General features: G+C 36.7%; 53 protein-coding genes, 1 tRNA gene, 1 pseudogene and 1 riboswitch (2 of these 56 only partly in view). Of the genes and pseudogenes, 26 read left to right on the forward strand and 29 right to left on the reverse strand.

Annotated features, from left to right (window positions below; translation table 11 throughout):
- Together IPH66_02360 and bioD are read left to right on the forward strand one after the other, a co-directional pair.
- Positions 1-22, forward strand: partial view of an aminotransferase class I/II-fold pyridoxal phosphate-dependent enzyme gene (locus IPH66_02360; protein MBK7128195.1) — the 3' portion only. Its footprint begins 1076 nt before the window's first position; the window shows 22 of its 1098 coding nt (coding positions 1077-1098); its start codon lies beyond the left edge, outside the window; its stop codon occupies positions 20-22.
- A 2-nt stretch (positions 23-24) separates the two neighbouring features.
- Positions 25-648, forward strand: coding sequence for a dethiobiotin synthase (gene bioD / locus IPH66_02365; protein ID MBK7128196.1), 624 nt, complete (start codon positions 25-27; stop codon positions 646-648).
- A 210-nt stretch (positions 649-858) separates the two neighbouring features.
- Here bioD and IPH66_02370 read toward each other — a convergent pair whose 3' ends face one another.
- Entirely contained in the window at positions 859-1320 is a 462-nt protein-coding gene (locus IPH66_02370) for a 3-oxoacyl-ACP synthase (protein MBK7128197.1), read from the reverse strand.
- Positions 1321-1614: 294 nt separating this feature from the next.
- Between IPH66_02370 and folE the strand changes: the two genes are divergently transcribed.
- Entirely contained in the window at positions 1615-2301 is a 687-nt protein-coding gene (gene folE / locus IPH66_02375; protein MBK7128198.1) for a GTP cyclohydrolase I FolE, read from the forward strand.
- 24 nt (positions 2302-2325) lie between these two features.
- On the opposite strand, the gene IPH66_02380 is transcribed toward folE, so the two are convergent.
- The 3 genes from IPH66_02380 to recG all read right to left on the reverse strand — a co-directional run bounded on the left by IPH66_02380 (position 2326) and on the right by recG (position 6477).
- On the reverse strand, positions 2326-2910 hold the full coding sequence (locus tag IPH66_02380; GenBank protein MBK7128199.1) for a hypothetical protein: 585 nt from the start codon (positions 2908-2910) through the stop codon (positions 2326-2328).
- Positions 2911-2933: 23 nt separating this feature from the next.
- Positions 2934-4304: a WG repeat-containing protein gene (locus tag IPH66_02385; protein MBK7128200.1), complete on the reverse strand. Its 1371-nt coding sequence runs from the start codon at positions 4302-4304 to the stop codon at positions 2934-2936.
- A gap of 73 nt (positions 4305-4377) precedes the next feature.
- On the reverse strand, positions 4378-6477 hold the full coding sequence (gene recG / locus IPH66_02390) for an ATP-dependent DNA helicase RecG (GenBank protein MBK7128201.1): 2100 nt from the start codon (positions 6475-6477) through the stop codon (positions 4378-4380).
- A 41-nt stretch (positions 6478-6518) separates the two neighbouring features.
- Here recG and IPH66_02395 point away from each other — a divergent pair, with 41 nt between their 5' ends.
- The 3 genes from IPH66_02395 to IPH66_02405 all read left to right on the forward strand — a co-directional run bounded on the left by IPH66_02395 (position 6519) and on the right by IPH66_02405 (position 9563).
- Complete coding sequence (locus tag IPH66_02395; GenBank protein MBK7128202.1) at positions 6519-7568, forward strand: hypothetical protein; 1050 nt, start codon at positions 6519-6521, stop codon at positions 7566-7568.
- 81 nt (positions 7569-7649) lie between these two features.
- A complete protein-coding gene (locus IPH66_02400; protein ID MBK7128203.1) occupies positions 7650-8546 on the forward strand; it encodes a hypothetical protein in 897 nt (298 codons plus the stop codon).
- Between the two features lie 159 nt (positions 8547-8705).
- On the forward strand, positions 8706-9563 hold the full coding sequence (locus tag IPH66_02405) for a hypothetical protein (protein ID MBK7128204.1): 858 nt from the start codon (positions 8706-8708) through the stop codon (positions 9561-9563).
- 10 nt (positions 9564-9573) lie between these two features.
- Here IPH66_02405 and IPH66_02410 read toward each other — a convergent pair whose 3' ends face one another.
- Positions 9574-10110, reverse strand: a complete 537-nt coding sequence (locus tag IPH66_02410; protein ID MBK7128205.1) for an RNA methyltransferase — start codon at positions 10108-10110, stop codon at positions 9574-9576.
- Here IPH66_02410 and IPH66_02415 point away from each other — a divergent pair.
- Positions 10102-10314, forward strand: a complete 213-nt coding sequence (locus IPH66_02415) for a hypothetical protein (GenBank protein MBK7128206.1) — start codon at positions 10102-10104, stop codon at positions 10312-10314. The two genes, IPH66_02410 and IPH66_02415, sit on opposite strands and share 9 nt — an antisense overlap.
- Before the next feature lie 6 nt (positions 10315-10320).
- Here the strand turns inward: IPH66_02415 and IPH66_02420 are convergent, their stop codons facing one another.
- On the reverse strand, positions 10321-10854 hold the full coding sequence (locus IPH66_02420) for a hypothetical protein (GenBank protein ID MBK7128207.1): 534 nt from the start codon (positions 10852-10854) through the stop codon (positions 10321-10323).
- A gap of 43 nt (positions 10855-10897) precedes the next feature.
- Complete coding sequence (locus tag IPH66_02425; GenBank protein ID MBK7128208.1) at positions 10898-11617, reverse strand: pyridoxine 5'-phosphate synthase; 720 nt, start codon at positions 11615-11617, stop codon at positions 10898-10900.
- A 153-nt stretch (positions 11618-11770) separates the two neighbouring features.
- Here IPH66_02425 and IPH66_02430 point away from each other — a divergent pair, with 153 nt between their 5' ends.
- The 6 genes from IPH66_02430 (at position 11771) to IPH66_02455 (ending at position 18875) form a co-directional block, all read left to right on the forward strand.
- Positions 11771-12433 carry a CBS domain-containing protein gene (locus IPH66_02430; protein MBK7128209.1) on the forward strand — a complete coding sequence of 221 codons (663 nt, stop codon included), beginning with the start codon at positions 11771-11773 and terminating at the stop codon, positions 12431-12433.
- A 2-nt stretch (positions 12434-12435) separates the two neighbouring features.
- Positions 12436-13317 (forward strand): NAD kinase, encoded by an 882-nt coding sequence (locus IPH66_02435; GenBank protein ID MBK7128210.1) that lies wholly within the window; start codon positions 12436-12438, stop codon positions 13315-13317.
- 153 nt (positions 13318-13470) lie between these two features.
- Positions 13471-13686: riboswitch (cobalamin riboswitch) on the forward strand.
- A 101-nt stretch (positions 13687-13787) separates the two neighbouring features.
- Positions 13788-14786, forward strand: coding sequence for a DUF4465 domain-containing protein (locus IPH66_02440; protein MBK7128211.1), 999 nt, complete (start codon positions 13788-13790; stop codon positions 14784-14786).
- Between the two features lie 3 nt (positions 14787-14789).
- Positions 14790-16811: a TonB-dependent receptor gene (locus IPH66_02445; protein ID MBK7128212.1), complete on the forward strand. Its 2022-nt coding sequence runs from the start codon at positions 14790-14792 to the stop codon at positions 16809-16811.
- A complete protein-coding gene (locus IPH66_02450; protein ID MBK7128213.1) occupies positions 16808-17890 on the forward strand; it encodes a hypothetical protein in 1083 nt (360 codons plus the stop codon). The genes IPH66_02445 and IPH66_02450 overlap by 4 nt, the downstream gene beginning before the upstream one ends.
- Entirely contained in the window at positions 17883-18875 is a 993-nt protein-coding gene (locus IPH66_02455; GenBank protein ID MBK7128214.1) for a T9SS type A sorting domain-containing protein, read from the forward strand. Before IPH66_02450 ends, IPH66_02455 begins: the two co-directional genes overlap by 8 nt.
- Before the next feature lie 122 nt (positions 18876-18997).
- Here IPH66_02455 and IPH66_02460 read toward each other — a convergent pair whose 3' ends face one another.
- The gene (locus IPH66_02460; protein MBK7128215.1) at positions 18998-20158 is read right to left on the reverse strand and encodes a glycosyltransferase; all 1161 of its coding nucleotides are present in this window, start codon (positions 20156-20158) and stop codon (positions 18998-19000) included.
- On the reverse strand, positions 20151-20570 hold the full coding sequence (locus IPH66_02465) for an OsmC family protein (GenBank protein ID MBK7128216.1): 420 nt from the start codon (positions 20568-20570) through the stop codon (positions 20151-20153). Before IPH66_02465 ends, IPH66_02460 begins: the two co-directional genes overlap by 8 nt.
- A gap of 138 nt (positions 20571-20708) precedes the next feature.
- Here IPH66_02465 and IPH66_02470 point away from each other — a divergent pair, with 138 nt between their 5' ends.
- Both IPH66_02470 and IPH66_02475 read left to right on the forward strand, forming a co-directional pair.
- A complete protein-coding gene (locus IPH66_02470; GenBank protein MBK7128217.1) occupies positions 20709-21167 on the forward strand; it encodes a DUF1569 domain-containing protein in 459 nt (152 codons plus the stop codon).
- Complete coding sequence (locus IPH66_02475; protein MBK7128218.1) at positions 21164-21832, forward strand: YceH family protein; 669 nt, start codon at positions 21164-21166, stop codon at positions 21830-21832. The genes IPH66_02470 and IPH66_02475 overlap by 4 nt, the downstream gene beginning before the upstream one ends.
- A gap of 57 nt (positions 21833-21889) precedes the next feature.
- Here IPH66_02475 and IPH66_02480 read toward each other — a convergent pair whose 3' ends face one another.
- Entirely contained in the window at positions 21890-22258 is a 369-nt protein-coding gene (locus IPH66_02480; GenBank protein MBK7128219.1) for a hypothetical protein, read from the reverse strand.
- A 282-nt stretch (positions 22259-22540) separates the two neighbouring features.
- Here IPH66_02480 and IPH66_02485 point away from each other — a divergent pair, with 282 nt between their 5' ends.
- The 3 genes from IPH66_02485 to IPH66_02495 all read left to right on the forward strand — a co-directional run bounded on the left by IPH66_02485 (position 22541) and on the right by IPH66_02495 (position 26804).
- Entirely contained in the window at positions 22541-23494 is a 954-nt protein-coding gene (locus tag IPH66_02485; GenBank protein MBK7128220.1) for a hypothetical protein, read from the forward strand.
- A 13-nt stretch (positions 23495-23507) separates the two neighbouring features.
- Positions 23508-23966 (forward strand): type II toxin-antitoxin system VapC family toxin, encoded by a 459-nt coding sequence (locus IPH66_02490; protein ID MBK7128221.1) that lies wholly within the window; start codon positions 23508-23510, stop codon positions 23964-23966.
- A gap of 138 nt (positions 23967-24104) precedes the next feature.
- Positions 24105-26804 carry a valine--tRNA ligase gene (locus tag IPH66_02495; protein MBK7128222.1) on the forward strand — a complete coding sequence of 900 codons (2700 nt, stop codon included), beginning with the start codon at positions 24105-24107 and terminating at the stop codon, positions 26802-26804.
- 29 nt (positions 26805-26833) lie between these two features.
- Here IPH66_02495 and IPH66_02500 read toward each other — a convergent pair whose 3' ends face one another.
- The 7 genes from IPH66_02500 to IPH66_02530 all read right to left on the reverse strand — a co-directional run bounded on the left by IPH66_02500 (position 26834) and on the right by IPH66_02530 (position 34106).
- The gene (locus IPH66_02500; protein MBK7128223.1) at positions 26834-27727 is read right to left on the reverse strand and encodes an alpha/beta hydrolase; all 894 of its coding nucleotides are present in this window, start codon (positions 27725-27727) and stop codon (positions 26834-26836) included.
- Position 27728: 1 nt separating this feature from the next.
- A complete protein-coding gene (locus IPH66_02505) occupies positions 27729-28385 on the reverse strand; it encodes a hypothetical protein (protein ID MBK7128224.1) in 657 nt (218 codons plus the stop codon).
- A gap of 46 nt (positions 28386-28431) precedes the next feature.
- The gene (locus IPH66_02510) at positions 28432-29013 is read right to left on the reverse strand and encodes a PhnA domain-containing protein (GenBank protein ID MBK7128225.1); all 582 of its coding nucleotides are present in this window, start codon (positions 29011-29013) and stop codon (positions 28432-28434) included.
- Between the two features lie 108 nt (positions 29014-29121).
- Positions 29122-29631: a YceI family protein gene (locus IPH66_02515; protein MBK7128226.1), complete on the reverse strand. Its 510-nt coding sequence runs from the start codon at positions 29629-29631 to the stop codon at positions 29122-29124.
- A gap of 147 nt (positions 29632-29778) precedes the next feature.
- Entirely contained in the window at positions 29779-32298 is a 2520-nt protein-coding gene (locus tag IPH66_02520; protein ID MBK7128227.1) for a carboxypeptidase-like regulatory domain-containing protein, read from the reverse strand.
- Positions 32299-32458: 160 nt separating this feature from the next.
- A complete protein-coding gene (locus IPH66_02525) occupies positions 32459-33556 on the reverse strand; it encodes a trypsin-like peptidase domain-containing protein (GenBank protein ID MBK7128228.1) in 1098 nt (365 codons plus the stop codon).
- Complete coding sequence (locus tag IPH66_02530; GenBank protein ID MBK7128229.1) at positions 33549-34106, reverse strand: sigma-70 family RNA polymerase sigma factor; 558 nt, start codon at positions 34104-34106, stop codon at positions 33549-33551. The genes IPH66_02525 and IPH66_02530 overlap by 8 nt, the downstream gene beginning before the upstream one ends.
- Before the next feature lie 117 nt (positions 34107-34223).
- On the opposite strand from IPH66_02530, the gene IPH66_02535 reads away from it, so the two are divergent.
- Positions 34224-35834 (forward strand): VWA domain-containing protein, encoded by a 1611-nt coding sequence (locus IPH66_02535; protein MBK7128230.1) that lies wholly within the window; start codon positions 34224-34226, stop codon positions 35832-35834.
- A gap of 151 nt (positions 35835-35985) precedes the next feature.
- Here IPH66_02535 and IPH66_02540 read toward each other — a convergent pair whose 3' ends face one another.
- A complete protein-coding gene (locus IPH66_02540) occupies positions 35986-36576 on the reverse strand; it encodes a DUF4920 domain-containing protein (protein ID MBK7128231.1) in 591 nt (196 codons plus the stop codon).
- Between the two features lie 657 nt (positions 36577-37233).
- Here IPH66_02540 and IPH66_02545 point away from each other — a divergent pair.
- The 3 genes from IPH66_02545 (at position 37234) to IPH66_02555 (ending at position 41299) form a co-directional block, all read left to right on the forward strand.
- The gene (locus IPH66_02545) at positions 37234-39030 is read left to right on the forward strand and encodes a T9SS type A sorting domain-containing protein (protein MBK7128232.1); all 1797 of its coding nucleotides are present in this window, start codon (positions 37234-37236) and stop codon (positions 39028-39030) included.
- 184 nt (positions 39031-39214) lie between these two features.
- Positions 39215-41023, forward strand: a complete 1809-nt coding sequence (locus IPH66_02550; protein MBK7128233.1) for a T9SS type A sorting domain-containing protein — start codon at positions 39215-39217, stop codon at positions 41021-41023.
- 196 nt (positions 41024-41219) lie between these two features.
- Positions 41220-41299: transfer RNA gene (locus IPH66_02555), tRNA-Leu, on the forward strand.
- On the opposite strand, the gene IPH66_02560 is transcribed toward IPH66_02555, so the two are convergent.
- The 5 genes from IPH66_02560 to IPH66_02580 form a co-directional block, all read right to left on the reverse strand.
- On the reverse strand, positions 41253-42875 hold the full coding sequence (locus tag IPH66_02560) for a recombinase family protein (GenBank protein ID MBK7128234.1): 1623 nt from the start codon (positions 42873-42875) through the stop codon (positions 41253-41255). The genes IPH66_02555 and IPH66_02560 overlap by 47 nt on opposite strands.
- Positions 42865-43128, reverse strand: a complete 264-nt coding sequence (locus IPH66_02565; protein MBK7128235.1) for a hypothetical protein — start codon at positions 43126-43128, stop codon at positions 42865-42867. Before IPH66_02565 ends, IPH66_02560 begins: the two co-directional genes overlap by 11 nt.
- 73 nt (positions 43129-43201) lie before the next feature.
- Entirely contained in the window at positions 43202-43867 is a 666-nt protein-coding gene (locus tag IPH66_02570) for a MerR family transcriptional regulator (GenBank protein ID MBK7128236.1), read from the reverse strand.
- A gap of 360 nt (positions 43868-44227) precedes the next feature.
- A complete protein-coding gene (locus tag IPH66_02575; protein ID MBK7128237.1) occupies positions 44228-45031 on the reverse strand; it encodes a hypothetical protein in 804 nt (267 codons plus the stop codon).
- A gap of 77 nt (positions 45032-45108) precedes the next feature.
- A complete protein-coding gene (locus tag IPH66_02580; protein MBK7128238.1) occupies positions 45109-45954 on the reverse strand; it encodes a hypothetical protein in 846 nt (281 codons plus the stop codon).
- Between the two features lie 119 nt (positions 45955-46073).
- Between IPH66_02580 and IPH66_02585 the strand changes: the two genes are divergently transcribed.
- On the forward strand, positions 46074-46343 hold the full coding sequence (locus IPH66_02585; GenBank protein MBK7128239.1) for a hypothetical protein: 270 nt from the start codon (positions 46074-46076) through the stop codon (positions 46341-46343).
- 331 nt (positions 46344-46674) lie between these two features.
- On the opposite strand, the gene IPH66_02590 is transcribed toward IPH66_02585, so the two are convergent.
- The 6 genes and pseudogenes from IPH66_02590 to IPH66_02615 form a co-directional block, all read right to left on the reverse strand.
- Positions 46675-47121, reverse strand: coding sequence for a hypothetical protein (locus IPH66_02590; protein MBK7128240.1), 447 nt, complete (start codon positions 47119-47121; stop codon positions 46675-46677).
- Positions 47122-47302: 181 nt separating this feature from the next.
- Positions 47303-48091 carry an ImmA/IrrE family metallo-endopeptidase gene (locus IPH66_02595; GenBank protein MBK7128241.1) on the reverse strand — a complete coding sequence of 263 codons (789 nt, stop codon included), beginning with the start codon at positions 48089-48091 and terminating at the stop codon, positions 47303-47305.
- A gap of 365 nt (positions 48092-48456) precedes the next feature.
- Positions 48457-49808, reverse strand: a pseudogene (locus IPH66_02600) (IS3 family transposase).
- A 54-nt stretch (positions 49809-49862) separates the two neighbouring features.
- Positions 49863-50639 carry a DNA damage-inducible protein D gene (gene dinD, locus IPH66_02605; GenBank protein ID MBK7128242.1) on the reverse strand — a complete coding sequence of 259 codons (777 nt, stop codon included), beginning with the start codon at positions 50637-50639 and terminating at the stop codon, positions 49863-49865.
- Between the two features lie 41 nt (positions 50640-50680).
- Positions 50681-53482 (reverse strand): DEAD/DEAH box helicase family protein, encoded by a 2802-nt coding sequence (locus IPH66_02610; protein MBK7128243.1) that lies wholly within the window; start codon positions 53480-53482, stop codon positions 50681-50683.
- A gap of 98 nt (positions 53483-53580) precedes the next feature.
- Entirely contained in the window at positions 53581-53739 is a 159-nt protein-coding gene (locus IPH66_02615) for a transposase (protein ID MBK7128244.1), read from the reverse strand.
- 144 nt (positions 53740-53883) lie between these two features.
- Here IPH66_02615 and IPH66_02620 point away from each other — a divergent pair, with 144 nt between their 5' ends.
- From IPH66_02620 to IPH66_02630, 3 genes are all read left to right on the forward strand, one after another.
- Positions 53884-54984, forward strand: coding sequence for a sensor histidine kinase (locus tag IPH66_02620; protein MBK7128245.1), 1101 nt, complete (start codon positions 53884-53886; stop codon positions 54982-54984).
- Between the two features lie 2 nt (positions 54985-54986).
- Positions 54987-56303: a sigma-54-dependent Fis family transcriptional regulator gene (locus IPH66_02625; protein MBK7128246.1), complete on the forward strand. Its 1317-nt coding sequence runs from the start codon at positions 54987-54989 to the stop codon at positions 56301-56303.
- A 510-nt stretch (positions 56304-56813) separates the two neighbouring features.
- Positions 56814-57671, forward strand: the 5' portion of a protein-coding gene (locus tag IPH66_02630; protein MBK7128247.1) for a Glu/Leu/Phe/Val dehydrogenase. The gene runs 417 nt beyond the window's last position; the window shows 858 of its 1275 coding nt (coding positions 1-858); its start codon is at positions 56814-56816; its stop codon lies off the right edge, out of view.

A 57671-nucleotide genomic window follows, 5' to 3' on the forward strand; every position in this document is an offset into this window, starting at 1 on the left:
CTTGCAGGAATCAAACAAGTAATCATGAAAAGATATTTTGTCGGCGGAATAGGAACAGATATTGGCAAAACAATTTGTGCTGCTATATTGGTTGAAGCCTTGCATGCTGATTACTGGAAACCGGTTCAGGCGGGCAGTTTAGAGTTTACTGATACAATGTGCGTGCGTGATTTAATTACCAATTCAAGTTCAAAATTTCATGCTGAAAAATACATACTGAATGCTCCTATGTCACCGCATGCCGCAGCAAAATCAGATGGAATAGAAATTCATCTGCGTGATTTCATCTTGCCTGACACAAAAAATAATTTAATCATTGAGGGTGCCGGTGGATTACTCGTTCCGCTTAATCATCAGGGTGATTTTGTGATTGATTTGGCCAAAAAATTTGGAGCAGAAATTATTCTTATATCAAAAAATTATTTGGGCAGTATCAATCATACCTTGTTAAGTATTGAGGCAATTCAAAAGAGAAATATTCAGGTAAAGGGAATTATTTTTAACGGTGAACCAAATGATGAAACAGAATCAATTATCTGCAAACTTTCCGGATTAAAAAAATTAGGTTCTGTGCCATTGACTGAACAAATTTCTAGAGAATTTATTTTTGAACAGGCGAGTAAATTGAGAGCAGCCTTAGAACGCTGAATTCGCATGCACAGGCCGCGACCTGCGCCTACAGAGTGGATATTACGTGCAACTCACTTAGTTAAATATTTTTTCTATCGGCTTCATTCTCAAATGATGAAATCCATTCCTAAAGTTTGATATGGAATTTCATTTCTAACGTGTTTAGAAATAAAGATAAAAATTGGGATAAAAATAATGAAGCTGGAGTTTAAACACTGGCACTTCATCTTATTCAACATCCAGCACCTGAATCACTTTTCCGTTGAATGAAACTTTTTCACCGATTTTTTTTCCTTTCAGCGCTTGTGCAATTGGAGCAGACATTGAAATGGCGAAATAACTTTTTTTCTCCAGATCAATTTTACCGGCAGAAATTCCGATATAATAGATACCCAAATCAGTAGTAACCAAACTACCCGGTGACACTTGATTATTGCTAACAGCCGGATCAATTCTCAACATTTCTTCTTTGAGTTTGCGTGCTTCTGCCACATGTTTGGCCTGTTGCTCTGCTTCAATTTGCAACATTGCTTTGCTATTGTCATCTTCACCTGAAGTGTTTTTGGTTTCTTCATTTGCAGATTCCTGTGCCATTTTATAAGCTACCGAGGCGGTTTCAATGCGCTTTTCAGCATACACAAGACAAGCTTTGTGAAGGGCTTCTTTGATATTTGCTTTCTTTTTTGCCACGCTAATTTGAGATTTGGTCGCCAAAGGTAAGAAATTCAACCGTCATTCTGACAAACCTGAAACTTTTATGACTTTTGATGAACAATTGCAAGCCACCTATGTTATTTAAGTCGAACAAACAGCGCACAATTGATTTTACCACGGTGGGACAAAAACCTTCTGAAGCATATATAAAATCTTGCTTGGAGGCATGAGTTAACTAAAGGTACAATTGCATTGTGAAAGATATCTGAAGTAACAGAGAAACAGTTGTTGTAATTATTTGTGATTATCTTACTAAATTTGGCACTCTTTATGAAAACGGTAATGGACAGCACCTTTCAACAGACAGACGAACAAGACGAACGACATTTTTCAGCAAGCGGTGATACACCAATGCGTCCTGATGCATTTGCCTTACCTGATGATCAGAAAATTAAACTCATTGAGGAAAAATTTGCTGAGATCATGCATACGCTTGGTCTTGACCTCACGGATGACAGCCTCAAAGGCACGCCGCGTAGGGTTGCAAAAATGTTTGTCAAAGAAATTTTTGGTGGCCTTGATCCAAAAAAAGCACCCACCTCATCTGATTTTGATAATAAGTATAACTACACTGAGATGTTGGTTGAAAAAGACATCACGGTCTATTCAACATGCGAGCATCATTTTTTACCTATTGTTGGCAAAGCCCATGTGGCCTATTTTTCCAATGGTCATGTGATTGGTCTTTCAAAAATGAACCGCATTGTAGATTATTATGCTAAACGTCCGCAGGTGCAAGAGCGCATGACCATTCAAATTGTAAAACATCTGCAAAAATATCTGGGAACTGAAGATGTGGCTTGTGTCATTGATGCAAAACACCTCTGCGTAAATTCACGCGGTATCCGTGATATTCAAAGCAGCACCGTAACAGGTGAGTTTGGAGGCAAATTCAAAGACCCAGCCGTTAAACAGGAGTTTCTGGATTATTTGTTGATGAAGTTGGATAATAATTAATACCCATTTTCAGGATACAAAATCTTACTTCTCAAATCTGTAATCCAGTCCAAAAGACAAACTCATCAAGTCTGGATATCCGGGAACAAAGGAAACGGTGAAATTCAAAGCTTGTCCTAACTCGTATTTATATTCAAATTCGCCACCATACCAAATAAAAAGATGTTGGTATTTATCATCAACTGATCCTTTGAAACGATTTTGATTTTGATAACCTTCCAATTGTAGCCAATTGCGGCGAAAAACCAGAGTTGGCCCCAAGCCACCGTATAAGCCATGTTTTCCTCGTTTGAAAATTTTTGCACGCAAACCAACATGACTAAAGCCTCCTAACCTTTCTGCACAATCTGCATAAAAAGCCTGAATAATTTTAACTGAAATCAAGTCTTTGAAAATGTATTTTTCATACATGAATTCTGCTCCAAAATTCATTACAAAATAGGCTAACGGATCTAACTTATTTGGCATCAGAAAGGCGTTTTCTTTTTCACCCTTTGGATGAATACTTAAACCAAAAAATTTAATTCCAATATTTTCCTGTGCATCACAAACTGGTGCAAGAAAAAAAATGATTATAAAAAGTTGTAAAAAATTTCTGACTGAAAACATCTCTTTACAACAGGTTTAAATAATCAACGCTTCAACTGATTATAAACCACCCAAGCGGTGTTTCCATCGCTGTATTTTACCAGGTAATAATGTTCAGTAACCTGCTCAATGGTTACCGGCAGGTATTGACCTGACTTATTTTTTTGACAAGTTGCTTTGTCACCAATCTGATATTCTTTGGCAAAATTTTGTTCAGAAAATCCTGTGGCAATTGGCAGGTCTGTGACGTTTTCTTTTATCCATGATTTGCCTTCTGAAAATGCACTTACCTGTTTGTATCGCGCCTCAATATAAACTGTGCCATCTGCATTTAAAAATCCGCATAATCCATCAGGTGAGGTATATGGAAAATAAGGTGACCCATTAGCATCAACAACATATTTTACCGGAATTTTTGCAAAGCTTTCTCCCTTGATATTGAAATATATTTTGTCTCCGTTCTCTTCTTTTTCACAACCAAAAAAACCGGTATTACCTGAACCAAAAATGCTGGCGTATTCCATGGGAATAATAAAATTTCCAAGTGTGTCAATCACACCGTATTTACCTGCTTTTTCAACTATGGCAAGTCCATTCTCAAAATCAGTGCCGTTATCAAATTGCGGTTTAATTACCCAAACATTATTCCGGTTATAATAACCCCAACCGGTTCTATTACTTGAATTGGTATAAGATGCACTAAGTCCGTTGCTGAAACCCATGCAATTTTTTGTAAGCGTTGGTTTGAAAATCACTTCACCTTTTTTATTGATCAAACAGGTTACGCCATTAATTTGCACCCTACATTCTCCATGTTGAAATGAAGAGGTTCCGGCTTGATTGAATTGAAACGGAATAACCACTGCACCCGTAGTATCAATGAAACCGTAATTTGCCGTAGTACCTTCATAAGGCATCACACAGGCAAGGCCTTCATTGAAAGCATCTCCGGTGTATTTGCATGGAACAATCAATTCACCTTTTCTATTCACAAATCCCATTTTACCTTCTGCATCAAATACGCTGCAAAATCCTTCTAAAAAATATCCAACTTGTCCCCAGGTTTGATCAGACAATCGCTCACCTTTTTTATTGATGAGATGATAGACATTGGTGCCCGGTTCCATTACCCAGGCAACTCCAAATGCAAAATCTGTTGCACGCTCATATTTGCAAGGTATGGCAAGATTTCCTTTATCATCCAAATAACCCCAGCGGTAGAATGATTTTTGACCATCCAGCACAGATTGACTGACTTGTGCCATGCCGTCAGAATAACTATACACAGTGCTGACTTTGATGCTGAACATACGTTCTCCTTTTTCATTTATGCAGGTGTAAAATTTTTCTTGTGCAATTGAAATTTGAAAACAAATCAACAGGGTACTGAATGCGCAGATTAATTTTGATATCATAACTGGTATTTTTATTAAAGATAGAAAAAATGAAATAGAATCCAAGGTAGAAAATTGAGGTAGTTGATTGGATCTAACTAATCCTTGACCAATTAGGTTTTTCTTTGAGAATTTTTTTCAATTCTCTCACAATGAAACGATGTTCAATTTTTTCAAATGTCGGATCCTCATCAAGCAGCTGTCGTGCTTTTTCTCTGGCAAGTGAAACTATTTGTGCATCACGTGAAAGATCAGATAATTTCAAATTGAGCAAACCACTTTGCTGAGTTCCCATGATATCACCGGGACCGCGCAGGCGCAAATCAGTTTCAGCAATTTTAAAACCATCGTTTGTTTCACACATGGTTTCAAGACGAGCTTTTGCATCTGCCCCTAATTTATAACCGGTCATTAAAATGCAATAAGATTGATCAGCGCCGCGTCCAACTCTGCCGCGCAATTGATGCAGCTGTGACAGTCCAAATTTTTCAGCACTTTCAATGATCATCACGCTTGCGTTAGGAACATTTACGCCAACTTCTATCACCGTAGTTGCAACCATGATATTGGTAATTCCTTTCACAAATTGTTGCATCTCATAATCCTTCACTTCGGGTTTGAGTTGTCCGTGTACAATGCTTACCCGATAATTTGGCAAAGGAAACCTGCGAACAATGGAGTCATATCCATCCATCAGGTTTTGGTAATCCATTTTTTCTGATTCTTGAATGAGTGGATAGACTACATAAATCTGACGGCCTTTTGCAATTTCTTCCTCCATGAATTTAAACACCTTTAGGCGTGCTGATTCAAAGCGGTGTGACGTGTGTACAGGTTTTCTTCCGGGTGGCATTTCATCAATGACAGAAATATCCAAATCACCATAAAACGTAAGTGCAAGTGTACGTGGAATAGGCGTTGCAGTCATTACCAATACATGCGGAGGTAAGGTGTTTTTTGTCCACAATTTTGAACGTTGCGCTACACCAAACCGATGTTGTTCATCAATAATAGCAACACCCAAATCTTTGTATTCAACTACTTTTTCAAGTAAGGCATGCGTACCAACCAGAATATTAATTTCACCACTTTTTAATCTTGCGTGAATGCTTTTGCGTTGCCCTTGTTTGGTTGAACCGGTCAGCAGTTCAATATTCACGTGCATGTCTTTCACAAATTCACACAAGGTATTGTAATGTTGAGTAGCCAAAATTTCAGTAGGAGCCATGATGCACGCCTGGTGCCCGTTGTCTACTGCTATCAACATAACCATTAATGCCACCAATGTTTTACCGCTACCTACATCCCCTTGCAATAGTCGGTTCATGTGGATGCCGCTTGCCATGTCTTCACGTATTTCGCGAATCACTTTTTTTTGTGCACCCGTAAGTTGATAGGGGAGATGCTTATGAAAAAAATCATTAAAAACATCACCTACTTTTTGCATGCGTATGCCTTTTATTTTTTTCTGTGTAATTTGTTTTCTAATTAATAATTCAAGTTGAAGCAGAAATAATTCTTCAAACTTCATTCTGAACTGCGCACGTTTTGCAAGTTCAAAATTTGAAGGCGCATGGATTTGCAAGTAGGCTTGTTCACGACTTAACAAGCCCAGTTCACCTACCAATTGTTGTGGCAGAAATTCTTCTATCTGATTTTGAATTTGAGGCAGTAGTTGCGCCATGATATGTTCAAATCCCTTTGAGGTAAATCCAAGTGACTGTAATTTTTCACCCGAGTGGTAAACAGCCTGCAAACCTGATGGTGGCGGTGATTGATTCGTAAGAATTTCCATCTCAGGGTGTGCAATGTTGATGCGTGCGCCATATTGTTTTGGTTTACCGTAAACAATTAATTCAGGTAAGCTGATTAATTTCGGTTTGATCCATTTACCACCTTTAAACCATACTAGGTCAAGAGAACCTGAGCCATCATCAAACCTTGCCTCAAGCCTTTTTAGGCGTCCGGTGGTTACCTCTTTGATATGGGTGATGCGCCCTTTGAGTTGAACATATCCTTCAACCAATCCGATATCTGAAATTTTCTGGAATTTAGTTTTGTCAACATAGCGAAAAGGAAAATAGTTGAGCAAATCACCAAAGGTAAATATCTGAGCTTCTTTGCGCAATACAGCACCACGCTGAGGACCTACGCCTTTCAGATATTCAATTGGGGTGCTGAGCAAATCATTCATCACTACAAAATTTCATATATTTATCGAACTATCCCCGCTTAATGAACAAATTTTTATTCCATTGCCTGTTTGTAAGTTGCCTATCCCTTACTTTTTATGCGTGTGTAAAAAAAGATTTGGGCGCAGTCTCTTCCTACCAATCAAGCGTGAATGAATCAAAAAATCACGGCGATATCAGCGTTTCAGAGATTTTAATTGAACTTGGAGAACCGAAACCTCTGCATTACATAGCGCGGATTGATGCAGATTCAGCTCGTCTGGGTGAAGAACTTATCAGGTTCGGTAAATTTTCTGACGGATCAAATAAACGAATATCTAAATATTTTGTGTGTACTGATTGTCATAATCAGGTGATGCAATCTGCTGATCCTGCTGATGAATCTCCTCAAGCGGTGATTGAGTACGGAATACAAAATAAGATTCCTTTTCTTCCTGCTTCAAGTTTTTACGGAATGTATAATAAAGAGAGCTGGTATAATGGTGATTATCAAAAGAAGTACGGAGAATTGGTAATACCTGCCAGAGACACGCTTTATCAAGCAATTCAGTTGTGTGCAACAGCATGTTCTCAAGGCAGATTATTGGATAGTGTTGAGGTGCGTTGTATTTTACATTATTTTAAAGAGCTTGAATATAAAATTGCAGATTTGGTATTTAAACCAACAGAAATTGATTTATTGAAAAAAGCCATATTACATGATCATGTTTTGGCGAGAGAAATTATTCATTCAAAATATATTGAGACCAATGATGCAACATTTGGCACTTCTGAAATTCCGGTGATTGATGGATATCAAGCTAACATGAAAAATGCTGAATATATTTATGAATATGGATGTCTACATTGTCATTCACCTGAGCGTGGTATTACCAATTTTGATTTGGATACCTCGGCATTATCATTTCGTTTTTTAGATAGAAAAATGTACCAATACAATTCGTTTTCCATTTCACATATTACACGTTACGGCACGTATGCTATGAGCGGGCGCAAACAATATATGCCTCAATATACATTAGAGAAAATGAGTAATGAACATCTGCTTGATTTGATTGCCTATATCCAGAAGAAAGCAGAATCAAAAAATTAATACGGCATGACAACTGAAATGATAATAGAAAGGTCAGACTTGTTTGTAAAAACAATTCATCAATCGTCTCTTAAAAAAATTATGTCAATACCTATTTTTTTCTTGTTGTTTCAGACTAACGGGTTCATGCAAGATTCTGCTTATGTAAGTGCTGAACCGGTTGATTTTATTTCATGGGTAGATAAAACACCTGTGAGAGATCAGTTTGCCGGCACACGTGTCATCAATTTGCACTCAGTAGATATGATACCTGCCCGATCACTAGAATTTATTGTTGCCCATAAATTCGGAGATATTGCCGGTGCTGCCGGCGGTGTACCAGGTTGGTTTGGTTTTGATAATCTGGCTGATGTAAGAATTGCATTTGAATATGGTTTGACTAAAAATATCAACTTAGGTTTGGGCAGAAGTAAAGGAACGGGATTACTCACGCAGGTAGCTGATGGTTATTTCAAATACAAACTACTTCAACAGAACAAAGGAAATATGCCGGTCACCTTGGTATTGATGAGTTCCTTATCAGTCCCATACGGAGCCGCTTCTGATGATTCAACTTCGATCACTTCATATCCAGATTTTTTTCATCGGTTTATTTACAATTCTCAAATATTAGTTGCCAGAAAATTTTCTGATCGTATTTCTGTACAAATGAATTTTGGATATAATCATCGGAATTATGTTGATTATCGTGATCAAAATGGATTGACTTATCTGGGTTTATGCGGCAGATTTCGTATCACCAAAACCATTGGCTTATTGGCTGAATATACTTATATCCTACATCGTCCGGGTGAGGTGAATTATACTAATCATTTAGGATTTGGTATAGAATTCATCACCGGAGGTCATGTGTTTTCATTGAACTTTACCAATAGTCGTGCTGTGACAGAAAATCTTTTTATTCCTGCAACTACTGAAGATTGGCTCAAAGGACAATTCCGTTTTGGTTTCTCTGTGAATCGCAGGTTTAAGCTATGATTTGATATATGTGAGATAATATGAATGCGGGCATGAAATAAAATACTTGTTGTAACAAACTTTTTATACTTTTCATTCGTTAAGTAATGTGAGAGCTGATTGAAAACGAAAACCATTAACGAAAATTCCTACGGCACAACAAGATTTAAGTTCAGCGAGATGATAAAAACAGCAGTATTCATATTCATAGTGATGTTAGCATTTGTGAGTTATTCAGCTCAGAAGGGAATCTTCAGTACCTATCATCCAAAAACAGAGATAGTAAATTCATCCATGAATCCACCGGCGGCTAAAACCGGCGCACCGGGTGAAGGAAATTGTACCAGTTGTCATTCGGGCAGTATTCAATCTCCAACAGGCATTATTGATATAAGTTTTTCAGGCGCCGGAAACGAATATGTGGTTGGACAGAATTATTCATTTACCATTTCAACATCATCAGGTGCCAAGAATGGATTTCAGGCAACTATCCTCTCTTCAGAAAACACGAAAGCAGGTGATTTTACATCTGGCACAAATTATAGTATCGCAACATTATCAGGCAGACAGTATGCCAGACATAGTACATCTGCGGGTATAACAACATGGACAGTGAATTGGACAGCACCAGCTGAAGATGCCGGTGATCTTACGCTCTATTACAGTTTTGTAAAATCAAACAACATGGGTAATACTTCAGGTGATTTGGTTTACCTCGGTCAGTTCAATCTTCAATCAGCTATTTTCAATACCATAACACCCTATGAAAAAACGGGAGAATCATTGCGCGTGTATTATGACGCATCACAAAAAATATTCAAAACAACATTTGAATTGTCAGAGACAGATTATGTGTTATTTCAAGTATACTCTCTGGATGGAAAATTGATCACTACATTAAATCCAGGTTTGTTGAGCGCAGGAAAGTATCAGTATGAAATTTTTGTTGATGCTGATCTGGTGCCCGGTATTTACGCGGTTTCTGTTTTTATTGGTAACATGGTTTACACGCATAAAATACCTGTTCAGAATGATTGATGGAGAAATTTTAGTTCTTCATTTTAATAAAAAAATCCCAACAAACAATGCCGGTGCAAACTGAAATATTGATGCTGTGTTTTGTTCCTTCTTGCGGAATTTCAATAACTCCATCACAAGCATCTATTACTGGTTGACTCACCCCATCCACTTCATTGCCAAAAATAAAAGCATATCGTTTACTTTTGTCCGGATAAAAATTTTGCAACATCATAGCATGCTCAGCTTGTTCCACGGCGTAACAAATCACGCCTGAACTGCGCAAGGCAATGACCAATTCAAGTGTATCAATGGCGTAAGCCCAAGCCACGCTTTCAGTTGCACCAAGTGCCGTTTTATGAATGTCACGGTGCGGTGGCTGCGGACTGATACCGCAAAGAAAAATCTTTTCAATTCTGAATGCGTCTGCCGTTCTGAAAACTGAACCCACGTTGTTGTGAGATCTGATATTGTCCAATACTAAAAACAGTGGAGTTTTTTCAGCTTTCTGAAAATCGTCAATACTGATTCGTCCCAGCTCTTGAAGTTTTAGTTTTTTATGTTTCATTTTTTAGCTGTTGGTTGTGACAAACGAATTTCAATTTATAATAAACTCAAATTTACCAAATTTCAAATGAATCTGTTTTACATTGAGCAGTGGATATTAATATTTATTATTGAAGCTGATCAGGAAAAGAATAAATATCAAATGAAAATGGCAAATTTTAAATGTGCCGGCACTAAAATTTCAATGAAAAAAAGAGCAAGATAAAAAGCATCAATACCTTCTCCCTTTAAAACTTTCTACCAGCATTTTTTCGTACTGGTTATCTATCTCAAGAAACGAGAATTTTTGTAGCTCTTTCATGACACCAAGAGCAAGACCTGCTTTATTAAATTTATTCAGTAAAATTCTTTCGTTGTTCTGATAGGTGAGATAAAGATCAAATGTTTTTAAAGTGCCTCCTCTGTTTGGTGCACCTATTGGAGTAGGGTAGACATTGCCCTGTAAAACACCGGGCAGTTTTCCCGTATTAAAATCGTAAATCAATTCAATTTTTTTAATATGAGATATGTTAATCCAATTCCCCCATTTATATCCAAAAACAGATTTGTATTTACGCAATTTATTTTCGTTATTATCAACATCAACACCTGTAGAAATAACGATCATGCCAATGCCCACTGCCATCACGGGCAAACTTATGAAAGCGCTGAAGAAGAGTAAAAAACCTCCCAAAATAAATGTAAAAACACCATGAACAAGATATTCATAAGTTAATCCCTCAGGGAAAGATTTTATTTTACTCATACGGTTTTAAGACAATGTGACTACAGCGTAAAAATACAGTAAATCATCCTTGGAGTTCTCGTTTGTACATGCGAATGGTATTCTCAAGTCCAAGGTATATCGCATCAGAAATCAAGGCATGACCAATAGAAACTTCAAGCAGCGTAGGAATGTTTTTTGCAAAGTATTTCAAATTTTCAAGGCTGAGATCATGACCTGCATTGATACCAAGTTTGCATTGATTAGCAGTTTCTGAAGCAATGATATACGGAGCTATAGCAGCAGGTGGATTTTCTGTATACATTTCTGCATACGGTCCGGTGTACAACTCAATGCGGTCAACCCCGGTTTCAGTTGCTTTTTCAATGAGTGATGGGTTGGTTTCAATAAAAATTGATGTGCGTACGCCGTATGATTTAATTTGCGCAATAATATCTTTTAAAAAATCACGATGTTGTATGGTGTCCCATCCGGCGTTAGAAGTTAATACACCCGGCGGATCAGGAACCAGCGTTGCCTGTGCGGGTCTTATTTCTTGAATCATTTTTAAAAAACGCGCATCCGGATATCCTTCAATATTAAATTCAGTTTGTACCATCTTTGCCAGTTCATAAGTGTCATGAGTGGTTATATGCCTTTCATCGGGACGAGGATGCACGGTAATTCCGTCTGCGCCAAAAAGTTCACAGTTCTTTGCTGCAAGTAATACATCCGGTATTTTGCCTCCGCGCGCGTTGCGCAAGGTTGCAATTTTGTTAATATTCACACTTAGTTTGGCTGCCATGTCAATTAAAATAGTCAATTTTGATTCAAATTTAAATACTACGAACAAATATCGTGTACGATTGTAAACATTATCATCAGAATGCTGAAATTTGAAAGTTGCCCTGATGAAAAAATCTGATCACGTTTTAACATATTAAACCAGAATAAAAACATGCGCGCTGAAGAATTAATATCAGACATGATTCCACCTTTGAAATTCTCTGAAACCGGAGAACGTGCCCTTGACTGGATGAATGAATTCAGAGTGAGTCATCTTCCCATCGTTGAAAATGGTGAGTATATCGGTCTGGTATCTGAAAATGATATCTTCGATATGCCTGATCCTTCAAAAAAATTGAATGAACATTTTGCCGTACTGCCTCGACCTTTCATTTATAATGACAGACATGTTTATGAACTTATGAAGGTAATTGCTGATCATAAAATTACCGTGGTTCCTGTTCTCAATGAAAAAAATGAATACCTGGGATGTACTGATTTGTTATATCTCATGTCACAAATTACGGCCATCAATTCAATCAATGAACCGGGCGGAATACTTGTACTTGAGATGAATCAACATGACTATACACTCACTCAAATTGCACGAATTGTTGAAGAAAATAATGCAAAAATTCTTAGCTCTTTCATCACATCTTCACCACAATCTGCCAATATTGAAGTCACTTTGAAAATTAATACAACAGATCTTGACAGAATCATTCAAACATTTAACCGGTATGATTATCATATCAAGGAGACTTATCAAAAAAGCGGTTTTCATGATGATTTGAAAAGACGATATGACGAGTTAATGAATTTCTTAAATATGTAAGTATGCGGGTTGGAATTTTTGGTCGTAACTTTAATGATTCTTTTGTGCCTAACATCCAGGAACTTTTCAATACCATGAAAATGTTTCAATGGTCTATTATGGTACATGAAGATTTTTATGGTTGCATTAAAGATCGAATCAACTTTGATTCTGTTCCTGCTTTTTTTAATCAACACAAAGATATCTGGGGTAAAATTGATTTGCTTATTTCAGTAGGTGGTGATGGAACTTTTTTAGAAACGGTGCATCTCATTCGTGACAGTGGCATTCCTGTGCTTGGAGTGAACACCGGCAGACTTGGCTTTCTTGCATCAACACACAAAGATGAAATCAGAGAAGTACTGCAATATATTCATGAAGATAAATATCGTTTACAGGCAAGATCAGTATTAGCATTGGAAACAAAAGAAAATCTTTTTGGCGACAACAATTTTGCCTTGAATGAATTGACTGTACACAAAAAAGATAGTTCATCTATGATTACCATTCACGCATATTTTGGTGATTTATATTTGAACTCATATTGGGCAGATGGATTGATTATAGCAACACCAACGGGCTCAACGGCATATTCGCTAAGTTGCGGTGGCCCTATTATTGTGCCGGGTTCTCGCAGTTATGTGATTACGCCAATTGCTCCACATAATTTAAATGTACGCCCCATTGTTGTACCGGATGATCGTCCAATTAAACTGCGTGTTGAAGGCCGAGGAAGCGAAGGCTTTTTATGCACCTTAGATTCACGTTCAGAAATCATTGATTCATCAGTTGAACTGATTATTAAAAAAGCAGATTTTGAATTGAATGTAGTTCAAACAGATAAACAAAATTTCCTCAACACAATCCGCAATAAAATGATGTGGGGACTTGACAGCCGCAATTAATTGAAAAAAGAAATTGTTATTTAGATTAATGCAATTCATGTATTCACGTTTTGCGTTAGGGCTAATGCAATTCGCCCCTACAATTTATATCCCTATGCCCTAGGTACTAATTCCTATGCCCTATCTCCTAACCCCTAATAAAAAAATTCTACTATCTTTGCCCTGAATAATGGTTCCCGCGCAAGCGAGATTAAAATGGGAATCCGGTGCTTGGTTTTCACTTGTACGAAAATTAAAATTCCGGAACTGTACCCGCAGCTGTAGGCTTTCATGCCTTGAAAAAAACACCACTGTCTCAACCCCATGTAGACGGGAAGGTTTCAAGGTTAGGAGCAAGTCAGAAGACCTGCCGTAATTCAAAAGATAAAACAAGCTTTCGGGATAAAGGCAGGGTTTTGAACTTAGGATATTAGCATCCATTTTCATCTCTTCAATTTATTCCTTTTATTAACTAGTAAAATTTTAAAAGGATGAAAAAACAATTTCTATTTTTTAGTGCAGCACTTATTACATTTTGCACAAACGCACAACTTCATGCTGATTTTGAAAACGTAACATTGGCACCAGAATCCGCATGGTATGGTCAAGATCAGGTAACCGATGGAGATACTATTTTGCAAGACGGTATCTATAGTTTTCAAAACAATTACAACAGTGCTTGGGGTAGTTTTGGTGGCTGGGCAGTTTCAAACGTCACTGACAATACTACAACCGGTTGGTCAAATCAATACAGTGCAATTACCGGTGCCGGCACAGATGGTTCTGAAAATTATGGTCTCTGTTATGTAAATGCATGGAATGGTAATCGCATTTATAATACACTCACCGGCGCCTGGGCTATGGAATACATGTATGTTACCAATACAACGTATGCATATTATTCAATGCTCAACGGAGATGCCTATACAAAACCTTTTGGTGCAGACACCAACGCGCTTGGAATGATTGATGGAACCAATGGCGAAGATTGGTTTCTGCTTACCATTTTTGGTATTGGTGAAGATTCTTTGAGAACAGGTGATTCTGTCAATTTTTATCTTGCTGATTTCCGCTTTGCAAATGATGCAGATGATTATATTGTTGATGAATGGACGCTGGTTGATCTCACTTCACTTGGCAACGTAAAAGGTATTGAGTTTGAATTGTCATCAACAGACACAACCGGTGGTTGGGGAATGAATAATCCCGCTTATTTTGCAATGGATAATTTGATGGTGAGTCTTTCTGTTGAAGAAAATGTATCTGACTTCGTGCGTGCTTATCCAAATCCGGTTCAAACAATATTGAATGTTGATGTTCCGGGCGGAACAATCATCCAAATTTTCAGCAGTGATGGTAAATTAGTTTCTGAACAACTTATTGAAACAACATCTGCCATGATTGATTTTTCAAATTTTAATAGCGGCATATATTTATTAAATGCTGTTACACCAACCGGTGAAATTTTTACGCAGAAAATTTTGCACTAACGAATGAGATTATTCAGACAAAAACAAAAGATTGTGCGGCTGGTTCCGTATGCTTTTGTTTTTGTTTTGATGTTGCCATTCGCTGTTTACGCTCAGCCGGACACAGTGCGGGTTTTGAATCCGGTGAATATTTTTTCTGTTGATGATAGCATTTTGCGCATTACTGATGTGCATGCAATTGCTCCGCATTATCAACTCAATGATGAAAAATTAATGTCTCTTTCTGCAGGTGATGTTGGTCAGGCTTTCAGGTTTGTGCCCGGAATTCAATTAAAAGATTACGGCGGAATTGGCGGGGTGCGCACGGTTTCTTTTCGTACACTCGGGGCAAATCATACTGCCGTTATTTCTGATGGAATTAAATTACCAAACGCGCAAAGCGGCACTATTAATTTAGGCGCTTTTGAATTATTCGGTCTTGATTTAGCGTCTTTCAGTACCGGTAATGTCAATGATAAAACCACCTCTGCCAGTGCATATATTTATAGTAATTCAATTTCAATTCAATCTGTACTATCAAAAAAACCTGAGACATTCAGAATGAAAATATATTCAGGATATTCAACAGTCTCGTTACTTGAAAATGGTTTTTTAATTCAGGCGCCAATTAAAAAAAATTGGTTTGTTGGTGCGCAAGGTATGATGAGGAATGGAACGGGAAATTATCCTTTTATTTATCTTCCGTCTGGGTCATCAGAGGTGCAAACAAGGAATAATTCAGATCTGTTAAGTTATAAACTACGACTTGTTTCAGGTTATGAAAATGAGCAGTCCTCGATGTTGATCAATGCACTTTATTTTAATAATCATCAGCAATTGCCCGGCGCAATCATTCTCTATAACAATTTATCTGATCAAGAATTATGGAATGAAGATATGCGATTTGATCTTCAACAAAAATTCAATTTTAAAAAATTTACTCTTCGTTATCATGCTTTTTATCAACGTGGTTGGTTGAGATATTATGATCCCGGATTTCTAAATGCGCAAGGATTTTTGGATAATTCCTATTTGCAGCAAAATGCCGGAACAGGTTTTATGATGAGAAGAAAATCAAAATCAAACACGGTGGAATTTTTTTCCGGAGCTGATTTTATTTCATCTTTTCTTGAGGGATCATCCATGTTGTTGAAACCGCAGCGCAGTGAATTGAATGCTGTGGCAGGTGTACATGGCGTATATCAAAGAATTAAAATTTCAGCCTATTTGACAGGTCAATTTATTCATGATAAAATTGATTCAGCAAATCTGCGTGTGATCCAAAATAGATTTGAATTATCACCATTTATATCAGCAGGAATACAACCGGTCAAAAATATTCCCATTAAATTGAGAGGACATTATAAACGTGTTTTCGTGATGCCTTCGTTCAATGATCTTTACTACAATTTTATTGGAAACACAGAGTTGAAACCTGAAACCGGTCATTTATTCAATGCAGGATTAATGTACACAATTGATAAGAAAAAGCTGACTATTGAGCTAACCGCTGATGGATTTTATGGATATCTGAAAAACAAAATAATTGCTATACCAACTAAAGATTTGTTCAATTGGAGCATGCAAAACATTGGAATTATTTCAACCAAGGGAACTGATCTGTCACTACTTATTCAGTATCGGTTAAAAAAAATAAGCTTTACGTGGAATACAACATACACGTATAATTTGTCTACTGATATCACCTCTGAAGAAAGTAATTCTTATGGAGACCAAGTTCCTTATGTACCTTTTCATTCCGGAACATTTGGAATGCTAGCGGAGTTCTACAATTTTCAATTGGGATGTCAGGGTTTGTACACCGGAGGCAGATACATTTTGAATGAAAACAACTATGCAAATTATCTTGAAAAAATTACGGATATCAATTTGCAACTTGCCATGAAATTAGAATTAAGTAAGACCATGAACTTCAGACTTAGCGTGGCATGTAAAAATATACTGAACAAAAATTATGAAGTGATTAAGAGTTTTCCAATGCCGGGAAGACATGTTGAATTCAAACTCAATTTTGAATGGAAATGAAAAGACAAATTAATAATAGTGTAAGATGGAGTATGCTTGTACTTTGCCTTGTTTTATTGAGTGCTTGTAAAAAAGATGATCCTCCATTACCACCTGAAAGTCCGGATAAATATGAACATGGTTACGTGGTTTTAAATGAAGGATTATATCAACAGAATAATGCTTCGCTGAGTTTTTATTCGTTAGATGATAACACGGTTTATACGCAATGTTTTTACACTGAAAATAATCGTGGTTTGGGTGATACAGGGAATGATATGGTGAGCTATATTTTAAATGACACCGCGTACATTTTGATTGCTGTAGATGTTTCAAGCCAAATTGAAATTGTTGAAGCCAACACCTTGAAGAGTGTAGCACAAATACCACTTTTTAATGGCAGTGTGGCTCGTGAACCAAGGCATGTCAAAGTTTATGGAGAATCTGCATTTGTGTGCAATTTTGATGGAACGGTTACGGTAATCAATCTTGAAAATTATACGATCACACATACTTTGAACTGCGGATCAAATCCTGATGCTATGGTGCAAAGTGGCAATCAACTTTTTATTGCTAATTCCGGCGGACTCAATTTTCCGGTATATGATTCTACCGTAACGGTGATTGATATGGATACTAAAACGGTGGTCAACACCATTGAGTCTCGTATTAATTGTACACAAATGTTGGCTGATTCTGAGAATGAAATTTATCTTTTGTCTAATGGAAATTACGGAAGCATCAGTCCTGCAATTGTTAGAATATCTGCCGCTACGCATAGTTTGATAGATATTACAGAAATGCCGATTTCACAAATCACAAGCGCAGGTGATTGGATGTATTATTATGATACGAATGTTCAAGAAGTGCGGCGCATGAATTTATTGACGGAAAATTTTGAAGGAATTACTTTTATTGATTGCAGTACTTACGAAACTTTTGCCGGAATAGAATATGATCCCGTTTCAAATTTAATTTTCTGCTTTGATGCCAAGGGATATGTTAATTCATCAGTGGTGAAGGTGTATAACGCGAGCGGAATTTTCCAATATGAATTTCAAGCAGAATTAAACGCAAAAAAAATTGTCACAAATGAGTAAGATTATCTTATTGATTTTGATTTTCATGGGGTCAAATATGCTGTATTCTCAGTACTCACCTGCGGCTAATCAAATTGGTACTATTGCTGTGCACAAAGATTCTGCAACCATTGTGGGCTGGGCTACACAGATTATTGACTTTCACAGAGGCCCAAGTGATATTGCGAATGGTTGGATTAGTTTAGCCTCTTTTGGTGATTCTACCGCTGCGCTGGGTTACGCTGAAGGCACAAGTACTGATGTAGTTTCATTGGGTGACAGCGGATACATTACGCTGGGTTTTGCTTTTCCCATCATGAATGGACCTGGAAATGATTTTGTGGTTTTTGAAAATAGTTTCTCGCATGATTATCTTGAATTGGCTTTTGTTGAAGCAAGTTCAGACGGAATTCATTTCGTGAGATTTCCATCCGTTTCACTCACGCAAACAACTGCCCAAACCGGAACCTACGCCACAACGGATACAGAAAAAATTCACAACCTTGCGGGCAAATTTATTCAGGGTTATGGTACTCCTTTTGACTTGAATGATCTTATTGATTCTGTGAATATAAATATTGACAGCATTCGTTTTATTCGCATTGTTGATGTGGTTGGTACTATTGATCCTGCTTATGCAAATTATGATGTTCAAGGAAATATAATTAATGATCCTTATCCTACCGATTTTGCTTCAGGTGGTTTTGATTTGGATGCAGTGGCCGTATTGAATGAAAATAATATTTACGCTAGTGAAGAGGGGTTGAATTTGCCATTATTTACTATTTATCCTAATCCTACATCTTCACATTTTGTCCTTGAATATCCTGAAAATATTTCTGAGATTCAGGTGATGAATTCTAATGGTCAAGTTCTGATGAGTTTCGCCGCATCAGCAACATTGCAATCTGAAATTCCGCATGATTTAGAGCCGGGAATTTATTTTGTTTTATTTATTTCAGACAATGCTGAGATTTGGGTTCGTAAATTGATTGTGCGGATTTAAGGCGGGAAAAAATCAGAGAATTTTCAAACAAAAAATAATCTGAAACAATTCCTTATTGACGAAAAATCCAACAACTGCCATTTTTAGTCATTAAGATGATTACGGTTGTTAAGAAAAAAATCTCACCCAAAAAATAATTTCCACTTTGCCAAAACCGCATTGACTCCAAATTCAGATTGGATGGATTGCTTCAATTTATTTTTTTCAAAATTCTGGTAGTGTTTAGACATATCGCGTATCGCATGTACTAGCGCCTGATGATCATTTGTTGGAATAAGAATACTATTTTCAGAATTCAAATATTCTTCAGGCCCTCCACAACGAGTTGAAATTACCGGTTTGCCCGCTAAAAGTGCTTCAGCACATGCCATTCCAAAAGTTTCAAATTGGCTATTGCATATATAAAAATCACAGGTAGCCAGAGTATGCATTGTTTGATCATGAGACAATCTTCCGGTGAAAGTAATTTTATCTTCAATCTGCAATTTAGTTGCTAGATTTTTTAAATCTTGTTCATCAGGACCACCGCCAATAACGGTGAGATGTAAATTTTTATTGGCGTGCAAAGCATCTGCAAATGCATGCAGTAAACCACTGATGTTTTTAATTTTATCTGTCAAATCAGAGATGGAAAGGAGTTGTATCGTTTTATTTTGATCAACTACCAATTTGCTTTCAACTGATGATTCAAATTGAATTAAATTAGGAATCACTTCAGCATTAAATCCTGTATTGATTTTAAAATGTTCAGCTAGTTTTTTGCTGACGCAAGATATTTTTACAGCTTGTGCAAGAATCTTTTTATACAATAATTTATCTGCTGCATTTTTCTTTTGCCACTCACCATTCAAATGCCCTGACCAGTGTTCAGTGATGTAAAACGGAATGTTGTCTCGCTGTTTAAGACGAGTGGCAAGCATAGCTGAACGGTAGGGTACATGCACATGACAACAGTCGGGTTTATGATGTAGTTTTTGATAGGCAATGGTCTGTGCTTTTCTATACCTGCGCGCATTGATTATTTTTGAAAAAACGCCTTGCCCTTCTTTGAAATACACGATGATTTCGTGAAAATTATTTTCTCTATTTTCTATTAGTTCAAACTCTTTGTGAATTGTTGCATCTGCTTGCACGTAAATCACAGAAATATCATATGTAGAACATAGTAATTTGGCCATTTGACGAATAAAATTTCCCAGTTGAACATCATGTCGGTTGGGGTACCAACGAGGTAAAATGAGAATATGTTTTTTTTCAGCCAAGTTGAACGTGTTTTCAGGCATTCATTTTAATTTCCATTGTCACATGGGCAAATTTTTTAAACATCGCAATCACTCCGCAATATTTATCAAAAGATAATGTCACTGCTTTGGTAAACTTTTCCATATCCGGATTTTCTGCTTTAAAATGATAAACGATATGTACGGTATGATACATTTTTGGATGATCATCTGTCAATTCACCGTTTACTTCAACATGAAAAGTTTGATAAGGTACACGCATTTTATTTAATACCATCACCACATCAATGCCTGTGCAACCTGCAATAGCAGATAGCATAAGCGCTTTGGGACGTAGGCCTTTGCCTTGTCCTCCTGATTCTTCTGCTCCATCTAATGCTAAAATTCCGCCGGGTGCCTTTGATTCAAAGTGTATTCCATCTTTCCACTCAGCCTTGATTGTATGTTTTTCCATGGTCATTAGGTATTATACCAAAGTTAACAATGTTTGGATAATTTGGTTTTCTGAAAATGAATGGAGGTTTAAAAACTTTCATCTTAGAAGTTCTAAAAAAAGGCGAACTTAGCAGTCAATATAAAAAAACCTAACCCCATGGCATTACCTGATATTTTTTCAAACGAGATAACTGATCAATTAATGAGCCGCATTCATACCTTGAAGGCTGACACACCATCAAAGTGGGGAAAAATGCGCGTGGATCAAATGCTGGCACATTGTAGCGTGAGTTATGAAATGGCTTTAGAAGACAAGCACAAAAAACCGAGTGCGTTTGCACGGTTTATGTTGAAGATGTTTATAAAAAATGCGGTGGTGAGTGAGAAACCATATAACCACAATTTGCGCACAGCACCTGCTTTCATGATTGCTGATGAAAGAAATTTTGAATCAGAGAAAAAACGATTGATTGAATATCTGCAAAAAACACAAGCACTTGGCAGATCACATTTTGAAGGAAAGGAATCACTTTCGTTTGGTGCACTAACAGCCAATGAATGGAATAATTTATTTTACAAACATTTGGATCATCATTTAAAACAATTTGGCGTATGACAGAATCATTAGAAGAGAGCTCGTATCAACTTCCATTATTGAGTTCAGAAGAAATTAGGGTATTAGGTGCATTAATGGAAAAAAGCAAAACTACGCCTGATTATTATCCCATGACTTTGAATGCAATTACGGCTGCATGTAATCAAAAATCTTCACGCAACCCTGTTGTAGAATATGATGATGAAACTGTTGTGATTGCGTTGGATGGCTTGAAACGTAAAGGATTTGTGAGTCCTGTCACCGGCGGAGGATCACGCACCAATAAATACAAACACAATTTCAATAGCATGTTTGATATTCCTAATGGAGGAGTAGCCGCACTCTGCTTATTGTTTTTGAGAGGTCCTTTGACGCCGGGTGAAATTAATTCTAACTCAGGGCGTCTGCATGAATTTCAATCTCTCCAAACAGTGATTGAAACGCTGAATGCATTAGCGGTGTACGAAATGCCATTGGTCAAAGAACTTCCTAAAAGACCGGGACAAAAAGAAGCAAGATATTGTCATTTATTTTCTGCAACACCTCAATCCAATGATGAAGATTTTCTGTCAGAAGAACCGGCAAGAAAATCGGTGAGCTCCCTTGAGAACAGAATCATTGCCCTTGAACAAGAGGTGGCACAACTGAAAGAAAAAATGGAAAAATTGAATGACTTGTTGGGGTGAGTAGGAAAAATAGTCATAGTGATTTTATGTGCGAAGTCAAATACAAAAAATCGCTGTTCACTCATTTGAGTTTGACAAGACTCTTTCAATAAGTTCAATTTCATCTTGCGCTTTAGAGACCAATACATTTCTAACACATACAGAGGTGTCTCTGATTGATTGTTCGTCATGGTTTCTGTGTGTAGTAATCAGATAAGTCATTCCCAAATTGAAACGGTATCCGCATGCTGAACTTTTGGTTGCCGTTCTGATGGTGATGTATCTTTTTGTTGTGCCAAGCGTGTAGTGATTAGTAATTTGAACTTTATACAAAAAATAAGGTTCCCTACCATAATAACTGATTCTTCTTCCAACTATTCGTCCTGTAAAAATTTCAAAATCTGTATCCATGATTCTTGCTGAGTCAATGTGAGTTGGAAATGTCATGCATGTACATGATTTACTTAGTTGACAAAAACCAATGAGCATTGATAAAACGAACCATTTCATTCTGTTACAACGAAAATTAATTGTAGTTATTGGATGTTATGCGATTTTGAATTGTTCTAAAAGATATTCAGCATAACATTATTTTATTCCGTTAGGCACTCTTATCTCACAACAAATTGCCAATTAATTTGATAATTCATTCCCAAACCAGTAAATTTGTTTTCAGACATTGACATAATTTAATTTTTTGACTTAAACTCTAAAACGGAAAATCAACTTGTGGAGAGAAGTATTCTGCATCATATTGTATTAAAAAAATTCGATTTTCCGAATGGAGAAATTCCTTTTGCTGTGCTAACCAGAATAACAGATCAGTTGCGTGATTTGTCAGAAGGCGCATTGCGACTTTATCTTGAAGGACACAGTAATAATAAAAGGGGAAGAGATCCTGAATGGATGAGAAGATCACTTGATTTTTCTCTGGCCGGAATTAAAAAAGGATCAACGATTTTACAAATTAAAGCTCCTGTTTTGTCAGATGCATTAGGGAATTTTCAGCAGCCATTGTTTGATGAGCTGGGTGTTAATGATGTGAGAGAACAATCTGCCCTCAGTTTAGCTTGTATTGCCTATGAAAAAGCAACACAAACAATAGAGAAGAATGAAATATTGGATAAAAATTTACTTCAGATAATGCTGAGATTTAATAAGCTTTTTTCGCACAATCTCAAAGCGTCTATTGATATCTTGGGAGATCTTAATCCTAAAATTACCATTGCACAAAGTACTCTTCAAAAAATAAAAATTCTTGATGAGAAAACACCGGCTGATCAAAAAATAAAACTCACCGGTAAGCTTGAGATGATGAGACATTCTAATAATTTACTAGAGTTGGTAAATGCTAACGGAAAATATAAAGCTCACTTAAGTCCTGAATTTTCATTTGAAAAGGCAAGGTCTTTTTTAGGTAATGAAATCACTTGTATAGGGCTTGCTCATTTTAACCCTAAAGGAAAAATAGTCTCAATAGAAATCCAATTCCTGGAAATGGCGGACAAATCAACGCCATTTTTTGAAAACTCCTCGTATGCAATTCAAGAGCAAATAGATTTGCCGGGATTAGTGGCTGAGCAGAGTTACAAAGGGACTTCATCAACAAAAATCAATCAGTTTGCACAAGATGTTTCGGTGAATGATAATCTGGACGACCTTCTTGACACGATAAATCAGTAATCATATTAGTATCATGAATTTTGTTTTTGACACCAATGTAATTCTGTATTACTTAACCAAAAATGCGCTGGCAGAAAAATTAGATTTGCAAATTAACCCCTTCAAATCAACAAATTTGGCGATAATTTCTATAGTTACTGAGGCAGAACTCATGTCGCTCGCATATCAGCGTAATTGGGGGGAGAGCAATATTGGCAAACTTGAAAAATTATTGGAGCAATTTCTGAAGATTCCCATTCAGTCAAATGATTTGATTAAGGCTTATGCTGATATTGATTGTTTTAGTCAGAAAAAAAGTAAGACCCACACATATCAAGCGGATTTTTCACCAAAGAATATGGGTAAAAATGATATATGGATTGCTGCAACAGCCACCGTTACAAATTCTACGTTGATCACTAATGATAATGATTTTGACCATTTGCGTGGCATATTCTCAAAAGTGATATCCCTGAATAAAGATCTTAAGTAAATATTCTAATTATGCCCGGTTTTGCTGAGTATAACTGGGGTTTTCACACGAATCAATTGCTGTATTTAAATGAACCCAAAGAAACATCTATTGATTATTTTGGGTTAAATTTGCGGGTCAAAATAAAACGCATACCCCATGTCAACTGAAATTCCAAAGCAATACGAACCCGGCAAAGCTGAGAATAAATGGTACTCACACTGGATGAAACAAAACTATTTTCATTCAGTGCCTGATCATCGTGAAGCGTACACGGTGGTAATTCCGCCGCCAAATGTAACAGGCGTTTTGCACATGGGGCACATGCTCAACAATACCATTCAAGATGTATTGGTGCGTCGTGCGCGGATGCAAGGAAAAAATGCATGTTGGGTACCGGGTACTGATCATGCGTCTATTGCCACTGAAGCTAAAGTAGTACAAAAATTGCGCGCTGAAGGAATCAAGAAATCAGATTTGTCCAGAGCTGAATTTTTAAAACACGCCTATGAATGGAAAGATAAATATGGCGGTGTGATATTAGAACAATTAAAAAAATTAGGGGCATCATGTGATTGGCAGCGTACTAGTTTTACCATGGATCCTGCCTATTCTGAAAGCGTTATTGATGCATTTATTGATTTACATAAAAAGGGAAAAATTTATCGCGGAGCCCGAATGATTAATTGGGACCCTGCGGCAAAAACTGCATTGTCTGATGAAGAAGTAGAGTATAAAGAAGTTAACTCTAAACTTTATTTTGTGCGCTATAAAATTGCAGGTACTGAAGATGAGTGGCTAACCATCTCAACTACCCGACCTGAAACTATTTTAGGCGATACTGCTATCTGTATTAATCCAAAAGATGAGCGATTCAAACATCTGCACGGCAAAAAAGCTATTGTGCCAATTTCAAATCGAACTGTTCCGATAATTCAAGATGAATATGTAGATATGGAATTTGGTACCGGCTGCCTGAAAGTTACTCCTGCGCATGATTTGAATGATTATGAGTTGGGAAAAAAACATCAGTTGGAAACCCTGGATATTTTGAATGATGATGGAACATTAAATTCACTTGGTCTGCATTATCAAGGCAAAGATCGTTTTGAGGTGCGAAAGGCAATAGCAACTGAATTAGATGAGTTGGGCTATTTAATCAAAGTTGAAGATCACATCAACAAAGTAGGATATTCTGAAAGAACAAGCGCTGTCATTGAACCCAAATTGTCATTGCAGTGGTTTGTTGATATGAAAGATTTGTCAAAACCTGCCTTGGATGCAGTAATGAATGGTGAGATAAAATTTTATCCTGACAATTTAAAAAACACCTATCGTCATTGGATGGAAAACATCAAAGACTGGTGTATTTCAAGACAACTTTGGTGGGGGCATCAAATACCTGCCTGGTATGACAGAAAAGGAAATTATATTGTAGCTAAGACATGCCATGAGGCTTTAGAAATTTGGAAAGAAAAATTTCCGATGGAATATGCTGAGCAAAAATCTGTAGTTGATTCTGAAGTTACATCTTTTAAATTCAACTTATCAGTAAGTTCTTCAGTTTTAAAACAAGATGAAGATGTACTTGATACGTGGTTCTCATCCTGGTTATGGCCAACTTCAGTTTTTGATCCAAGCATAATAAAAAATGGTTTTGCCAATGCCAATGAAGATTTGAAATATTATTATCCCACCAATGACTTAGTAACGGCACCGGAGATTATGTTTTTCTGGGTGGCGCGTATGATTATTTCAGGATATGAATATACCGGAAAATTACCGTTTAAAAATGTATACTATACCGGTATCGTGCGTGATAAATTAGGACGCAAAATGTCTAAATCATTGGGTAATTCACCTGATCCAATTGAATTAATTGAACAATACGGCGCTGATGGAGTGCGTGTGGGAATTCTCATTTCATCACCTGCCGGAAACGATTTGCCTTTTGATTCATCTCAATGTGAACAAGGAAGAAATTTCGCCAATAAAATATGGAATGCTTTCCGTTTGGTGAATCAATGGGAATGGAAAAATCTTCCGCAGCCTGATGCATCTCGCATGGCAATATCTTGGTTTGAAAGTAAGCTGAATGATGCTATTCAAAACATCAATGAGCATTTTGATAAGTTCAGAATTTCTGATGCCTTGATGGCAATTTATAAATTAGTGTGGGATGATTTTTGCTCCATGTATCTTGAAGTAATTAAGCCGGGTTATCAGCAACCAATTGACAATAAAACACTGGATTCTACCATTGTGTTTTTTGAAAAAATATTACAATTACTTCATCCGTTCATGCCCTTTGTTACAGAAGAAATATGGCATTGGTTGAAAGAGCGCGGTGAAGGTGAAGATATCATCATCAGTCATTTACCACAAGGTGGTATGGTTGATCAAAATCTGTTGCGTGATTTTACATTAGCAGAAGAAGTAATTACCCAGATACGCAACATTCGCAAACAAAAAAATATAGCACCAAAAGTACAACTTGAATTTTTCATCAAAGAAAATAAAAAGTCTAACCGTGAATTGGATGCGGTAATTCTTAAAATGGGTAATCTCAGTAAAATTGATTATGTCACTGAAAAAATGAATAATGCTTTTTCGTTTATCAGCAATAACAACGAGTATTTTATTCCGTTTGGTGAAACGGTAGATGCCGGAGCTGAAAAAGAAAAACTGATGAGTGAATTGGAATATGCCAAAGGTTCATTGGCCATCATCTATAAAAAACTGCACAATGAAAAATTCATGGCGGGCGCACCTGCTTCAGTAGTTGAAAGTGAGCGAAGAAAAGAAGCGGATGTTCTGGGAAAAATTAAAATTCTGGAAGAAAAAATTGGGGCGCTTTGAAAATTGACAAGTTGAATTTGCGTACAGATTTAATTCTTCAAAATAAAATTTTCAAGTACCTGCAAATAGTTTGAGTAACCCATCAATACAGGTACTTCAGAATGACCAGCTCCTTCAATTCGGTGCGCTTCTTTATAAGTTGAAGCTGCGTTTTCAAAAATCAGTTCGCCATTGGAAATACTCACGTAGGTATCTTCAACACCATGTAACCACATCAAAGGAATTTGGATGTCTTTTATTTTTTCTGCATTATCAAATTCAAGCGTAGATACAAATTTTGAATCAACCGTAATTACTGTTGATGATTGCGTGAGATATTGAACTGATGCAAGGGGTGATTCAATAATCAATTTTGCAGGTTTAAAATCTTCACGATACGCCGCGCGATCAATTGCCGGAATGGCACCAAGACTATAGCCGTAATAAAAAGTGCGATTAGCTTGCGCACCTTTGCTGATCAACCAATCAATTGCTGCGTCAGCATCTTCATATAAACCTGTTTCACTTGGTTTACCTTCACTCATACCGTATCCGCGATAATCAAAAACAAATACGCCATACTGATATTTTGATTTGGTATTGGCAAGCAGGGCTGACCGTGTCCAGTAATAATCCATGTGTCGTGATTGTCCATGCAGGTAGAGAATCACACTGTCTGTTGCAATAGAATTAGTGTCGCCAATGTACACACCGTAAATGGTGTACTCTTCTCCGGTTTCTGAACTGAATGATTTCATTGAAATTAAATTAACTAAAGATTGGTCAACTTTCAAACTGTCATCAATGATAATTTCAGGATCATCATACGCATCAAATGCATAGTGTTCAAGCGATTCATAAGGAAACGCAAGCGCATCCAAATTTACTTTTTTGCAAGCAATTAAACTTGCGCAAAGGAGTATCAGAAATAAATATCTTGCCATACTAATGTTGTGGGATTAACCATCTGAACCCAAAATAAATTCCTGTTGCGCCTGCATCAGCAGTGATACCGGCCCATGGAATAAAAGAGTACTTACTTTTTAAAAATATTCCGCAAAGTTTTATTTCTGTTGTGAATTGAAAATTCCCGCTTTTACTTTTTAATACATGTCCAAATTGAGGACTGAATAGCCAGCGATGTTCAACCGGAAGATCATTAGCCATAGTTTTGGACAAGTCAAAATAATTATTGATGCCGGTGTAGAAATAGTTTTTTCTTGCGCCGTAATTCCAATAGGTATTCACATCAAGCACGGGCCAGCATTTTGCCGTGTGGTCATACATATCCCATACGAATTGAAAAGATGGTGAAACCGAAACATGAGGTACAAATTTTTTCTGTTCAACAAAACGATATGTAATACCTGCATCTAAATGTATATTACCAAAAAACGCTGACGTAAGATTAAAACCACCATGCACGGTGAGGTTAGTATCAATTCCATAACCACCTTCAACAGCCAGAAAAGGAACTGGAATAACGGCAGGCGGGTACTCAATCAAGGGGCCACCAAAATTACCACCTACGCTAAAAGTACCTTTATCTAATGGTTCAACAAACCTTACCGGTGCGCAGGCTATAAAAATTATAGACATCATGAATAAACATAGTTTGCGCATATTCATTTTCAAAAGAATTAAATTTTCAATTAGATTTTTTCACGTATTTCGTCAAAATGACAATGTGTTGTCCTTCAACTCTGCCTTCAATATGTTCTGCATTATCAGCAACCAATGAAATATTGCGAACAGCAGTGCCGCGTTTAGCAGTAAATCCTCCGCCTTTTACATCCAAATCTTTTATCAAGGTAACCGTATCTCCTTGCTGCAAAATAGCTCCGTTTGAGTCTTTGTGAATTATTTTATCTTCATCGTCTAAATGATCACCGGTAGATTTTGCCCATGACAAATCATCTTCTTCAAGATAAATCATTTCAAGTAGGTCTTGTGGCCAACCTTCACCACGCAAGCGATTAAGCATTCGCCATGAAAGTACTTTAACGGCAGGAACCTCGCTCCACATGCTGTCATTCAAACAACGCCAATGTGCGCTGTCCATTGATTCTTTGTTTTCAATTTGATGATGGCAAATCTGGCAAATTGCTGCGTAATGATCAGCGTTTTCATCTGCCTTGGGCGGAACAGCGTATACTTGTAGTTCGGCTGTAGCTGAGCATAATTCACATTTTCCGGCAGCGCGATCCTGTACAATTTTTTCTAGACTCATGATTCAATTTTAGAACAAAGATATTCATCCTTGTCTAAAATTGCAGGATCATTGTCACTTCTTCAAAATAGTTGGACAAGGCAGTAGTGAGATCAGTTCTAATAATAATTACAAAATCGGAATGTGAAATTTGATGTCTACGTTGGTTTGTTCAGGTTTCTTTTTAGTATACCCACCAACGTTATAATATTTGAGTTGAATGGTTGACGAGCCTGAAAACAGTTTGTTATCATAAGTGAATGTGATTTTTTCTTCACGTGATACGTCTTTGATTTGAAGTGTACCTGTCATGACAAATGTTGACCCCTCGGCCTGAATAGATGTGCTTTTAAATGACATCTGCGGAAAGGTTTCAACCTCAAAAAAATCTTTAGATTGAAGGTGTTTATCTCGAGTAGAATTTTCAGTGTTTAACGTGTTTGCCTCAACGGTACCACTGATGGTTGATGCTGTTAAATCAGCAGGATCAAACTTAATGCCGGCAGCAAATCCGCCAATTGTTCCGCTGGTACCTGATGCCTCTGTAAATTCTATTTTTACGGCGGACAAATTGATGTCTAATTCTTGTTGACCTGAAAGGGATGTGGCAAAATAAAATGCGAGCGCTAAGTAGTTCATAATCTATAAATATGTTTAAACAAATAAAGTCAAAACAAATATATAGATGTTTTAATGACTAGTGAAGATGATAACAAAAAAATAACGATTGTAGAAAGTGAATATAATAAAGCGCTATGGTATACCTTAGTTGTCTGTACAGTAAGGTTAGAAATTGAATTTCAGATCTCGCTCATCCATCACATCAAATGAAATTTTGAATTGCATGTTTTTAGGCTTGCTTTCATCAGGCAGAGCAAAGGCATTATTTGCTACCGAGAAAATTACATAACCTCCTATGCGCAATCGTTGCCGCGCAATTTTGAACGTGCGTTCTAAACCAAAGTACAACTCTGTGTAAAAGTAGTTGTCATGTTCAGGTAAGAAGATGAATCCGCCGCCAACTAATTCTTTTATCCCTGTTTTTTTCATAAACGGAATTTTATTGATCAATGCCCCGTTGAAGTGATGAATGTAGTGAAACTCAGCATACCAGTTTTCAGTTTCATAGCTACTGTCAAGATTTTGAAACGAGTATAGCGGATTACTCAACAAAAATCTGAAGAAGCCATCATCTGATTCTCTGAAAAATTTACGATCAAAATAAAAAACACTGTCTTGATTTATAAATGAGCCACCTCTGAGCACGTAGTATGATTCACCCAAAGTGCCTATTTGAATTTCTTGATCAATACTTAAACTGATGTAATCAAAATCAACTACAGATTTAAGTAAACCATTCCAACCTTTTTCCCAATACAAAGTAATAGTTGGCCAACGACTGCCCAGAATAACTTTTCTGTATGGTTCAGAGATGTATTTTTGAAATGGAGTATAACTCAAGGTCACGGATGATCTGACAGCATTGTATGGATCAAAAGAAATGGGCAAATCATTTTCAAGTTGATCATCAAAGAGGTGACTAAATTTAAGACTATCTAAAGATGAACGGTGTTCAAACCTGAAACCGCCACTCAAAAATAATCCATTCACTAATTCTGTTCGCGCGTATGCACCGCCTTGTTGATTGAGATAAAAATTTGAGCGTTTAATTGATTGCATATAGGCGGTATAACTGTTCACCATATCTACATCACGCGACCCCCAAACCATGTAGCTGCTGAACTTTTTAGGATTAAACATGTGACTAAACCTAAAGCGTCCGCGCGGATCCCAATTATTGAAACCAATGGTAATATCACCACCGAGATCCATCCACTGTTGATTTTCCCATTTCTTGAAATAGTCAAAGCCCGGCCCAATGCGCATTCCGCCAACACCAATGGGTTCCCAAAAATCAGCAAGGGATGATAAATACCATTGAGTTTTCTTGTCTCTATTTCTATGTGTCACTCCAAAATAAAGTACTTTCAAAAAAGTGATTTTATTGAATACTGCATCTACTGAGTCAAGATATTCTTTGCGAGTATAAATTGCCGTGAGTGAATCTTGTACAAATTTTTTTCTTAACTCTTCTTCTGTTAAAGGAATTGGGCGCACATCTTCCCAGAATGTACTATCTCTTTCATAGGCTCCTTCAACTGTTGATCCTAATTCATTATTAAAAAATTTCTCCGGAAAATCAGGATTAAAAATGTAATCAGTGTAAACAACCGTTGTTGTTCCATGAACCGTTTCTTTCCCGTATTTTGTATCGTATTCAAATATTTGCTTACTGACTACCCATATAGAATCAATCTGTTCATACTCTTGAATGATTCTGAAATTATCATAAATTTTCAGATTGCCTTTGTGCAATTTCACGTCAATTTTGGTGAGCACCCATTCATGTTTTTTTATGTACAGATGTCCTTCCATAGTTGAGGTACCATAATCACGCGCACCAATTTCAATTTTGTAAATGGTATCATTCCCTTCTGTGATAATATCTACCAATTTGTATTTGTATGAAAGAATGCCTGATGGATGCAATGGCGACACAATAGGTGAAGTATGCAAATCATCTTTTCTGATCAATCCTTTGTAGAAATTGAATTCGCCGTTTACGGTAGATTGAAAATAGACTTGATCAGGTTTGCCAATGGTTTGATACGCATTGCGAATTTCTTTGATTTTATTCGGCATTTGAACATGCATGGTCAAACCTATTTCGACCATGTTCAATCGGCTTTTCTCTCCCTCAATCTGATTTTTAATTTCGTCTTTTTGTTCTTCAAACAAATCTTTTGGTTGCCCGTCATCTTCCTCTTCTTCTTTTGGTTTTTTTTCTTTTACATCAAATGTTTCAACTCCCTTAATGTAAACGCTGCAGGTATAACCCTCATATTGATCAGCAAAATTTTTCTTGTTGTCAATCACATGTTGAACAATTTCCCAGCCCAGATTTTTTTTCTTCTCTGATACGTTGACTTCGTCCAACTGATTATCTTTTTGTAACATGACCACATGAACCTGTGTTGGCGTTTGTGTAGCAACCGTTACGTTCACTTTAAAATCTTCAAACCCTACGCATTTAAAAAGCAAGTCATAATTTCCAAAATCACAGCCAAAAAAGAATTCACCGTTCTCATTGGTAACTGCACCTACGTTAGTGAAATTGATTGCATAAACCTTTACATACGGTACAGGGTTTCCGTCGGCATCTTTTACGGTGCCCTCAATGCTCTGTCCATAAGCATTCATTGCCAAAAACAGAAAACCGAATAAGAATGTCCGCAGTAATTTCACGGTTGTATGACGTTAAAAGTGGAGTAAAGTTACTGATTCATGCAATGTGCGGAATTAAAAATAGTTAAACGGTTTAAACTTAAGAGCGTCGGCTCGTTAATTCGTTAGTTACAAATAGAATGCCAGTTCAGGAAAAAGTAACAGATAAAATGAAAATAAATTACAGATGAACCTCAAAAATGAAAGGTCGATACGCTTGTATCAGGTCTGCATGTTTCTTGTATCGTTTTGTGAAGTTAGATGCCATGGAAATGACAATACCATCAACGGTTTCAGCTGATTTTAGTTGTCTCTGAATAACGGTGTATTTCAAAACATAGGTCACTGCTTGTTTTTTACTGTTGTTGGCCGTGATAAGGCCGGCCAGGTCACCATCTCGGGTGAATAAGGGTGCGCCGCTGTAACCCGGATTTGATGGCAGACTCACTTCAAACGTGGTAGTGTCAGAATGATAACCCGTTTCTGAACTTATTACACCGGCAGTATATACGATGTCTTTTTTTGGATAGCCCAGGGTAAACACGTCTTCACCCAATGAAATATTTTTTCTAATAAACTTGAAAGGCACCGGATTAAAATGACTGGTCAAATCATCATGACATTTTAAGATGGCCATATCAGAGGCACTGTCTGACCAAATAACACTTGTTTCAAAAGTCAGGTTGAGATCTTTATTTTGCAGCACAGGTAATTCAGCATGTTCAACTACATGATATGCAGTAATAAAATATCCTTCATTGGAGATCAAAAAAGCAGTACCTGCCGGATCACCGGAATGTATCTCAAGTTTTTTAGCCGAGGCCATGAGCGTTATTGAATCAGTTGCGTTTTCTGAAACAGCACTTTCATTTGCATAATCATCCGAGTCAGCTTGTGTGGCGGTTGGCTGAGTATACACTAATTTCTGGTAATCATTCCCTGCGGTTGATTCATTTTTTAAATCACTGAATGGATTTACTACCGTGAATAAAATAGCCAAAGTTGCCGCAATGCCAACAATGGGCCAATAAAATGCGGGTTTAAAAATCAGAGACTTTTTAGCTGTAGGTTTTTTGTTTAGTGTTTGGATGAAAGAAGTGAAGTCATCATACTCAGCAGCAAGTTTGATATCGGCAATAAATTTTTTGTAATTGTTCCATTCTTGATTTAGAGCGGAGTTTTCAGCAAGTTCTTTTTCAAATAATACGCGTTGCTCAGCAGACATCTCATGCTGGTAATAGGCATCAAACCGGTCTATATTTTTTTCAAAATCAGCCATGCGGATAGAACAATTTTTTCAGCCTTTGCAAACATTTGTATTTTTGATTTTTTGCATTTTCTGCATTGGTGTAGTGATACTCATCGGCAATTTCCTGCATGTTTTTTTTCTGGTAATAATAGGATACCAACACGCCGCGGCATGGCTCACCTAAATTGCTGAGCGCAAGGCTGAGTTGTTTTGTGCGGTTGAGTAAAAAATCTTGCTCATCTTCTTCAACTGCATGATCATTGAATCCATTTTCTTCAAGATAAATAGATGAATTTATTTTAACTCGTCCTGATTTTTTTAACCAGAGATTTTTTGAAATGCCAACCAGGTAGGTACTTACTTTAGAAGTGAGTAAAAAGTCTGCTTCTTCTGCCTTTTTGATAAAAATAAAGAAAGCATCCTGCAAAATATCTTTTGCATCATCTACTGTGCCTTGATGGTTTGATACATGTTTTAATACCATGGGATACGTTTCAGTATAAATACTTGTCATTACAGTTTTATCACGCATGCGAATCTGGTGCAGCACCGTTTGATCAACATTGTTTTCACTGCTCATGCTCAAGTCTATTTATCCCGCGGAATTTAAAAGGTAACCCAAATTAAAGAAAAATATTTTAATCGGGTTACTTCTTTGTGTTGAACAGAATGAACGAACAAATAAAACTTTTTAATTATGAAAACAAAATGGATAACAATTAGCGCGGGATTAATACTTGTCATGAACATGATTTCCTGCGGTGGGCAAGGTTCATATACCAAAGATGAAGCGGGGTATTATGAGAACACGCCCGTTGAAAATTCTACTTACGTGTCAGCCACAGAACCTGATGCAACGTCAGCACAAAAAATTGAAGCGCCAACAGATGATTTCAGTGATGTAGCAATGAATACGGAGGAATATGCCTACATGCCTGAAAATGATTTTTTATCTCCGTTGAATAATCCTTTGTCAACTTTTTCAATTGATGTAGATAATGCAAGTTACACCAACGTGCGCCGGATGCTCAATGATAGTCAGAAACCTCCGGTTGACGCCGTTCGTTCTGAAGAGTTTATCAATTACTTTGATTACAACTATCCTGTGCCTGCAAAAGAAGATGTATTTTCTGTTTATACTGAAGTAGGGGATTGCCCATGGAACGAAAACAATAAATTAGTTCATATTGGTTTGCAGGGTTACACCATTGCAACAGAAGATTTGCCGGCATCAAATCTTGTTTTTCTTTTAGATGTTTCGGGTTCTATGAATGATGAAAATAAATTGCCTCTCTTGAAAAAATCATTCAAAATGTTGGTTGATCAACTCACTGAAAAAGATAAAGTTTCTATTGTAACTTATGCCGGTGAAGAAAGAGTGGTGATGGAAGGTGCAAGTTGCAGTGAGGCAAATAAAAATGAGATAAAATTTGCAATTGATAATTTATCAGCAGGTGGTTCAACCAATGGTGAAGGAGGAATAAACAAGGCTTATGACATTGCCGTAAAAAATCTTCTTACGAAAGGAAACAACAGAGTAATTCTTGCTACTGACGGAGACTTTAATATGGGGCAGTCATCTGACGGGGAATTGACAAGATTAATTGAAGAAAAAAGAGATCAGGGTGTTTATCTTACCATTCTTGGATTTGGAATGGGCAACTACAAAGATTCAAAAATGGAATCATTGGCAGATAATGGCAATGGAAATTACTTTTACATTGATGATATTTCAGAGAGCAACCGCGTGTTGGTTACAAATCTTGCTGGTACTTTATTTACCATTGCAAAGGATGTAAAAATTCAAGTTGAATTTAATCCTGAATATGTGGCTGAATATCGTTTGATTGGTTATGAAAATCGTCTGATGAATGCTGAAGATTTTGAAGATGATAAAAAAGATGCCGGTGAACTTGGTGCAGGACACACGGTAACCGCTATCTATGAAATTGTACCCGGCAAAGCAAAACAAACAGATTTAAAGTATCAGCAAAAAAATTCCAAATCATCAGGTGATCTAGCCACGATCAAATTGCGCTATAAAAAACCGAATGAAGATACCAGCATTTTGAAAGAAGTGGTCATCAATAAAAACACACTCAATGCATGGGAAAAATGCAGTGATACATTCCGCTTCTCAGTTGCAGTTGCAGGATTTTCACTCTTGCTCCGCGAATCAAAATACATCGGTGACTTTACGTTTGATGATGTACTTCAAATCACCAAATCATGCAACCTCAACGATCAATTAGATCGCATTGAATTTACCGGATTAGTGAACAAAGCTAAATTGTTATTCCAGAATTAATTCATGTTATGACCCTGGTTAACACCACCGGAATTCCGCAAGGAGTTCCGGTTTTTTTTTTCTAAAAATCCCTAACCCCTAAGTCCTATGTCCTAACCCCTAAGTCCTAACCCCTAAGTCCTAACCCCTAACCCCTAAGTCCTAACCCCTATCAATGCTGTTTCTTAACCAAAATAGATTCGCAGTCAAAAGTTTTTTCAATTTTATCTTCAGTGATTGCATCGTACTCCTCTTGTGAAACTTCTTCACCGGCAGCGGCTGCATCATCAAGCAAGTGTTTTTGAAAATCTACGCTGAGTGTATCAATTTGCAGTGCGCCTAATAGAATAGCTTCAGTACCTGATGGAGTTTCAATTGGAATAGTAAAGTGATCACGGAAGAAAACGCGAATGGCGCCACCTTGTTCATCATCAAATGTAATCCAGCAACCTGCTTGTTGGCAAACATCCTGAATAGATACTTTTACCTTTCTATTGAACGCACCGGTTGATTCCATTTCAGTGAACATTTCAGTCACGGTAGCAAATCCATCTGCAGTAATATCGGTATGACCATATAGGGTATACTCTCCGCGGTCTACTCCGTCAAATGCAATGGTTGATTCTTCTTCTTCGTGTTCGTCATGTACGGCATGTGTGCTGTCAGTTGTATGATTATCTTCTGAAGTGTGGTGATCACATCCACAACATGAGGAGAATCCCAAAGCAAGGACAACCGGCAGAGAAAGCATAATTTTTTTCATAATAGGTATTTTATTGATTTAACATTTCCTTCATTCTTCTGCCATACAGACAGTTTTTCAGGTGGTCAAATTTAACCAATTATTTTACCCTTCCAAGCACAGCATTCGGTTGTGTGAAATAAATATGGCTGCAGTGCTAGGCACTTTTCTTGAATTTCAAGATGAAAAGACTTAATTTTAGCCATTATTTAAAATTGTTCTAACATGTGATTATCCAACTTAATTATGAAAATTTGCGTAATTATGTATTAGATCAAAAGATAAGAGAGTATTAATAATCATTACTGTCCGATAAAATATTTTAGAACGACTTTGAAACCAATGGCACCAATTGATTTCAATAAATAATCAACCGTGGGGCTTACTTTTGGTTATCGGTTTTTATTTTAGTTTCTTTCTTCTTTTGGCTTGACCCAAAAGAAGCAAAAAGTCAAGGCCCGCAAAAAAGACAGGCAATCCTTCTTGCAAATTCTAAGTGCGGACGGGTGATCTCCGGAACATTTGTAGTTGAAGGAACGTTCGCTGCACGGAGCTTCCCGTCCTTACTAAGAATTCGCCGCGAATTATCACCTATCTTTTTTGATGGCCGGGGAAGCTTTATCTGAAAATTTTAATTTTTCCCCCGGACAATAGTGATTAATAATTTAAAATTTAAACATGAAAAAAATCTACTATTTAGCAGGTGCTATGCTTATTTCAGGCATTGCAGTTGCTCAAGGACAAGCGGGTATGGCTATGCGCGCGCAAACAGGTGCTTACATGCAAGAATTTCGTCCACTAAGTAATCAAGATCGTGCGCCGGGTGATGTTATCCTCACGTATGAAGATGATTTTTCAACACCGGCTAACTGGGTAGTTGCCAACACAGGTTCACCGGCTCATGATTTTAGCATCAACACAACCGGTCCGGGATCAGCACCTGACTTAATCAATTCAACTTCAGGCGGAAATTTTGCCTGGTATGATTGTGATCCGCAAGGTGATGGTTCAACCGTTGACGCTACATTAACTTATGGTTCAACGTTTGATTTGACAGGATATCCTGCGGTAATGGTTTCGTTTGAACAATTCTACATGGATTATTATGAAGACACGTATGTAGAAATTAGCACAAACGGTCTTGCCGGGCCATGGACACAATATGAAGTAAATGCTGATTATACACCAAATTCGTATAGTTCAACTAATCCTGTACAGACATTGGTAAATATTTCATCGCAGGCAGGTAATCAGTCAAATGTTGCGGTGCGTTTTTATTATGTTGGCGGCTGGGGCTGGTCATGGCAAATTGATGACTTTGCTTTGGTTGAAGCATATCAACATGATCTTACCATTTCACAGGCGCATTTTACATCAGGCACATGGTTGACTGAATACTATCAAATACCATCTTCTCAAGTTACAGAATTTACTTTTGGTGCTTACATTAAAAGCAATGGTGTAACAACACAAACCAATACCTATATGAATGTGCAGGTAGATGGCGGAGTTGAGTATGATGAAGTTTCAGGTCAAACTACTAATCTTGCTGAAAACCAAATTGACAGTTTCTCAATTGAAACACCAAACGGATGGACTCCAAGCGGAAACGGAACTTATGATCTTGAAATGATTGCAATCACAGATGACTTTACTGATCAATTAATCTCTGATAATATTCAAACGCATGAACCAATTACTGTTGGTGGTACAATTTATGCACGCGACAACGGCATTATTTCAGGAGGCTTTTCAGGTTTCGTTTCAACTGCAGGTGAGCCATTGCAAATCGGAAATGTGTTTGAATTTTATGGCCCGGCCACTTTTGGTCGTGTACACGTTGGTTTAACTACATCGGCAAATAGTGACGGACAACTTGCCTACGTTTCAGTTTATAAATGGGATGACGGTGCAGGTGATTTTGTTTTTGTAACGCAGTCTGGTGATTATATGATCGAAACTGGTGATCTTGGAACCATCATTGAATTTGACTTACAAGATAATGTGGATGCTGTTGCAGGTGAAGTATATTTGGTTTGTGCAGGGCACTACGGCGGAGATCCCACCGTATCTTTTGCAGAAGCACAAACTACTATTGAAGAAACTGTACTTGCTCAATCAGTTGGAGGTCTTATTGTAGCCGGTGATCCAAGTGCAATGATTATTCGCCTTGAATTTGCAAATTCTCAAATTGGTTTAACAGAACAAGTTGCTGCAACCGGTTTCACTGCGTATCCAAATCCAGCAAACGATCAATTTACCGTTGAATATAATTTGGTTCAAGGAGGTAATGTTTCTCTTGTAATTACTGATATCACCGGACAAGTTGTAATGTCAGAAGATTTCGGAAATCAAACAAAAGGCACCTATAAAAATGTTGTTTCAACAGACGAACTTGCCAATGGGGTATATTTCTACACGCTCAATGTAGACGGTACTTTAATGACTAAAAAAATGACGATTACCAGAAATTAATTGCTGAACAATTATTTTTTGAAAGGCCCTGTTACTTTGTGACAGGGCTTTTTTTTTCTGTCAGATTCCGGTTGCTGCAGAACCAGTGCAACTTTTTCAAAGTCTGCGCAGTCTTTAAAAATAAATCAGAGAGATTTGGCAACCCTTTGTGTTGACTGTTGTATTTCTGAAAAATGATCTACTTATGAAACGTATTTTTTACTTTTTTGTCTTGTTGCTGACCATGAGTCTGACTTCAAGTTTGAGAGCTCAAACAACCATTGAGTTGTTGGATTCGATGTCCTGGTCTGCTAACTATTGTCCTACACCGGTTACAACCTATCTCTATGCGTATGGCCAGACAACCGGTTACGACGATCTGACAGATAGCATTGAATTGGAAATATTTTGGGGGGATGGAACTTCCAATAGCTTTATGGTTGACCTTGTTGATGGCGGAGGATTTGATTATTTTTATTCAGACTCTTTGTTGGGAGGAATTCTCGAGCACACCTATTTATTGCCTGGGAATTACACTCCAATGATCATTGCAACAGGTCCGGATGGAAATGCAGACACCACTGCCACCCTAACGCTGATTATTTCATCAACCTGTATTGCCGTTGACGGCTATACTTATCAAGACAATAATTCCAATTGTGTTTTTGATGCAGGAGACGATACGTTGGGTTATGCTCTTGTTCAAATCCATGATTCATCCGGTGATCTAATCGCACTTGGATATTCTAATCAAAGCGGGTATTATAACTTTACCATACCTGAAGGATTGTCGAATTTGGTCATCAGTGCAACTCAGGGGGGTATGGTCACCAACTGTCCAGTTGCCGGTAGCTATACATTTAATTCGACAGCGAGTACTTCATTTGACTTTGGATTGACTTGTCCTGTAACCAGCGCGGATTATTTTGCTTACCATACCGCCATGGTTGGTATTGGCGTTCCTGGTGGTTATGGTGAAATGGCAATCTTCGCCGGTGCTTTCGGTTGTACAGGAGCAGGTAATGCAACGTTGACACTTGAGCTTGACCCATTGGTTTCTTATGTGAGCATGATCGATGGACCAGCACCAACGAGTATTGTAGGAAATGTACTGACATGGGATTTTTCGCCTACCGGCTACATGGGGTATTACGATGGCTTTCTAGTAAGAATGATTACTTATACTGATCCTTCTGCAGTAATTGGTTCTCCATCCTGCTGGGACATTAATATCACCGGAAGTTTGCCGGATCCTGACCTGTCCAACAATGATGAGTACATGTGTTTGACGGTGGGTGGTCCGTGGGATCCAAATGCCAAAGAAGTAATTCCTGCCGGAATTGGTGCAGCGGGTGAAGTGGCACCAGAGACTGAATTTTATTATACCGTTTATTTCCAGAATACAGGGAATGCTCCTGCCCTAAATATTTATGTGATGGATACCATCAGCAACCAACTAGACATGGAAACATTTGAAATTTTAGGAAGCAGTCATTTGATGAATCCGATCTTCACAGATTTGAACATCATCCGTTTTGATTTTCCAAACATCAACTTGCCAGACAGCAACGCCAACGAACCCATGTCACACGGGTGGGTGAGATACCGCATCAAAGCAAAATCAGGATTGGCTAACGGAACCGAAATCGAAAATACCGCACACATTTATTTTGATTACAACGAAGCCATCGTGACAAACACCACGTTGAATACCATCAACCTGTCGCTGAGTATCGAGGAAGAAAAATCAGTTAGATCTGTTTTCACGCTGTACCCAAACCCGGCAAACAACCAGTTCACGGTGCAGTACAATTTGGTGCAGGAAGGTACTGTTTTTCTAATCGTCAGTGATCTGACAGGCAAAGTAGTAAGCACGCAGGAAGTAGGCTCTCAAACACCTGGTACTTATACAACCACTGTTAACACTGCCGAATTTACATCAGGCCTTTATTTCTGCACGCTATTGATTAACAGTGAGGCCATCACTAAAAAAATAACGGTGCTGCGCAATTGATCTTACTGATAAAAGGCTTAATGTCCCGCTATTCAACCAATGGCGGGATTTTTTGTTTTTATAAGGTTTGATTGCGGAATATGAAAAAATGATTAAATTTGCAGCCTCTTTGTATCCGCCGTAGCCCTGGCCAAGGTGGGTAAAACAACTGAGAAGCCCAGTGATAGTCCTTCTACACTAAAGTTTCAAAGGATAAGCCGAAGTGGCGGAATTGGTAGACGCGCACGACTCAAACTCGTGTTCGAAAGAGTAAGGGTTCGATTCCCTTCTTCGGTACAAGACGGGAAAAGTTCATAAAATTTGAGCTTTTCCCGTTTTTATTTTCCGCCCAATGGCTTCGTATTAAAGGGATTGCCGAGAACATCGAATTTACTCTTGGGGTTCGATAAACGTGTTTTTCGTGATCATAGCGAATTCCCTCTGGGAACACCATTTTTTGAATTCTTCTTTTTTCTTCTAAATCGCCAGAAGACCATGCCTCACTGAGATTGGCGGCAGAACCTAATGCAATATCTATTGCATTTTCAAGGTTCGATAAATTAAAATGTGAATTTTCGATTTCATCGGTAAGGTCAGTTAATTCCTTATCAAATTCCTCCTTGTATTTTAGGTAAAGTTCACGATCGATTTCACCCAAAGCAAATCGTTTTCCTATTTTATTCAAATTCATTTGTAATGCAGACACCTGTTTTTCCAAACCGAGTGCATTTGCAATACTCTCTTCATGCATCTGAATAAATACCTGAATTAGCATTTCTTTCATCGGTTGTTTCAATTCAATATCAGTCAACTCATATTCTTTTAGCGTTTGTAAAAACAGTTCGTGCATCTGTTTTGCACTTTTGTTTTCTTTGCTTCCGATACGGTTATTCTTATAATAATAAATGTTCTTTCTTCTGACTAAATAACCCGTATAGGCCGTACCACAACTATCAGCAATAATGAATTGTTTTAACGGCAGATTTTCATCGTCTTTTTGATATGTGCCTCCGTAATTTTTTTGGTTTAATAAACCATTTACTTTCAGAAAGATTTCTTTCGACACAATTTGCGGATGACTGCCTTCTATAACTTCTCCGGGAATAATTGAGCTAACGATAATGCCACAGTAAATCGGATTTCTAAAATAATCGCTCAATTTTTTGTGTCCCTTTTTCCAACCTTGTTTTTTAAGTTGCTTTGTAATTTCGGAATAGGTAAGGTCGGTTTTCGCTTTTAATTCAAATGCTTTTTGCAATAGCTTTCCTTCTTTATTAATAACGAGATTGGGATATTTTCCTTTACCGGGATTTGTATTGTCGTAACCAAATGGAATAGCGCCACACACAAATCCTTTTCTAAGTTTTTCTTGCATTCCTGATACAGTTTTATCTCGGCGAATTGCATTGTCAAATTTGCTGAACGTAAAAAACATATCTTGTTGCAGAGCGCCTGATGATGTTGTTGAATCAACTTCTTGGGTTGCAGAAAGTAGAATAATTCCTCGCTTTTTTAATTGCTCGACAATGTAAGATCCATTTGCTCCTGTTCTTGAAAAGCGATCAAAAGAATAAACAATAATATATGCAATATCAACATGGCGTTTAACATAAGTCAGCATCTTTTGAAATTCTTTACGGTCATCACTTTTAGCTGATTCAAAAGTGCCACCGAAAGATTCAACAACAGTTAAATTTCTCTTTTTGGCGTGTAGCTCACAATATTTTTTCTGGGTTCCCAACGAAGCATTATTATCCGCTTGCTCTTTGGTGGAAACTCTAGTATAAATAACTGCTTTAGTTTTTCCTTCCGTTTTAAAGGCAATACCTTTTTTTGCAAACTGCCCAAAATTTTCCAATTGCTTATTGCTCATTCGTTTTGTGTTTTAATTTGTTCAGTCTGTTTATTTGTTTCAGGATGATGGTAGCATATTCTTCAAGCTGCTCAACAATTTCATTAGCCAATTCATCCGATAATTTTTCAAATCCTCTCATGGCTTTTAAAGTTGTTCCTATCATCTTTTTTCCATATTTCGCTTTCCACTGTTTCAGTTTTTCTAACTCAACTTTTATAAAATTCTGCTTTTCTTCTTGCGATCTTTCTACTTTTTTTCTTGACCTTTTCATTTTGCCTCCTCTCTCATTAACCCCTCGTGCTTATCCGCCAAAAGTGCAGTGTTCCTTCTTCTTGCTTTTTGAATTACTTCATGTTCATTGCCATTTCGGTCTTCATTAAATTTTCTCTTTGCATAAATTCAATTATAACATGCCGTAACGGATAAGAAATAAACGGCTCATTCATAACTTCAACCTTGCTTTTACTTTCGGGTACATGTTTCCCACTTTTTACTATCGTCGTTCCGTTCTTTTTGATCAACAGAGTAGCATCGGATTTGTGAACAAAAGTCTCGTACATCAACATACAGAATATACTATTCATCAAATCGGTGCTACCTTCATTAATTACTTTTTGCAATTCTAAATTGGTCTTTAATGCAAGATTAATTTGTGTTTGAAGTGATTTTACATCTTCCTCTTTCTTCAAATCTCCTTTCAATAATTGCAGTAGATAGTCCTGAACTTTGACCTTTTTTAGAACCACGCTTTTAACATTTCTAATCGCGTCATAGGACAATCCAAATTCACGAAGTTCTTTAACAAGTCGCAACCAGACATACTCAATGGCATTGTATTTTCTTCTGCCCTTAACGTTTTTTTCTTCAAGATACAATCCTGATTTTGTCCAGTCAAAAGAAACTTTATCACTTAAACCGATATGGGCAAGCGTAAATTTTTTGTCAGAAAGATATGCGATGAAGCGCATCGATTCTTCTATTCGTGTTTCTATTTGGCTTTTCTTTTTCATCTTAATTATTCATTTACCTTACCACAAGGTAAGCAAATATAATCAAAAAATACTAACCGTGTTTTTTTCGGCGGTTTATTAACAAACCTACTTTGCTAGCACATTTAGATTGTTCACCAAATCGTACAGATGCCTCTTGTTGACTAGCTTGTACACCATTAAATACGCCTTTTTTGGTGCAACATTTGCCAAATACAATACTTTTTGAATACCATCACTTGGCACACCGCTTTGTCTCAACACTTCGCTAATTGACAAAATTGCTAGTACTCTTTTAATGCTACTGAAATCTATTTCTATCAAACTCATACTTTAATTTTTAGTTAAACATTTATTCTACATTTACTCAAGCTTGACGGCTCAACCGGTAGTCGGATTTTTTTCATTTTCTTCTTTGACAAGTTTATTAATACCTTCCCTAAGCTTATCAGATTTAGAAATTGCCATCAATAACTGAACTACTTGGTTGACTCCCTTGTCTCCGAATTTTTCATAAAGTTCACTGAAGGCCTGATATCCTTCCTTTTGTTTTGTGTCTTCTTTCTTTTGTTCATCGGCGGATTCAACCTTCACTTCTGCATCAGGCACAGGTGGTGCGCCTGCAAGTGCGCCCTCCGGTGTTTTTCCTTTGAATATTCCTAGTAAGGAAATCCCTTCTTTTAACAAACTTGTCATGTCTGTTTTTTTGCGCAGCTCCTCCAACTCTTCTTGAAGTTCATCAATCAATTCTTCTTGATCGTCAACTTTTTGTTGCAGTGATACAATCAAATGTGCCTGATCGTTTTTTTCTAAAGCATCTTTAATTTTTTTATCAAAATCAATTGGATCAGCTCCATTAAGTGATTTTTCTTTTAGATAAAAAATATGCCTGTTGCAGTTGTTTGACTGACCGAAATAGAGAATGACCTCTACCGTTTCCGTAGAACCGTCAATCATCTCTTTATAATCATCAAAACTTCGTGGATTGGATGTTCTGTAAACACAAAACTCTCCATCAACCTTTATGGCGTAAAATCGCTCGCCATGTCCTTGTGATGGATTCAGCAACAATTTTTTCAAACGGCTGACATTATCATCACTGTAATTTTTAGTAAAAATTTGCTGACTTCTTCGTTCAGGAAAACCTCGTCTTTTCCAATTCTTCTTTCCGTCTTCTGGTTCCATAACAATATGTTTTATACCAAAGTTACGACCAGAATAAGGGCACGGGGGTACTTTTCTGCACCCCGTATTTCACTGATTTAAGAATTTTCTTTTCGATCTTTAATTTCTTGGTCGATTGCTTCAATCGCCTTATTTAATTGGAGTTTCTCGAAAAAAGGACGGATAAATTGTAAATCAGCTAAGTGCTTTTTATCTGACTTTTCTGATAAAATCCTTTTAAGAATTTGAGATTTTCTTGAATTGTCAATATGCGTTATAGGATGCTTCGTTAAAAGATGGGCAAAACGCGCAACGTCAGAATTATTTACATTAACCCTTGGTGTTATTCCAATTTGTTTTAATAAAAAGTGAAGTGCTAAAATTTGATGATGCTCAGTGAAAGATGTTGTGTAATCCAATTTTCGATTTCCCGGAATTTTTTTGTTTTCAATCACAGGAGCATCTATACTGAATGGCTCGGCTGTTTCATTTTTAGGATACGCTTCCAGTAAAAGTCTTACCGCCAAAAAATACGCGAGAAGGTCACTGATTTCATGAATCTCCAGTGATAACAGATACCACTCACTCTCAATCGTTTCTTCGACCAAAAAGGAAGATTCTTCGGGTTTATTTTGATAGAGTTCTTCCAAAAAAGTAATTTCCATTTCCGCTCTTTCTCGAACTAAATGCAGTTGGTCAATTGTTTTGATAATTGCATTTTCTTTATTTAGTCGGTAACAGTGCAGAAATAATTTGGACAATGCGCTGAAAAAAAATGAGTCCTTTGGCAATTTAGCGTTACGCTCAAAAAGCAAATTCCGGTAAAAGGATTGTGCATATTCCTTATTGTCTGACTCTTCAATCTTTTCTAAATAGAGTGATTCGAGTTCGTTATAATAGCCCAGAACCCAATCGTCAAATCCTCCCGTTTTTTCAGTCTCCATAATCGCATAACGCAAATTATGTGAGAATGTTATTTTTTAAAGTGTGTTTACCTATTAAGGCATTTTTCTATGATTATTTGGTTTTATTTTAGTAACTTAATGCCTTGAAAATATATTTTATGGATGATTTAGAAGTTGATAGTTTTTTAGAAAGCCACAAAGAAAAATGCAATACAGGCACTGATGATTTTAAACCTGATGATTTTAAAAAACTACTTGAAATAATTCGGTATATCCTCGATAATTGGAAAATACAATCTGGCACATGTATAGAATTAAAACAATATATCCCTGTATTAGAATCACACATTAAAGGAGATTCCGAGTTTATTGATATGTGCTGTATAGTTAATCGTGTTGTCATTAGCAAAAATATGGACGGATTATAGTGTTGGTTCGTATCAAAGTTTTGAAGTCGGTTAATTTACTTATTTCAAAACCCTTCATTAGACAATGGTCGTTCAAGGAAATGTTGTAAACACCTCCTCTTGTTGCTTCGTGTGGTTTTCCTACGTTTATTTTGAGTAATAAATTTGTCTCTTTTCCTTTTTTTGTTTTTATCAAGGATACATGCCCAATACTCAAATATTTTGGAGTGTTTTCGTCTTCTCTAAATCCTTTTTTTTATAAATGAAACTAATTCAAAGAACGATTCAGAGTGTTCTTTCTGTTCGGATTCAGAGAGATCATTAAATCTAAATTTCGTTGCTTTTGCCATGTTTACTCTTTTAAATCTGAAAGTTTTTTGTCGTTATCTATAAGTATTTTTTTCATGCGCTCAGAATTTGATCTATATAATCTGGACTCATCTGCCGTCAACCAACTTTTTGGTTCATTTAAAATTTTTCCTGATTTTAAACACGCTAAAACATAGTCGTTTTTTCTATTCTGAATTGTAGTCAGCATCATTGTTATTTCGTGTGAATCATCTCTATGCGTTTCAATATGTGATTTTTGTATTAAAAGTTCAGATTTGATTTTCTCAATTTTAGACATCAAATAATAAACTATCCAAAAAACTCCAACTAAACTGAAGATTAAAAGAACCAAATCGAACCCCATAATACTTGTAGACTTATCATGTTTAAACGCCCTATCTATCATAGAAAGTACGCCATTTATATTTGAAACCAAAGTAATTATGATTGGAATTTTTATTTTGCTCATGCCTATTAAGTTTAAAGTTTTAACCAATGTCGCGAAATTTTGTAATTTCAACGCCTAGTTCTTTATTCTTTTATGCCTTAATAGGGAAATGCGCCTTTTTTAATGGTTTACAATGATACCCAATCATAATGCAATCATCCGCAATGATTGTCAATGATTGTTGACTTACATTTAAGACTTTTTATTTTTCCCAAATAACGCTTATCGAATAATTGTAGGACTTTACAAATAAGCAATATTCAAAAAATTTCTTGTCAGGCTCATCATCATTTCGCATTCTCAGCCAGTCCGATTTCCAAATATCTTGTTTCAATTCGTCACCATAATAAGTTTTTTTTGTAGTAAATAATTCATTCGCTACGGAGCCAGATGGCGTTTCCTTATCTCGTTCAAATTCTAAAAAATAACGAAAATCATGACTTGCTTTCCACCATTTCATTTTATTGTCTTTGCAAAAAACAATCACAACAGGATGATTACCACGATTAACAAACTTCAAAATGGTTGACGTTTTACTGACTTGAAACTTATTAGCTAAGTGTTCTATCACTTCTGGGCCAAACTTTTTTCTCAAACATTCGTTGTAAAATTTTTCTGAAGGCATGAGGAATTCCGCCGCGAATTCATTCGCTTCCATTTCTTGCGGACCAGCTTTATACCAATTCATCAGATCTTCCTCAGTGTCTGAAAAAATCGGTTGCAAATTCCGGTGCATTTCATAGTGTCCCAGTTCATGAGCCGCCGCAAATCTTTTTTTTGATACAAACGGAATTTTTGAATTGACCTGAATAATAGATCTACCACAAACGGATACTATCTCGCCGTCCTTACCGTCTAATGGGGTTTCTTCATAAAATGCTTTTCTTCCTAAAATGATTTCTCCGATTGGAATTTCGGTTGGATCGTCAAGTCCACATTCATCCAAAACCTTTTTTGCAATTAGTTCCGCTTTTGAATATTTAAAGTCCATTGGATTTTTTTTTATCCTCGTCAAGAAATTTTAAAGTGAAATGCTTAACTAATATTTTCTTAAGATCCTCTTGACTAATCTTTTCAAAGTTCCTAAAACTTACTGTCAATTGTTCTTCCTTAACAAGAGTGGGCAAAGAAAAATTTGCGCTCTGCAAAAGTCTTTCAACCCAAATAATGGCTCTCTCTTTCAAAACTTCAGATTGTAAGTCGTCAAACCAATCTGTACTTTTTAGTATAAATAACTTAGGACACTTTCAATTTTAAAATTAGTTAATTTTTATTGTTTTAATTAGCAGTCGTAAAATTATTTCCGACTACGGACTTTGGCTTTTTAAAAGAGCCAGTCCTATTCAGAATAATTTTACTTGCCGACTTTCGATCAATGTAGCTTTGTTTTCTTTTGCTAATTGTTTGTTGTTTTATTTTATACCTCCTTTCTAATACTTGATTTGACTTGCCGTAATATTTTTGTGCTGGCGTAACATTGTTTATTGATTCATGGTATCGCTCATAGTTGTAGTAGTGCACGAATTTTTGTAATGCTCGCTCTAATTCCATTGGGCTATGATAAACATCAAGCTTAATAACATTCTTCATGCTTCGATGATAACGTTCAATTTTACCTTGTGTTTGCGGATGACGAACCCTTCCTCTTATGTGTTTTATTTCTTGCTTTGCGGTATAATCTTTAAAATCTTTTGCTATGTAGCAAGAACCATTATCACTTAATAATTTTGGTTTTTCGTTTGTTTTTAAATTTGATTTTATCATTGCAGCATCAATGGTATCTTCTACATCAGTTTCTTTCATTGTAGGACCCAATTGCCAATGAATAATAAATCTGCTGTAGTCATCCAAAACTGTGCTTAAATAATACCATCCCCAACCAATAATTTTAAAGTAGGTGAAATCAGTTTGCCACATTTCATTTACTCTATTTGTTTTATCCTTAAATTCATCTGATGCCCGTATCAAATCATATACAGGAGGTGTTATTAACCCTTGCCGTTTAAGGATGCGATAAACTGAACTTTCTGATACAAATCGTTTATGGATATCAGTAAATAAAAATGCAATTTCTCTTGACGAACGCTCAGGATAATCTAAAGCAGTTTCTATTATCAATTGCTTTTCTTCACTTGGTATTGCATTCCAATACTGTTTTCTACTTTTGGGTTTATCGGCTAAACCATCGTAACCATCTAATAAATAAACATTGTACCAATTGTAAAATGTGCTCTTATGTATACCTAGTTCTAACAATGTCCTGGTTAAACTAAGCTCTGATTTTTCTACTAATAAAATGATTTCGTACTTATCGCTTTGTGTAAATCGCATATATTTTGTCATTTTAGGGTTTATTCCAAGCCTGTCAAACTTTTTTTTAATGATTCATTATGCAAATACAAATCAGCGATAGCCTTCTTTAAATCATCATTTTGTTTCTTTAGATAATTAACTTCTTCAGTATTTGCACTTCGTTCTGTATCTCCGCTTAAACGCTTCTTGCCTGCTTCCATGAAATCTTTACTCCACTTGTAATAAAGACTATCGTTTATGCCATATTTACGACAAATTGTAGCCACGTTCTCTTCTCCTCGAATACCTTCAATTACGATACGAATCTTTTCTTCAGAACTGTAAGTACGATTTGTTTTCCGTTTAATGTCTCTGATTACACTTTGAGCTGTTTTTTTGTTTGGATTTGTTTCCATTTTCTTCTGTTTTTACATTAGTTAAATTTAAGAAAATGTCTCTAATCTTTTAGTTTAAATCAGTACACATTGGTTTGAAACGAAACAAGGTTTTACGCCACGTTCAATTAACATTTTACGCACTGCTATATTATTTTCAATATGCTCTTTACTTATTTTGTCATTTCCCTTTAAATCCTTTTCCACCACATTATGGCTAGTTAGTTCGGATGCAAAATCTTTCGCTTTTATAGTTAATGTTGGAAGAAAATCTGCAAGTGGCTTATTCACAGAAATACCAAGTTTTGTTTTCATATCATTTGTACTGAAGCCACCAAAAAGTGCCTGATCCCCTTTACTTCTAATTATGGCAAATCCGTTATGATCAACACCTCTTTCATAAATAATTCCTGAAAGTTTTTTTTCGCTTTTGGTAAGTTTTTCTCTCGCAGAAACTCTTGCCACATCCAATAATCGTTGTTCTATAATTTCTTGCTTCCGAGTTTGAACAGCAAAGTAAGTTTGCGCAAATGCAACTTCACTTTTTGTTGAATCGCCGTTTTGTGCAACTAAATAACAAGCATATCTTGTCAGTGCTACGTCGTCAATTTCTCTTTGTGCGCCTTTAGCCAATTCTATCATTTTCCCGATATCGGCAAAATGATCCGAAACGTCTGCACCAGAAGTTTCACAGGTGTTTTTTGCTTTATCAATTACCTTAATAAAATTATCCCATTTGGCATAACCAAAAATTGTTTGCAATTCTCTTGCACTCCAACATTCAATTTCTTTGTACAAATAACAAGCCTCTTCAAATTTTCCGAATAACTCATCAATCAATTCTTTTTTCATAAATATTGTTTTTTGTCGGCAGGCAGTTGTTGAATATCCTGTTATGCAGCAATTAATTTATCGGTTAATTTTAATATTTCTTCAATTTCGTTTGGTTTAAAAATTCCGCGAATACCTTCGGGGTGTAACATTGTAAAAGGTGATTCTATTAAGTTGCGCTTACTAAGTTCACCTTTATCTAAAATGTATTTTTTTAAAAGATCAAGAAATTGTAATTGACGCGCGGTTAAATAAGTATGTGTTTTTATAAATTCATTAAATGCAATAGACACCGTTTCGGGAAAAGTTTCTAAAACCTGAATTCCTAAAATGTGTTTGATGAACTGAACCAACTGCGCTTTTCGGTGGTGATAAACTCTGCGCAACAAATCAACTGTTATGTGTGGATGCTCATCGTGCAGGGCATCTGCCAATTGCTGTGATTCTTCCTTAGAAATGTCAAGACCTTGTTTTAATTTTTGAAGAATTAGATTTTCAGAAACCAATTCATTTATTTTTTGCTCAACCAATTCGCGATATTTTGCAATACTCAGAGCTTCATGTTGTGGGCCAAATTCAACAAACTCTTTGGCATAGACTTCATCTTTAAAATTAAATTTTGCGGGGCCAAGTAGCACAATTGTTTCCCTGAATTTCATTAAGGGGGAAAGTTTACTTGTTAATTCTTCAAATTTTTCTTCGGTAATAGTTGCCCAATAATTATTAGTTTGGCTTTTACGAATAATATCTTCTTCTTTAGCAACGCTATTTACAGACAAAGGCAATTCGCCGATCTCTTCAACAATACTTGATTTTAGTGCTTCAAATTTTTCTTTTTCATCAGATAAATGTGCCAATGAAACTTCTAAAATGTCTTTTTCAAAACGCATGGATTTGAAATCAACATCAGAGACCGTTCTGAATAAAGGTTTCACAACCATTCTTAAAAATTCCAATTTATCAGGCGTTAAAAGTGTCCAAAAATTTTCGTCATCGAGCCTCTGTAATTCGTGCTTGGCATCCAAAATCACAATTGAATTATTTGGAAGGGTAATGATTTGTTTTCTAAGTTTTGATATTTCAGATTCAACAAGCTCTGTTTTATTTAACTCTTGTGCTTTTTCAATTTTATCTAATCGTATTCCAAACAAACGAACAGGCAATGGAAGTGTAGTTTTAGATTCCTTACCACGAGGATTTAATTTGAAATATTCAAAATTATCCCAACAATCAAGAATTAAAAAATTGTCTTTGTGTGTACACCAAGGTTTTATTTTTTCAGGTTCCAGTAACCGAGTTCCGCGACCAATCATTTGCCAAAACTTAGTATAGGAATAAACAGGTTTTGCAAAAACTAAATTCACCAATTCTCTAACATCAATACCTGTATCTAACATGTCCACGCTAATTGCAACGCGTGGCATATCGTTGTTGGTGAACTGATGTAATAATCCTCCCTTGCCATAAACGCGAGGATCATCGCTCACTAAAACTTTTGCTAACTCGCCTTTGTATTCAGGATAAAACGCATCAAACAATTCTTCCATTCTGCGTGCGTGTTTCATTGTTGCACAAAAGAAAATAGTTTTTCCGGGCAATACACCATTCGCATCTTTAATCGATTCCTCCATAAACTCACGCACGATTAATGCGTTTGTTCCTTTGTTGATGACTTTTTTTTCAATCTCGGTTCCTTCGTAATTTATTTCTGAAACTTCTTTTCCGTCTAAAATTAAATCCTTTTGATCTTCTAAAGAAATGCTTCTCTTATTAATTCCTTCCTCTTGAAACTTAGTTTTAATTTTCATTACTTGAAAATTACTCAGGTAGGGTGGAATATTATTTACAGCCTCTTCATAAGAATATGCAAAAGTTGGAATACCCTCTTCGCATTCAAATAATTTAAACGTGTTGTGGTCAATTACATCTGTTGGCGTTGCCGTTAATCCTAATGTTATTGTATTGAAGTATTCTAAAATTTCTTGATACGTATTGTAAATACTTCGATGACTTTCATCAACAATAATCAAATCAAAAAAATGTGGACTCAACGATTTTTTTTCATCGCGAATTACATTCAGCATTGTTGGATAAGTCGAAACATAAATCCGTCTGTCCGTGGTAATATCCTTTTCACCCACTTTAGGCCATCTCGGTTCGTTAGGTAGATGCTCTTTAAAAGCTTCAAGAGTTTGATCGCGTAAAGCAATTCGATCTACTAAAAACAAAACCCGTTCAGCCCAACCTGCTCTCATTAACGCATCAACTAAGGCAATACAAGTTCTGGTTTTACCTGTACCCGTTGCCATTACAAGCAAGAATTTACGTCTGCGTTTTTCAACCGCTTCCATCACCGCACGAATTGATGCAATTTGATAATCGCGTCCGGCAATTTTTGTGTTTATTAATTCGCTCGCAAGTGCTTTTCGAGTATTACGAATATATTGATAGCGTTCTAAATCATCGCGTGTAGGAAATCCGTACACTTTTTTTGGAGGATAATTTCCTAAATCCCAAAAATAAATATCATGTCCATTTGTATAAAAACAGAAAGGTAATTCACCACCTTGCTCATTTTGAATATTTGTACAATATTGTTTCGCTTGTTCTTTTCCAATATTAGCATCAACAGCTGATTTTTTTGCTTCAACAACAGCTAATGGTTTTCCATCTTTACCCAATAAAACATAATCGCTGTATTGATGCCCTTCATACTTTGTACGAGGTTCACTCACACAATCCGGCAGAGGCACGTTTATATTAAACTCTACAAGAACTTGAGAGTGATCATTGACATTCCAACCCGCTACTAGCAAACGTTTGTCAATGATTTCTTGCCTTGTATGTGCTTCGTTTTTGCCCAATTGATTGATCGTGATTGAAATTTAATCATCCAAAATACTCAAAAAGAATGAAAATGTTGGTTTTTTTGGTAATCGAATCAAGAATTAACATGAGACTCTTAAATGGAATATTTTCTGCACAATTCTGCAACAGACATTTCTGCCCGCAAAGCTTCCATTACAATTGTGATTTTTTGTTCCGATGAAAAAACTGTTCTGGTTTTTCTTCGAATTTCTTTGATGTAATTCTCGGATGTTTGTTTCTTTTTTGTTTCCATGTTATTTAAATTTAATAATTTTTGGAAACACGCTCTTAACTTTAACTAATTTCAGTCCACATTATGCTGACGATTCACGGTGATTGAAGAAAAATTGGATACTCTCTAAAAACTCCTTAACTTTGAGGAAATATTACCCACTTTGTGACTGCACAATCAAAAAAAATAAAAGATCTTTCAAGACACTTACAAGAGCGCGTAAAAGAACTGACATGTTTATATGAGATTTCAAAAGCTGCTCAAAAAAGTGATAAGTCTTTAGATGAACTCATCGAAAATATTCTAAAAATTATTCCTAAAGGGTGGCAGTTTCCCGATGACTTAAATGTCTTCATTCGCATAGATGAACAAGAATATGGAAATCAGAAGACATTAACACTTCATCAAAAATCTGAGATACGAATTGACAACGAAATTCGCGGTGAGATAATAGTTTTTTATACAAAGAATTCCAAATCATCCAAATCATTTTTGAAAGAAGAACAGCAGTTGATTAATCAAATTGGGCTGGAGTTGTCTTCCATACTGGATAGATTTGAAAAACGTGAACTTGAAAAAATCATCACGCTAAAATTGCGTTACAGCGATCGTCTGAATGTATTGGGAGAGTTGACTGCAGGAATTGCGCATGAACTAAATACGCCTTTAGGAAATATTTTAGGATATGCCGAGTTACTCGAAAAAGCAGAATCAGATTCTGTCAGAAAATCTGACATTCAAAAAATAATTACGTCTGCAATTAATGCGCGTGAGATTGTAAAAAAACTCATGTACTTCTCCTGTGAAATGCCCAGTCAGTTTAAGCTGGTTAATCTGAATGATGTCATTATTGAATCCATGAATTTACTCCAGATTCAGCTTAATGAAAACAAGGTTCGTCTTGAATTGATACTTTCAAAACAAGTCCGCCCAATCAGGTTAGACTCTATTCAATTTTCTCAGGTACTATTTAATTTAGCTTTGAATGCAATCGCTGCTATGCCATCAGGTGGTGTTCTAAAAATCTCTACAAATGTCCGCAAAGAACTTGTCGTTCTTAAAATTAAAGATCATGGAATTGGAATGGACAAAAAAGATATAGTGAAAATTTTTCAACCATTTTATACCACAAAACCATCAGGTACAGGTCTAGGATTAGCTGTTGTTCATGGCATAATTCAAAGTCATCGAGGAACAATTAGTGTTGATTCAGAAAAAGGAAAAGGCACGGAATTTACAATCACGCTTGATCAAAATACGCTTTAATTATGCTGAACAGATTATCTGTTTTATTGGTTGATGATTCGCATGACATGCTGGAATTACTTCGGCGCAACATGACCGATATGGGCTTTAATGCTTTTGCTGCAAGCACAGTTGTAGATGCGATTGATGTATTAGAAAATACAGAAATTGATTTAGTTGTAACCGATTTAAACATGCCTCACATTGGTGGTATGCAATTGGTCAAATACATGTCACAGCATTTTTCTCAAATTCCGGTATTGGTTATTACAGGTTTTCCAGATGTTCGTAATGCCGTTGAAGTGATGAAGCTGGGCGCCATGGAGTATTTGATTAAACCATTTACGCAGGATGAGCTTCAAGCCTCCATTGAAAAAGTGCTTGGTGAAATTAAAGTTCCAGAAGCTAAAAATGAAGAAATCATTGAATCGTTTCATGGCATCATCGGACGATCTGAACCGATGCAAAAATTATATCACGCAATCGATAAAACAAAAAATAATCGCGCCACTGTTTTGATAACCGGTGAAAGCGGAACTGGAAAAGAAATGGTAGCAAGAGCCATTCATTACAACAGTGCATTTTCTGCTTCACCATTCGTTCCGGTTAATTGCGGTGCGATTCCTGATCAGTTGATCGAAAGTGAATTGTTTGGTCACATGAAAGGTGCATTTACCGGAGCTACAATTTCACGCGCTGGTTTTTTTCAAGCTGCCCAAGGCGGAACGTTATTTCTGGATGAAATCAGCAATGCTTCTCTTTCGATTCAAGCCAAATTATTGCGAGTTATTCAAGACAAAGAAATTACCATGTTGGGCGCAACCAAATCGCAAAAAATCGATGTTCGTTTAATCTCAGCGTCTAATGCGATGCTGGATGAGCAAATGAAGAAAGGCACGTTTCGTGAAGATTTATATTATCGTTTAAATGTCATCACCATTCATATTCCACCGCTGCGTAATCGTAAAGAAGATATTCCTTTATTGATTGATTATTTTACGAATCGCTATTGCAAAGAGTATGATAAAAAATTACTCAAAATTTCAAAACAAATTAAAGGAATTCTAAGCGCTTATACCTGGCCGGGAAATGTCCGTGAACTTGAAAATTTTATAAATCGCATGGTATTGATGAGTGATACGCAGATGAAAGTTGAAGACGTTCCTGTACACATGAAAATGAGCTCACCAAAAATCAACAAAGACGATTTGACAATGACATTAGCCGTGGCTGAAAAGCATTACATTATCAAAGTTCTGGAGTCTTGTGGCAATAATAAAACAAAGGCTGCGCAAACTTTAGGTATCGACCGCAAAACATTGCGCGAAAAACTAAAATAACAACTGATTCAAATCTACCCGGTGCGGGTAATTATTCCCCGTATTTTATCTTTATTTTTTTAAAGGAAAAGAAGTGCGATTTTTTTCCACTCTTCATCAAATCCTTTCATATCCTTATGTTTCGTTGTTTTGAGTAATCTCTAAATTGATTTGAAATCGTACTTGGCATAGCTCTTGAAAAAGAGGAATTACTATGATACAAGTAAGAACCAAAAAAACAACGACAATAGGCCTTCCATTTCCTGCAAACCTGATGGGTTTGTGTCCTGATTGCAATTATTCATCGAATTGCGTTCTCAAAACTCCTTTAACGGTTGTGTTTCAGTGTGAGGAATATGATTCCTCCTTACCAACCAAAGAAAAGAAAATGATACAGCATGCTGATTTACCTTATCCTTCCAACTTAATCGGCCTTTGCACCAATTGCGATCATGTCAAAACTTGCGTGCTTCGGCAACCCGAATCGGTCATCTTTAACTGTGAACATTATCAATAATCAAAATAAAAAAAATGGAAACAAAAACAAAAAAAACCGGAATGTATGAGAACGTTCAGGTGCAGTTTAACAAAGCTGCAAATGTTATGAAATTGGATGAGGGAGTTCGAAAAATTCTTTCCTCCACCAACAGTGAAATTGTTGTGCATTTTCCGGTAAAAATGGACAATGGAAAAACAGAAGTGTTCACCGGTTTTCGGGTACAACATAACAATGCATTGGGGCCTTACAAAGGCGGCTTGCGCTATCACCCAACACTTGACATTGATGCTGCACGTGCATTGGCCACATGGATGACCTGGAAAACAGCTTTGGCCGGACTTCCATATGGTGGAGGAAAAGGAGGAATCGAAATTGATCCTTCAAAATATTCATTAGCCGAATTGGAAAGAATCACACGAAGATTCACGTTTGCCCTTGGAGAAAATATCGGACCTGATATTGATATTCCAGCACCCGATGTAAATACCAACGCACAAACAATGGCATGGATTGCAGATACATTTGCTTCTACAAGACCACCATCAACCCGATTTACAAGCATGAGTGTTGTTACCGGAAAACCTGTTGGTTCAGGCGGGCTTGAAGGAAGAGATCGTGCAACCGGATTTGGGGTTGTTGCAACAATAAAATCATGGGCTGTCACAAAAGACACTGACCTGAAAAACAAAAAATACATTGTTCAGGGATTTGGAAATGTTGGTTACTGGGCTGCACATTTCTTAAAAGAATTAGGAGCAGAATTAATTGCGGTGCAAGATGCCAGTGGAACTATTTACAACGATAAAGGAATTGATCCGGAAGATTTATTAAAGCACTGTTCCAACAATAAAGGAAACATTGCAGGATATAAAAAGGCTGATTCTTTTCAT

This window comes from Crocinitomicaceae bacterium (assembly GCA_016708105.1).
In the GTDB taxonomy this organism is placed as follows: Bacteria; Bacteroidota; Bacteroidia; order Flavobacteriales_D; family Crocinitomicaceae; genus JADJGJ01.

Excerpts from the sequence above, each read along its gene's own strand:
- IPH66_02585 (MBK7128239.1), top strand. The coding sequence starts at position 46,074 with ATGGATGATTTAGAAGTTGATAGTTTTTTAGAAAGCCACAAAGAAAAA.
- IPH66_02590 (MBK7128240.1), bottom strand. The coding sequence starts at position 47,121 with ATGAGCAAAATAAAAATTCCAATCATAATTACTTTGGTTTCAAATATA.
- folE (MBK7128198.1), top strand. The coding sequence starts at position 1,615 with ATGAAAACGGTAATGGACAGCACCTTTCAACAGACAGACGAACAAGAC.
- IPH66_02530 (MBK7128229.1), bottom strand. The coding sequence starts at position 34,106 with ATGAGCAGTGAAAACAATGTTGATCAAACGGTGCTGCACCAGATTCGC.
- dinD (MBK7128242.1), bottom strand. The coding sequence starts at position 50,639 with ATGAAAAAAGAATTGATTGATGAGTTATTCGGAAAATTTGAAGAGGCT.
- IPH66_02615 (MBK7128244.1), bottom strand. The coding sequence starts at position 53,739 with ATGGAAACAAAAAAGAAACAAACATCCGAGAATTACATCAAAGAAATT.
- IPH66_02385 (MBK7128200.1), bottom strand. The coding sequence starts at position 4,304 with ATGATATCAAAATTAATCTGCGCATTCAGTACCCTGTTGATTTGTTTT.
- IPH66_02420 (MBK7128207.1), bottom strand. The coding sequence starts at position 10,854 with ATGAGTAAAATAAAATCTTTCCCTGAGGGATTAACTTATGAATATCTT.
- IPH66_02480 (MBK7128219.1), bottom strand. The coding sequence starts at position 22,258 with ATGACATTTCCAACTCACATTGACTCAGCAAGAATCATGGATACAGAT.
- IPH66_02475 (MBK7128218.1), top strand. The coding sequence starts at position 21,164 with ATGACAGAATCATTAGAAGAGAGCTCGTATCAACTTCCATTATTGAGT.
- IPH66_02405 (MBK7128204.1), top strand. The coding sequence starts at position 8,706 with ATGATAAAAACAGCAGTATTCATATTCATAGTGATGTTAGCATTTGTG.
- IPH66_02445 (MBK7128212.1), top strand. The coding sequence starts at position 14,790 with ATGAGATTATTCAGACAAAAACAAAAGATTGTGCGGCTGGTTCCGTAT.
- IPH66_02380 (MBK7128199.1), bottom strand. The coding sequence starts at position 2,910 with ATGTTTTCAGTCAGAAATTTTTTACAACTTTTTATAATCATTTTTTTT.
- IPH66_02465 (MBK7128216.1), bottom strand. The coding sequence starts at position 20,570 with ATGGAAAAACATACAATCAAGGCTGAGTGGAAAGATGGAATACACTTT.
- IPH66_02490 (MBK7128221.1), top strand. The coding sequence starts at position 23,508 with ATGAATTTTGTTTTTGACACCAATGTAATTCTGTATTACTTAACCAAA.
- IPH66_02435 (MBK7128210.1), top strand. The coding sequence starts at position 12,436 with ATGCGGGTTGGAATTTTTGGTCGTAACTTTAATGATTCTTTTGTGCCT.
- IPH66_02430 (MBK7128209.1), top strand. The coding sequence starts at position 11,771 with ATGCGCGCTGAAGAATTAATATCAGACATGATTCCACCTTTGAAATTC.
- bioD (MBK7128196.1), top strand. The coding sequence starts at position 25 with ATGAAAAGATATTTTGTCGGCGGAATAGGAACAGATATTGGCAAAACA.
- IPH66_02395 (MBK7128202.1), top strand. The coding sequence starts at position 6,519 with ATGAACAAATTTTTATTCCATTGCCTGTTTGTAAGTTGCCTATCCCTT.
- IPH66_02450 (MBK7128213.1), top strand. The coding sequence starts at position 16,808 with ATGAAAAGACAAATTAATAATAGTGTAAGATGGAGTATGCTTGTACTT.
- IPH66_02625 (MBK7128246.1), top strand. The coding sequence starts at position 54,987 with ATGCTGAACAGATTATCTGTTTTATTGGTTGATGATTCGCATGACATG.
- IPH66_02495 (MBK7128222.1), top strand. The coding sequence starts at position 24,105 with ATGTCAACTGAAATTCCAAAGCAATACGAACCCGGCAAAGCTGAGAAT.
- IPH66_02560 (MBK7128234.1), bottom strand. The coding sequence starts at position 42,875 with ATGAGCAATAAGCAATTGGAAAATTTTGGGCAGTTTGCAAAAAAAGGT.
- IPH66_02455 (MBK7128214.1), top strand. The coding sequence starts at position 17,883 with ATGAGTAAGATTATCTTATTGATTTTGATTTTCATGGGGTCAAATATG.
- IPH66_02545 (MBK7128232.1), top strand. The coding sequence starts at position 37,234 with ATGAAAAAAATCTACTATTTAGCAGGTGCTATGCTTATTTCAGGCATT.
- IPH66_02515 (MBK7128226.1), bottom strand. The coding sequence starts at position 29,631 with ATGAACTACTTAGCGCTCGCATTTTATTTTGCCACATCCCTTTCAGGT.
- recG (MBK7128201.1), bottom strand. The coding sequence starts at position 6,477 with ATGAATGATTTGCTCAGCACCCCAATTGAATATCTGAAAGGCGTAGGT.
- IPH66_02510 (MBK7128225.1), bottom strand. The coding sequence starts at position 29,013 with ATGAGTCTAGAAAAAATTGTACAGGATCGCGCTGCCGGAAAATGTGAA.
- IPH66_02440 (MBK7128211.1), top strand. The coding sequence starts at position 13,788 with ATGAAAAAACAATTTCTATTTTTTAGTGCAGCACTTATTACATTTTGC.
- IPH66_02425 (MBK7128208.1), bottom strand. The coding sequence starts at position 11,617 with ATGGCAGCCAAACTAAGTGTGAATATTAACAAAATTGCAACCTTGCGC.
- IPH66_02595 (MBK7128241.1), bottom strand. The coding sequence starts at position 48,091 with ATGGACTTTAAATATTCAAAAGCGGAACTAATTGCAAAAAAGGTTTTG.
- IPH66_02565 (MBK7128235.1), bottom strand. The coding sequence starts at position 43,128 with ATGAAAAGGTCAAGAAAAAAAGTAGAAAGATCGCAAGAAGAAAAGCAG.
- IPH66_02535 (MBK7128230.1), top strand. The coding sequence starts at position 34,224 with ATGAAAACAAAATGGATAACAATTAGCGCGGGATTAATACTTGTCATG.
- IPH66_02400 (MBK7128203.1), top strand. The coding sequence starts at position 7,650 with ATGTCAATACCTATTTTTTTCTTGTTGTTTCAGACTAACGGGTTCATG.
- IPH66_02410 (MBK7128205.1), bottom strand. The coding sequence starts at position 10,110 with ATGAAACATAAAAAACTAAAACTTCAAGAGCTGGGACGAATCAGTATT.
- IPH66_02470 (MBK7128217.1), top strand. The coding sequence starts at position 20,709 with ATGGCATTACCTGATATTTTTTCAAACGAGATAACTGATCAATTAATG.
- IPH66_02540 (MBK7128231.1), bottom strand. The coding sequence starts at position 36,576 with ATGAAAAAAATTATGCTTTCTCTGCCGGTTGTCCTTGCTTTGGGATTC.
- IPH66_02525 (MBK7128228.1), bottom strand. The coding sequence starts at position 33,556 with ATGGCTGATTTTGAAAAAAATATAGACCGGTTTGATGCCTATTACCAG.
- IPH66_02550 (MBK7128233.1), top strand. The coding sequence starts at position 39,215 with ATGAAACGTATTTTTTACTTTTTTGTCTTGTTGCTGACCATGAGTCTG.
- IPH66_02460 (MBK7128215.1), bottom strand. The coding sequence starts at position 20,158 with ATGCCTGAAAACACGTTCAACTTGGCTGAAAAAAAACATATTCTCATT.
- IPH66_02505 (MBK7128224.1), bottom strand. The coding sequence starts at position 28,385 with ATGATGTCTATAATTTTTATAGCCTGCGCACCGGTAAGGTTTGTTGAA.
- IPH66_02500 (MBK7128223.1), bottom strand. The coding sequence starts at position 27,727 with ATGGCAAGATATTTATTTCTGATACTCCTTTGCGCAAGTTTAATTGCT.
- IPH66_02580 (MBK7128238.1), bottom strand. The coding sequence starts at position 45,954 with ATGGAGACTGAAAAAACGGGAGGATTTGACGATTGGGTTCTGGGCTAT.
- IPH66_02415 (MBK7128206.1), top strand. The coding sequence starts at position 10,102 with ATGTTTCATTTTTTAGCTGTTGGTTGTGACAAACGAATTTCAATTTAT.
- IPH66_02575 (MBK7128237.1), bottom strand. The coding sequence starts at position 45,031 with ATGGAACCAGAAGACGGAAAGAAGAATTGGAAAAGACGAGGTTTTCCT.
- IPH66_02570 (MBK7128236.1), bottom strand. The coding sequence starts at position 43,867 with ATGAAAAAGAAAAGCCAAATAGAAACACGAATAGAAGAATCGATGCGC.